Here is a 54142-nt window from a genome sequence, read left to right as displayed (position 1 = left end):
CGACGGCCTCGTCACCGACCAGGCGGCCTACGACCCCCGCCCCCGCCTGCCCCGCATCCGCGTGCCGGTCCACTTCCTCCACGGCGAACTCGACACCGAAGTCCCCCTGTCGGTCCCGCGGGAGTGCGCGTCACTGATCCCGGGAGCCCGGCTCACCGTGATCGAGGGCGCGGGCCACATGTCCCAGCAGGACCACCCCGAACGCTTCAACGCGGCCCTGCGCGCCGCCCTGCACGACCGGACCGGGGCGCGGTAGACGGCGCCCACCCGGGCGGCCACGTCGAGCTCACCCGGCTGAGCGCCGTGCGGGCCCGCCGACCGCACCTGGACCGCCTGCCCGACGGCGGGTTCGTCGTCGCCTGCTCACGGAAACGTCCGTCGAGCCGACGGACGCCGGCCTGCTCACCCTGCCCGGTGGCGGCCTTGCCCCGGGCCGCCGGCGGGCCGTCGGCCGCGGTAGCCGGATCTACGTCCAGGCCGAGCCGTTCACCGAGTGGGGCGCATTCGACCTCGGTGGCTGATACCCGGCACGGGACCGGAGCCGGGGTGGTGCAGCCCACCGGGAAACCGATTCGCTGCCGTTCGGGTGCATGGACCACACTCGTCCGGTGGATACGCGTCGCCCCTGCCCCTGCTGTGGTCATCTCGTCTTCGATGCCGAAGACGGGTGGCCCGGTTCCTATGCCACCTGTCCGGTCTGCTGCTGGGAAGACGACCCGGACCAGTTCCGCTGGCCGTTCAGGCCGGCCGGCTCCAATCGATGGTCGCTCGCCGAGTCCCAGCAGAACGTCCGGGCCTACGGCGCCTGCGACCAGCGCGGCCGGCGGTTCGCCCGGCCCCCGGCGGAGGACGAACCCCTCGACCCGAGGTGGCGCCCGATCGACCCGGCCACCGACTTCTTCGAGGACTCCACGGACGGGGCTCCCCGCCCCTGGCCTGACGACGGCTCAGTCCTGTGCTGGTGGCTCCCGTCGTTCTGGGGAATTCCCGAAGAGCCCCCGCACGATCCGACCCTGGAGGTGGTGATCGACGTCGGCTCGGTGCGCAGCGAGCGTGACCTCCACGAGGTCCTCAAGCGGGAGCTCGGTTTCCCGTCGTTCTACGGCATGAACTGGGACGCGTTCCGGGATGCGGTCACCGGTCTCGTGAAGCTGCCCGCACGACTGCGCTTCGTCCACTGGGCCGAGTTGGAACTCCGAGTACCACTGGCTGCGACCACGCTGAGGGAGCAGCTGGACGGCTACGACGAGACGGTCCGCCGCCTCGCCGTCGCCTACGAGCGGTAGGGGCGGCCAAGGTTACCCACCCTCCGCGAGCTCACTCGCGAGCACGCCGACGCAATGCGCCGAGCACTCACCCGAGCCGAGGCCACCGACGAGCAAGCACACGAGCGTCCACCGTCCAGTCGGTGAGAACAGGGGTCAGATTCCCTCGTGGTCTGCTGCTGAGGCCCAGCGGCGGATGTGCGGGTCGGGATGGGACCGGGCGGATGCGAGCGTGGTGTCGAACAGTTCGCGCATGGACGGCGGGTATGCCGCCCGGGAGGCGGGCAGGTCCAGCAGGACGCGGTGACGCATCCGCAGATCGGTGGCCTCGGCGAACACCCGCATGCACGCCTCCAGCCACGCGGCCCTGACGTCCCGCGACGCGTCCAGAGCGGGATCACGCACGCCACCTGGGCCGTACGCGGGGGACCGGTCCGCGCGCAGGGGCACATGGGCGCAGTACCAGGCCCGTACGGCACCCGCTCGCTCGGCATCCGTGCCGGTCTCCAGGTACCCGACCAACGCCGCCATCACGCGGCGGCGCCCGAAGGCGTAGACCGCCGGCTCGACGAACCAGCGGCAGAAGCTGGGATCCGGGTCGTACACGGCCGCGGCCATCAGCGGGGCGAACAACTCGTCGGGCAGACTCGCGCGTTCGAGCAGGGGCTTGCGTACCGCATGGGACAGATGGCGGGCACGGGCATCGGCATGGTCGTCCGGCTTCACAGGTGCGTCCTCGACGCCCATCAGGCGGGCCACCTCCGTCGCACAGGTCAGGAATGAACGCGGTTCGATGCCGCTCTGCTCGTCTTCGGCCACGGAAGCATTCTGGACGGCCCAGCCCGCCCTGACGCGAGCCTCCCGGCGGTGCGGTGCTCAACGCGGCACACGAGGCAGCGCGCCGGCGCACACGGGGCGGGTGCGGGCGGCGTAGGAGCGGGCGGCCACGACGAGGCCGGTGCCCAGACCGGCGAAGGCCAGGCCGCCGAACTCGGCCATCCAGGTGATCCCCGAGCCGGTGGTGAACGGCGGGGAGGGCGGGATCTGGGGCAGCACGCCGACGGCGGTGAGCGGGGCCATGACGACGAGGACGGCCCCGTACAGCGTCAGGGGAACGCCGGTCAGCCAGGCCGGGATCAACGGCAGCAGGCGCGGGACCCGCCGCCCGGCCAGGACCACCGTCCAGCGCGGGAACACCTGCCCCCACGTGCACAGCAGCGCCAGCAGCAGGAAGAGCCCGGCCATCGCGGCCAGCACGGTCACGTCGACCCCCACCGACGCCGTGGCCTTCGCCGGCCCGGAAGCGCCGGCGCCCGTGATCCTCCGCCAGTCCTCGCCCGCCACACCGAGCGCGTCTCCGCCCAGCGTCCAGACGGTCTTGACCCCCGCCCACGGCGCGAGCCCGCCCACCAGCACGCACACCGCGACGCGGGTCCGCCCCGATGCCCGGGAGGCGGCCGGGTGGGCGAGCGGGCCGTCGGCCGGGCCGTCGTGCGGCCGCCCGCATCGCGGGCAGTCTCCGCGCAGCCGCCGGTGACAGGACAACCCGACGAGGAGCAGCAGGGCGGCGCCGGCCGTGTTCAACAGCACCTGGGCCAGCCCGGTGGCGCTCTCGACCCCCGAGAGCGTCGCAAGGGTCACGAAGTGGACCGGCAGCCCGACCGTCCCCACGGCGAACACCGGGAGCGCCACGCCGAGCACCGTCGCCACCCCGGCACGGCCGGGCCGGGCGAGGCTCCGCGTGCTCGCCAGGCAGGCGGCGCCGGCCAGGAGGGCGAGGGCCGCCAGGAAGAGCTGGACCTCCTGCGCGTACGCGGAGTGCTCCTTCCACGGCACGCTGGTGCCCGTCAGCGCCCAGGTGACCTCGACGGCGGCGTACGCCACGCCCCAGGACGCGGCCGCCACGGGCGCCCACACCGGCCACCGCCGCCACCACGGCACCGACCCCGACCCCGGGCCTGCGGTCCTTCCGGCCGGCGGCCGAGGTACGCCGCCCGTCTCCGAGTTCGCAAGAACGACCACCGTGACCCCCGTCCATCCGGATTGCAGACGCTCCAAGACTCCGCGTCACCGGCGCCGGGCACATCCCTCCCACGGATCACGCGGCTTCCCCCGCGCGGGGGAGCCGGAGGCGGACCACCTTTTTTCCTTCTGGGAAAGAAGGTGGTACTTTCCTCATGAGAAAGTACTCGGAAGACCGAGGACCGAAGACCGAAGACCAGGGACGCCACCCATGACTGCTTACGACGCCCAGACCGCCCTCGACGCCATACGCCACCGTCAGGAGCAGACGTTCAACGAGTACATGCGCCACGCCTACTCGCGTCCCTATCTGCTCGTCTCGGCCCTGGGCCTGTTCGCCGTCTTCTCGTCCTTCGACCTGCCGAACCCCTGGAACATCGCCGCGGTCGTGGCGGGGAACGGCCTGGCCGTGGCCGGGCAGTTCGTCCATCAGCGCCGGGCCCCGGTCCGCCGGAAGCCCGTCGGCTCGGAGGTGCTGTTCTACGGGGTCCTGGTGGTCCTGATCCTCGTGGTCTTCTGGGCGGTCGCGATCGCCGCCTACTTCCTCGGCCTGCCGGCCCGGCACACGATCGCCGCGGCCGTCACCGCCCTGGCGGTCGTCGTCAGCTCGTACGCGCTGCGCCCGTTCGTCGAGAACCTCGTCCGCAGGAACGGCCACCGCTGATGGACCCCGACTTCGACGAGTTCCTGCACGTTCCGGCGCGGCTCTCGGTCGTCGCGCTCCTCGCTCCGGCCGACTGGGTGGAGTTCGGCTTCGTCCGGGACACGGTGGACACCAGCGACTCGGCCCTGTCCAAGCAGGTCTCCGCGCTGGCGGACGCCGGGTACGTCGAGGTCCGCAAGACAAGGAACCGCACGGGACGCCACACCCACCTCCGCCTCACCCCGCACGGGCGCCAGGCATTCCAGCGGCACGCATCGGCGCTGGAGAGGATCGTGTCGGCGGCACGGATTCCCCTGGAACCTCTGGAACCTCTCGACCCTCCGCAATAGACGGAAGAACGGGGGCGGAGTGGGACGCCGCCTGAGCACGAGCACGAGCGCGAGCACGCGCCCCCCCCCGCAGAGCCCCTACGGCACCTCCGGAGCCACCCCGGGGCGTTCGCGCCAGAAGGCTCCGGAGCCGGCGCGGCGCAGCAGCATCAGGACCACTCCGGCGCCCGCCAGGAACAGCGCGATGACCAGCGGGGCGCCCAGCCCGAACCAGGCGGTCGAACTGGAGGCGTTGGCCGGATCGGCCATGTCGGCGACGGACTCGGCCAGCAGCCAGATCAGCATGGCCGAGCCGAGCAGCGGGCCCGCGCCGAGCAGCAGGAAGGGGCCCGGCCCCCGCAGCAGCCGGCGCCGGTACCAGACGGCGCAGGCGATGCCGGTGAGGGCGTAGTAGAAGGCGATGAGCAACGACAGGGCCGTCAGGGAGTCGGCCAGGGCGTTCTCGCTGATCCGGTGGATGACGACGTACCAGACGACCGCCGTGCCGGTGACCCACCAGGTGCTGGTGGCCGGCGTGCCGCGGCGGGCGTCTATGTGGGCGAAGGCGGCGGGCAGGGCCTTGCGGCGGGCCATGGACAGGGCGGTGCGGGAGGCCGGGATGATGGTCGTCTGGGTCGAGGCGAGGGCGGAGGTGGCGACGGCGAGGAGCAGGATCCAGTCCCAGCCGCCGAGCACCTCGTGTGCGAGCGCGGCGAAGACGTCCTCCTCGGCGTCGGCCTGTCCGGCGAGGTACGCGGTGCCCGCGTAGGCGACGACCGCGAAGGCCACGGCCACGTAGGTCGCCAGCAGGACCACCGTCGACCAGATGCCCGCCCGGCCGGGGGCGTCGGCGGGGTCCTTGGTCTCCTCGGTCAGGTTGACTGCGGATTCCCAGCCCCAGTACGCGAAGACGCCGAGCAGCAGGCCGCCGGTGAGCGCGGAGCCGCCGGCCCCGAAGGGGTCGAGCCAGCCGACGGCCGGGCGGACGGCGTCCAGGGATCCCGTGCCGGCGTACACGCGCCAGACGGCCACGGCCGCGAACACGACGAGGCAGAGGACCTGGACCAGTACGAGCGCGTTCTGGAAGCGGGCCGACACCTCGGTGCCGCGTACGCAGAGCCAGGACATGAGGAGGATCAGCACGACGGTGAGGGCCTCGCGGACCAGGGTGTTGCCGGCCAGGCCGTCGGCCCCGACGGCGAGCAGGCCGAAGCCGACGGCGACGTCGGCGAGCGAGCCGACGACGAGCACCCCGGTCATCGCGATGGCCCAGCCGCCCAGCCACCCGGTGGTGGGGCCGAGGGCGCGGGTGACCCAGGAGAAGGTCGTGCCGCAGTCGGGGTCGGCCCGGTTGAGGAAGTGGAAGGCGGAGGCGATCAGCAGCATGGGGACGAAGGACGCGAGCATCACCCCGGGGGCGTGTACGCCGACCAGGGCGACGAGGGGGCCGATGACGGCGGCCAGCGAGTACGCGGGGGAGGTGGCGTTGAGGCCGATGGCGAGGGAGTCGAGGAAGCCGATCGCGTCGGGCTTGAGGGCGCCGGCCGGGGCCTGTGCCGTCGCAGTGCCGTTCCCGCCCGGTATCGGGGGCGCGACGGTGGCCGTGGAGGCCCGGGGGGTGGTTTCCGGCGGGGTGTCTGCGGCCATCGTCCCTCGCTGTACTGGTGCGTGTGCGGGCCGCGCCGTGACGTGACGGGCGCGGTGTGAACGGGGGGTGAACTGCGAAGAGGAAACCCGCCCGGCGGAAAGGGGTCAATGGTGTTGGCGTAAGGGACCGCGCGAGCCCCGGCGGGCGGCCGGGGTCAGCCCAGCCGGGCCGGCCGGGTCAGCCGGTCCGCAGGGCCTGGAGCCGTGACTCCGCGCTCGCGAGCAGCATGTCCAGGGCGACCGGGTAGGCGCTGTGGTTCATCCGGGCCGCGAGCAGTCGCCTCGTGGCGCTGATGTGCGGGTACTCCTCGGCCGGCAATCGGGCGTAGGTGGACTCCCACTGCCCCTCGTCGGAGGTCCGCGAGGGCTCGGACAGGGCGAGGGCACCGGCGTCCAGGGCCGCGAAGGCCAGGCTCTGGTCGATGAAGGCGTGGTAGATCCGGACCGCCTCCGGGTCGGGGAAGCCCGCGGTGCGCAGGATGCCGAGGACGGCCTCGTCGGCGTCGATCTCACGGGGGCGGCCGGTCACGCGGACGGCGGTCAGTACGGCCGCCTGCGGGTGCGCGAGGTAGGCGCCGTGGATGCGCAGCCCGAGTTCGCGCAGGTCGTGACGCCACCGGCCGGTGGCGGCCCAGCCGTCGAGGGCCCGGCCGATGAGCTCCTCGCCGATGGCGAGGGTGAGGGCGTCCATGCCGTTGAAGTACCGGTAGAGGGTGCTGGGATCCGCTCCGAGGGCCGCGCCGAGCCGGCGCGCGGAGAGGCCGGCGCTGCCGTGTTCGCGCAGCATGCGCAGGGCGGTCTCGACGATCAGCCGCTCGGACAGGACCACGCCCTGCCGGGTGGGGCGCCGCCGCCGGCGGGCTTCCTCGGGGACCACGGGCTTCGCCATCGGACGGACACCTTCCGTTCTTATGCCAACACCATTGACCTTATCTTGCGGCCCCGGCTTTCATCCCTCCCACGAGGTGCGGATCTCCGCGGACCTCACCGAGAGAGGGTTTCGTCATGCGTGTTCTGCTTGTGGGCGCCGGTGGCGTCGGTACCGCGATCACCCGGATCGCGGCCCGCCGGGACTTCTTCGACGGCTTCGTCGTCGCCGACTACGACCTGACCCGCGCCGAGGCGGCCGTGGCCGTGCTCGGCGAAGCCGGCGGCCGGTTCCGCGCGCGCCGCGTCGACGCCTCGGACCGGGCGGCGGTGGCCGCGCTCCTCACCGAGGAACGGTGCGACGTACTCCTGAACGCCACGGACCCGCGGTTCGTGATGCCGCTGTTCGAGGCGGCCCTCGCGGCGGACTGCCACTACGTGGACATGGCCATGTCCCTGTCCCGGCCGCACCCCGCGAGCCCCTACGAGGAGTGCGGGGTCAAGCTCGGCGACGAGCAGTTCGAGCGGGCCGCGGCCTGGGAGAAGTCGGGCCGGCTGGCCCTGGTCGGGATGGGTGTGGAGCCCGGCCTGTCGGACGTCTTCGCCCGGTACGCCGCCGACGAACTCTTCGACGAGATCGAGGAGATCGGCATCCGCGACGGGGCGAACCTGACGGTCGAGGGCCACGACTTCGCCCCGTCCTTCAACATCTGGACGACGATCGAGGAGTGCCTGAACCCGCCGGTGGTCTACGAGCGGGACCGCGGATGGTTCACCACCGAGCCGTTCAGCGAGCCGGAGGTCTTCGACTTCCCGGAGGGCATCGGCCCGGTCGAGTGCGTCAACGTCGAGCACGAGGAGGTGCTGCTGGTCCCGCGCTGGGTGGACGCCCGGCGGGTCACCTTCAAGTACGGCCTGGGCGAGGACTTCATCGGCAAGCTGAAGACCCTGCACGCGCTGGGCCTCGACTCGACCGGACCGGTCACGGTGCGCGGCGCGGACGGCACCCCGGTACGGGTCTCGCCGCGCGACGTGGTGGCGGCGTGCCTGCCGGACCCGGCCACGCTGGGCGAGCGGATGTCGGGCAAGACCTGCGCGGGGACCTGGGTGAAGGGGACCAAGGACGGCCGGCCGCGCGAGGTGTACCTCTACCACGTGGTGGACAACCAGTGGTCGATGCGCGAGTACGGTTCCCAGGCCGTGGTGTGGCAGACCGCGGTCAACCCGGTCGTGGCGCTCGAACTCGTCGCCGGCGGGGTATGGGCGGCGTCGGGCGTACTCGGCCCGGAGGCCCTCCCGCCGCGCCCGTTCCTGGACCTGCTGACCGCGTACGGCTCCCCGTGGGGCATCCGCGACCAGGCCTGACCGGACCAGGCCTGACCGGACCAGGCCTGACCCGGCCTGACCGGACCCGCCGCCGCGGCCGGCGTCGACGGCTCCCGCGGGATCAGGACCGCGTCAGCCGGGCGGTCAGGCCGTCGAAGTAGCTGCGGTGGAGGGCGACCAGGTCGATCCGCTCGGGGTCGAGCAGCCAGAGCAGGTGGGCTCCTTCCAGGAAGGCCGCGACCTCGGCGGCCAGGGTCTGCGCGTCGAGGCCGGGGCGGGCGGTGCCGTCCGCCTCGGCGCGGGTGAACAGCGAGACGAGGTGGGCCCGCAGCGCCCGTCCGCGGTCGAGGAACCAGACGTGCAGGGTGGAGCCGGGGTCGAGGTTCTCCGCGGTCAGGGCCGTGTGGAGGGCGGCCAGTTCCCGTTCCGTGGCGGCGGTGTGCTCGGCGTCCCGTACGAACCAGTCGATCGCCTGACGCAGTGTGGGCTCGGCGTCCGCGGTGATGGACAGGCGTTCGAGGGCCCGCCGGTCGGCCTCCTGGAGCACGGCCCGGACCAGGGCGTCCTTGCTGCCGAAGTGGTGGATCAGGGCCGAGGGGGTGACGCCGGCCCGCGCGGCGACCGCGGCCACCCCGGTGCCGCGCACGCCCTGCCGGGCGAAGAGCTCGATCGCGGCGTCGACCATCGCGCGGCGGCGTTCGACGCCCCGCTTCTGCACCTGTCCCCTGACTCCTGCCATGGGGTTCAGGGTGCCCGCTGACGTGCGGGGACGTCCAGCCGCGCCCTCGGTGCCGCAAACCGCTGGTGGCGGGCGGCCCCGAGCCATTAACCTGCACGACCATGCAGGAAAATCAGGAGAACAACGAGAAGATGATCGATGCCGGTGGCGGTCTCACGCTCTGGGCGCAGGACTTCGGGGCGCCGGAGGACCCGGCGGTGCTGCTGGTGATGGGCGCGCAGGCCCAGGGAGTCCAGTGGAACGACGGGCTCGTGCGGCGCCTGGTCGAGGCCGGCCGGCACGTCATCCGGTACGACCACCGCGACACCGGCCGCTCCTCCAGGGTGGACTTCGCCGCCCACCCGTACACCGTCGCCGACCTGGCCTCCGACGCCCTCGCCGTCCTCGACGCCTTCGCCGTGGACCGCGCCCACCTGGTCGGGGCCTCCCTCGGCGGGATCATCGCCCAGCGGCTCGCCCTCACCGATCCGCACCGGGTACGGACCCTGACCAGCCTCTCCTCCCAGCCGCTGGGAACGGACACCGCAGGCGCGGTCCAGCGGGCCATGGCCGGCCTCGCCCCCTCGCCCGGTCAGCTCCCGCCCCCGGCCGCCGAGTTGCTGGCCGTCCTCATGACGTCCTTCCCCGAGCCGGGCACGGGCCTGGAGGGGTACCTCGCCGCGCGGCTGCCGATGTGGCGCGTGCTGCACGGCCCGGACCTCCCGTTCGACGAGGAGGAGTACCGCGCCATGGAGGAACGGGTCCACCGGCGGGCCGCGGACATCGGGGCCGCGCTGAACCACACGCTGGCCGGAGCCGCGGGGGACTCCTTCACCACGGCCGACCTGGCCTCGATCACTGCCCCCACGCTCGTGCTGCACGGCACCTGCGACCCGATGTTCCCGCCGCCGCACGCCGAGGCCACGGCCGCCGCCGTCCCCGGCGCGCGCCTGGTCATGCTCGACGGGATGGGCCACACCCTGCCCCTGGCCGTGGAGGAGCGCCTGGCCGCGGAGATCCTCGCCCACACCGGGGGGTGAGGACCTCCGCCGCCACGCCGAGCATCAGGAATCAGGAAGCGTCGCGGGCGGTGTCCAGGACCGCGCGGGCCTGGCGCAGGGCCGCGGCGTCGACGAGGCCGCCGTTCTCGTCGAGCCACGCGCCCGACCCGTCCGCCCCGGCCCGCTCCACGCTCTCCACCAGGCGGCGCGCCGCGTCGACCTCCCCGGCCGCAGGCGTGAACGCGGCGTTGGCCACGGCCACTTGGGCGGGATGGACCACCGAGCGGCCGAAGAAGCCGCGCTCCCGTCCGCGTACGCAGTCCACCGCCAGCCCGTCCAGGTCCCGCACGGCGGGGAAGACGCTCAGCGGCGGCCGGGGCAGACGGGCCGCGGCGGCGGCGAGCAGGACGCGGTGGGCGGCCGAGTCCAGCACGTCGCGGTGGCCGGTGCCCAGTTCGGCCGCGAGGTCGGCCTCCCCGAAGGCGAGGCCGGACACCATGGCGTCGCCGGTGGCGATGGCGTGGGCGTGCTCGATGCCCAGCGCCGTCTCCAGGAGCGGAACGAGCGGCACGCCCGGCAGGAGCCGGGCGGCCCCGGCGACCTGCGCGGGCCGCTCGCACTTGGGCAGGCGCACGCCCGAGACCCGGGTGCCGCGCAGGGCGGTCAGGTCCTCCTCGCCGCCGCTGCCCAGCGGGTTGACGCGCACGTACACCGGGCGCTGGTGGCCGCGCTCCAGGAGGGCGACGACGGCATCGCGCGCGACCGCCTTCCGGACGGGAGCCACCGCGTCCTCCAGGTCGACGACCACCGCGTCGGCCCCGCAGGCGAGGGCCTTGCCGAAGCGCTCGGGGCGGTCTCCGGGCACGTAGAGCCAGGTACGGACCGCCGGGCCAGGGCGGCGGCGGGCACGGCCCGGGGCCGTGAGGCTTCGGGCAGCGCCCGGGGCCGTGAGGCTTCGGGCAGCGCCCGCAGCGCCCGCAGCGCCCGCAGCGCCCGCAGCGCCCGCAGCGCCCGCAGCGCCCGCAGCGCCCGCAGCGCCCGCGCCGCCCGCGCCGCGCGGGGTGGAGGCCCCCATCAGATGACCCCTGCCCCGCGCAGTTCCGCGCGGCGCCGTGCACCGATGCCCAGCCCCTCGAAGAACTCGGCGTTGTCCGCGCCCAGCGCCCGGCCCGCCCAGCGGACCCGCCCCGGGGTGTCGGACAGGCGGGCCGGGACGCCCTGCATGGCCAGGGAGCCGAGTTCGGGGTCGTCGACGTGCACGACCGTGCCGAGGGCGGCGAACTGCGGGTCGGCGACGATGTCGGCGGCGCTGTACACCGGCGCGACCGCCGCGTCGGCCCCGTCGAAGGCCGCGATGACCTCGTCCGCGCCGCGCGCCGCGATCCAGCCGCCGACGGCGGCGTCGAGCTCCTCGACGTGCTCGGCGCGCCCCGATCCGGTGGCGAACCACGGCTCCTCGATCAGGTGGGCACTGCCCACCAGCCGCATCACCCGCTCGGCGATGGACTGCGCGCTGGTGGAGACGGCGACCCAGCGTCCGTCGCGACAGCGGTAGGTGTTGCGGGGGGCGTTGTGCGGGGACCGGTTGCCCGAGCGCTCCTGGACGAGGCCGAGTTGCTGGTGGGCGGAGATCTGCGGGCCGAGCAGGTGCAGGATCGGTTCGATGAGGGCCGTGTCCACGACCTGGCCGCGGCCGGTCGTGGCCCGTGCGTGCAGGGCCACCATGGTCGCGTACGCCGCCATCACCGCCGCAACGCCGTCGGCGAGACCGAACGGGGGCAGGGTCGGGGGTCCGTCCGGTGTGCCCGTGCAGTGGGCGAAGCCGCTCATCGCCTCGGCGAGGGTGCCGAAGCCCGCGCGGTGCCGCATGGGGCCGACCCGGCCGAAGCCGCTCACGCGGAGCATGACCAGTCCGGGATTGAGCTCGCGGAGCTGCTCGTAGCCGAGGCCCCACCGTTCGAAGGTGCCCGGCCGGAAGTTCTCCACCAGCACGTCCGCGTCGCGCACCAGCGCCCTGCAGATCTCCTGGCCCTCGGTGCGGCTCAGATCGAGCGTGACCGTGCGCTTGTTCCGGGCGACCAGCTTCCACCACAGGCTCTGGCCGCGGACCTGCGCGCCGTGGCGCCGGGCCGGATCGCCCGTCGGATGTTCGATCTTGATGACGTCCGCCCCGAAGTCACCCAGGAGCGTCGCCGCGCCGGGCCCCGCGAACAGGGTGGCGGCGTCCAGCACCCTCGTGCCGGCTAAAGGGAGGTCTGTCGTCGCGTCCACAGCACATCACCCGCTTTCCCCGGACGTCGGCGAGGACGCCCGGACCATTACCGTAAGCCTTACGGTAATGGTCACCGTAAAATGGTCCGCGTTGGCCCGCAAGAGCGGCCTCCGGTCACGTCCGGCCGGACGCGGGCCGGTGAGGGGAGAACGATGGCGAAGGATCCGCAGGACACGGCGCCCGCAGCGGCTCGCAGACGGCGCCGCGGCTCCCTGTCCCGGCCGATGGTCGTGGCGGCGGCCCTGGAGCTGGCGCGCGAGGAGGGCCTGGCGGCGGTCAGCATGCCGCGGCTCGCACAGGAGTTGCAGTGCGGGGTGATGTCGCTCTACGGCCATGTGGAGAGCAAGGAGCACCTGCTCGAACTGCTGGCCGCGGCCGTGCTGGAGGACTTCCCACTGGAGCGTGCGGACGGCACCCCGTGGCAGCCGGCCCTGGCGCGGTTCTCCGCGTCCTTGCGGCGGAGGATGCTGGAGAACGGCGCCCTCGCCGAACTCCTGATCACCCGTCGCATGTGGAGCGCGGGCCTGGCGGAGGTGTTCGAGTGGCTGCTGGGCAGGATGACGGAAGGCGGCTGGCCCCTGCGTGAGGCGGTCCGGGCGTACCACTCCGTGCAGACCTACACGCTCGGCTTCGTCCTGTACGAGATCGGCCGGACCACGCCCCGGCACGAGGAGGAACACCGCGCGTGGTGGCGCCACACCCTCGCCGACCTGCCGCCGGCGTCGTTCCCCTTGCTGCACGCAGCGTCCGGGTTCGTGCCGGAGGGGGCGGGGGAGGAACAGTTCGCCTGGGGCCTGGAGCGGCTGCTGGACGGCCTGGCGGCAGAGCTGGCCGCCGGCACCGAGCCGTCCGGCTGACGCGGGCGACGGCGCGGGGCGCAACGGCGCCGGGCGCAACGGCGAGGCGCGCAACGGCGAGGCGCGCAACGGCGACGCGCGCAACGGCGAGGCGGCGGACCGGGACTGAGCCCCGGCCCGCCGCTGTGCCGCGCCCGCCGCGGTGACCCGGACCCGCCGCGGTGACCCCGCGCGGCCCGGCCCGGCGTCAGCTCCGGAACAGGCGGAACCGCTCCTCGCCCACGCGGGCGCGTGCCTGCGGGTCGGTCACGCCGAGCCCGGCCCGGGGCGCGAGGCCGAGCACGCCGACCTTGCCGAGGTGCTCGTTCACCTGCACGCTGCGCGCCGCCTCACCGGCGTCGTCCAGGGCGTAGGTGGCGGACAGGGCCGGAAGGACCTTGCCCATCTCGATGAGCCGGTTGGTCTCCCACTGCTCGTTGAGGTTGGCGCCGTGGCTGCCGATGATGTTCTTCAGCTTCATCCACAGGTAGCGGTTGTCGTACTGGTGGTCGTAGCCGGTGCTGGACCCGCAGGTCACGACGGTGCCGCCGCGGCGGGCCAGGAAGACCGAGGCGCCGAAGGTCGCCTTGCCGACGTGCTCGAAGACGATGTGCGGGTCCTCGCCGACCGCGTCGCGGATCGCCTTGCCCAGCTTCTTCCACCCTTCGGGCCGCTGGAGCACGGTGCGGTCGCCCTGTTCGATCGCCGAGCGGTCGATGACCGCCTCGCAGCCGAGCTTGCGCAGGACCTCCGCCTTCTCCGCGGAACTGACGACGCCCACGGGGATGCCGCCGCCGTTGCGCACCAGCTGGACGGCGTACGCGCCCAGTCCGCCGGTCGCGCCCCAGATCAGGACCACGTCCCCCTGCTTCATGCGGGCGCCGCGGTCGCTGACGAGCATCCGGTACGCGGTGCCCGCGCACAGCGGGTTGGAGGCGGCCTCCTCCCAGGTGAGCAGCGCGGGCTTGGGGAGGAGCTGGCTGGCGCGCACGACCGTGTACTGCGCCAGGCCCCCGAAGTTGGTCTCGAACCCCCAGGCGCGCTGGTCCTCGCCGAGCATGCCGTCGCTGTGGGTGGCGGGGTCCTGCTCGTCGACGTAGGCCGTGCCGATGACGACGTGGTCGCCCGCGTTCCAGCGGCGCACGGCCGAGCCGGTCCGCACCACCACGCCCGAGGCGTCGGAGCCGAGGATGTGGTACGGCAGGTCGTGGCGCGCGTCCCAGCCGCCGCGCCGGCCCATCTGCTCCAGGAAGCGGAAGGTGGGTACCGGCTCGAAGGTGGCGGACCACACGGTGTTGAAGTTGATGGCGCCCGCCATCACCGCGACCAGCACCTCGTCGGGCGCGAGTTCGGGCACGGGGACGTCTTCGACGTGCATCGACTTGCGGACGTCCTTGTCCGCGACGCCGTCGAACATGCCCGTCTGGTCCTTGTGGACCGTCACGGCCTTCATGTGGGTGGGCAGGGGCAGGCTCAGCAGCTCTTCACCGCTGCGGCCTTCGATCACGGCGTCTGCGAGGGGAGTACTCATGGGATCTCCATAGGTGTCGTACGGTTCGGGACGGCCGGAGGTGTACGCCGGGGCGGGCGGGCCCGCGGGGCTGTGCGGGACCGCCTCAGGGCCGCAGGGCCTTCAGGGCCGCGAGGACGGCGTCGGTGGTGTCGACGCGGGCGATCAGCGGCAGGATCCTCTTGGCCGCGAACTCCTGGTGCTCGGAGGAGAAGGTGCTCGTCGCGTCCTCCGCGACGACCACGTGGTAGCCGTGCTCGTAGGCGGAGCGGGCGGTCGACTCCACGGCGAGGTTGGTGGCGACGCCGGTGAGGACGAGCTCCTCGATGCCGCGGCGGCGCATCTGGATGTCCAGTTCGGTGCCGGTGAAGGCACCCCACTGGCGCTTGGTGATGAGCAGGTCGTCGGGGTGCGCCGCGAGCTCGGGGGAGAGCCGGGAGTACTCGGGCTGCAGGGACGGGGGGTTGTGCGGCACGTCGGAGCGGGGCCGGAGCGCGGCGCCGCCGTCGGGGCCGTGGGCCACGTTGACGAGGACGACGGGCAGGCCGGCCGCGCGGAAGGCGTGGGCCAGGCGGGCGCTGTTGCCGGCGACCTGGGCGGCCGGGTGGGGCTGCAGGGGCAGTCCGAGGATGCCCTCCTGGACGTCGAGTACGACGAGGGCGGCCTTGGGGCTGAGTTCCACGACGGGCATGGGTGGTTCCTTTCGGACGGGTGCGGAGTGCGGAGTGCGCCACGCGGAGTACGGAGTGCGCCACGCGGGCGATCGGCACGGAGTGCGTGCGCGTGGGGAGGGCGGGGCGGCTCAGCCGTGGTCGGCGGTACCGCGCAGGTGCCGGGTGAAGGCGGCGTTGAGGAGGAGTAGGAGGCTGATCCCGGTGATCACGGCGGCCAGCAGGTGCAGCCCGGAGTCCCCGGCCTGCCGGCCGACCGCGATGCCGACCAGGGCCGAGGCGAGGTTGGCGCCGATGTACTGGGAGGTGCGCAGCAGCCCGGAGGCGGTGCCGATCTGTTCGGCGGGCGCGGTGCGGTACATCAGCGTCTGGTTGCCCAGGCTGTTGAACCCGTTGGGCAGGCCCAGCACCGCGGCGATGACGAGGATCTGCCAGAGCGGCACGCTCGACCCGAACAGGGCCAGCGCGGCGCTGCCCAGGCAGAGCGCGGCGGAGCCGGTGACCAGGACGGCGCGCAGCCCGCGGCCGACGAGCCGGGTGGCCCACATGGTGGTGACGACGCCGAGAGCGGCCATGGGCAGCATGACCAGGCCCGACTGGGCCTCGGAGAGGCCGCGTCCCTGCTGGAGCCACTGGGGGAGGGCGTAGGTGATGGAGTAGAAGACGACGTACGTCGCCATGCAGCGTACGTAGGTCGCGGCGAGCGGACGGTTGCGGGCGATCATGCGGAGGTCCACGAAGGGCCGGTGCGCGCGCAGTTCGCGCCGGACCAGCGCGGCGGTCAGGACCACGAAGGCGGCGAGCGCCCACCACCGCGGGTGGTCGGGCAGCGAGAGCAGGAACAGCATCAGCCCGCACAGCTCGCCGGTGAACAGCGCCATCCCCGGCAGGTCCAGTTCGCGCAGGGTGACCCGGGCGCGGCGCGCCGCGTCGTCGGCGGGCAGCCGGAGCAGGGCCATGACCAGGGCGGTGAGGGCGAGGGGGACGTTGACCCAGAAGATGGCCCGCCAGTCGACGAGCTGGACGAGCAGGCCGCCGAGCGGCGGGCCGAAGGCCACGGCGGCCTGGGAGGCGGCGGAGATCGCTCCGAGCCCGCCGGCGGGCGCGGCGCCCCCGGCCGGGAGGGCGCCGGCCCGGAGCCGGATCATCGACATGCCGGCCGGGTACGCGGCCGAGGTGCCGATGCCCAGGACCACGCGGGCGGCGATCAGCCAGCCGAGGGTGGGGGCGAAGGGCGCCGCGGCGGCCGAGCCCAGGACCAGGAGGAGCCCGATGCAGAAGATCCGGCGGGCGCCGAACGCGTCGGCCAGGCGGCCCATCGTGGGCTGGGCGACCGCGGTCGCCAGGTAGAGGCCGGAGACCAGCCAGACGACCGCGGCTCCGGCGTCGAACGCCGCCTGTATGGAGAGCAGGGCCACCGCCAGCATCGACGAGTTGAGGGCGTTGAGCATGGTGCCCAGGACGATCGGGGTGAGGAAGCCGAGCGGCAGACGGGCGGGGGCGGGGGGAACCGGTTCTTTCGCGGTCCGTGCGGTGCGTAATGCCACGGTTCCCCCTTGGGGACTGTCTAGGTTTCGGACAAGAGGTCGAGGAGCTTGTTCGCGGCGCCGAGGACTTCCCGCTCGACCGGCGTCAGACGGGTGGCGATGGCCCGTGCGAGCCAGGCGTCGCGCGACTGCCGGTCGGCCGCCACCAGTCGGCTGCCCGCTTCGGTGATCTCCATCAGGACCTGGCGGCCGTCGCGGTCGTGCGGCCGACGGGTGATCAGACCGCGCTCCTCCAGGGCGGAGAGCTGGCGGGTGAGCGACTGGGGCTGGACGCCCTCGTGGGCCGCGAGTTCCTTGGGGCTGAGGGCCCCGACGCGGTCCAGCCGGCTCAGGACCGAGGCGCTGGTCAGTCCGAGACCGTGCGCCGGGCGTTCCTGGCGCATGCGCCGGCTGAGCGCGGACACGCTGTCGCGGGTCTGTCTGGCCAGGTCGATGGTGTCTTGATTGTCTTCCACGAACGAAGCCTAGCTTATAAGCATGGCTTGGTATTTCGTCAACCTGGCCCATCACCTCGCCTGGCTTCGACACTCTCCACGGAGGGGCTCGGTACGGACAACTCCCGGGCAACTCCCATGAAATCTGCAAGAAAAGGCAAAGCGTGGCCGGAAAGCGGGGCTCGGGTCAGGGTGTGACGCTGCTCGCATTTACTTCGCTGTACTGAGCATGTTGTCTAGGGGTCATGATCAATCGCTCCGGCCCCGATCCCCAGGAACACCCAGGGCCCTCCGGCTCCCCACTCCCTCTCGCCGGCCTGAAGGTCATCGACACCGCCACCCTCTTCGCAGGCCCCTTCGCCGCCACCCTGCTCGGCGACTACGGCGCCGAGGTCGTGAAGATCGAACACCCGGACGGCGACCCCGCCCGCCGCTACGGAGCCCAGGCCCACGGCGTCCCCGTCTGGTGGAAGGTCGTCGCCCGCAACAAGCGCTCCGCCACCCTGGACCTGCACACGGACGAGGGCCGGCTGCTCTTCCGCCGCCTCGCCGCCGACGCCGACCTCGTCGTGGAGAACTTCCGCCCCGGCACACTGGAACGCTGGGGCCTGGACTACGCCACCCTCAGCGCGCACAACCCCCGCCTGGTGCTCCTGCGCATGACCGGGTTCGGCCAGACCGGCCCCTACGCCCACCGCCCCGGCTTCGGCACCGTCGGAGAGGCCATGAGCGGCCTCGCCCACCTCACCGGCACCCCCGACGGGCCGCCCACCCTCCCCTCCTTCCCCCTCGCCGACGCGATCGCCGGACTCACCGCGGCCTTCGCCGCGCTCACGGCGCTGCGCGCCCGCGAGCTCACCGGCCGCGGACAGGTCGTCGACCTCTCCATCGTCGAGTCGATGCTCGGCGTACTCGCCGGCCCCCTCACCACCTACGACCTGACCGGCGTCATGCCCACCCGACAGGGCAACCGCTCGCCCAACAACGCACCGCGCAACGTCTACCGCACCAAGGACGGCCACTGGGTGGCCGTCGCCGCCACCACCGTCTCCGTCGCCGAACGCGTCGTACGCCTGGTCGGCCGCCCCGAACTGGCCGAAGAGCCCTGGTTCACCACCGGATCCGGCCGCGCCGCGCACGCCGGCGAACTCGACGCGGCCGTCGGCGGCTGGATCGCCGAACGCACCCGCGACGAGGTCGTGGACCGCTTCGACCAGGCCCAGGCGGCGATCGGCGCCGTCTACGACTTCGCCGACGTCCTCCAGGACCCGCACATCGCCGCCCGCCGCTCCATCGTCTCCGTACCCGACCCGGAACTGGACGCGATCCGCATGCCGGACGTCACCTTCAGGCTCTCCGACACCCCCGGATCCGTGCGCTGGGCTGGCCCCCGCCTGGGCGAGCACACCGCCGAGATCCTCGGTGAACTCGGCGTCGGCCGCGAGGAGTTAGCCGCACTCGCAGAAAGGGGAGTCATTTGAACACCGCACTGCACCGCAGCTACCTGTACGTTCCCGCGCACAAGGCCCGCCTGGTGGAGAAGGCGTACGCGAGCGAAGCGGACGCCGTCGTCCTCGACCTGGAGGACGCCGTACCGCAGGCCGGCAAGGAGGACGCCCGCCGGGCCGCCGCCGAGATCCTGTCCACCACCCCGCCCAAGCCGACCTACGTACGGGTCAACTCCCCCACCAGCGGCCTCGCCCGCGACGACGTACGGGCCGTCGCACGGCCCGGCCTCGCGGCCGTCCGGCTGCCCAAGGTCGAGCACCCGCAGCAGGTCCGCGAGGCGGCCCGGTGGCTGGAGGAGGCCCACAGCGACGCGGGCCTGCACATCCTCGTCGAATCCGCGCTCGGCGTCGAAGCCCTGAGCGAGCTCGCCCGCTCCACGCCCCGCCTGGAACGCATCGGCCTCGGCGAGAACGACCTGCGGGCCGACCTGCGCACCGATTTCGACGGGCCCACCATGGACGCCGCCCGGGTCCGCTGCGTGTTCGTCTCCCGGGCAGCCGGGCTCGTCAGCCCGGCCATGAGCGTCTACCCGCGCCTGGACGACCCCGAGGGGCTGCGACGCTCCTGCCGGGACGGACTCGGCATGGGCTACCTCGGCCGCTTCGCCGTGCACCCCGCCCAGCTCCCCGTCATCAACGAGGTCTTCACGCCCTCCCCGGAGGAAGCCGAGGACGCCCGCGCCGTGCTGGCGGCCGCCGCCTCCCGGCCGGACGCCGGATCGTCCGTGTTCGTCACCGAGGACGGCCGGACCGTCGCCCCGCCCCTGCTCGCCCAGGCCCGCGCCGTGCTGGCCATGGCCGAAGCCCTGTCGGCCGGCACCCGCCCCTCGTGACCCGGGCCGCGTACCCGTCGGCCCCCCGCGCCGTGCCCAGCCCGCCCGTGAAAGGCAACCGATGACCGACGCCCCTCCCGTCCCCACGACCGCGATCGACCCCCTGCTGACGGCCATCGCCGCCGGGACCACCGTCCACGACCTCGCCCAGCCCCTGGAGAACGGCATGCCGTGCTCCCCGAACCACCCCGGCTTCCGCATGGCGCTCCTGCGCCGCCACGGCGACGGGACCCGGCCCGACGGAAGCTCGGCCGCCAACGAACTCATCGTCACCGGCGGCCACGTCGGCACGCACATCGACGCCCTGTCCCACGCCTCCCACCACGGACGCCTCTTCGGCGGCCACGACGCCGCCGCGGCCCAGCAGGGCGGACGCTTCGCCGTCCACGGCATCGACACCGTGCCGCCCATGGTCTGCCGCGGCGTCCTCCTCGACGTCGCCGCGGCCCACGGCACCGACGTCCTCGACGCCGGATACGGCATCACCGCCGACGACCTGGCCCACGCCGCCGCCCTCGCCGGCGTCCTCCCCGCCGAACAGGACGTGTGCCTCGTACGCACCGGCTGGGCCCGGCGGTGGCACGACGCGGAGGCCTACATCGGCCAGGAGACCGGCGTCCCCGGCCTCACCGAATCCGCCGCCGCCTGGCTCGCCGACCTCGGGGTGCGCGCCATCGGCGCCGACACCACCGCCGTCGAACGGATCCCGCCCGGCCAGGGCCACGCGGTACTGCCGGTCCACCGCACGCTCCTCGTGGACCGCGGCGTCCACCTCATCGAGCACATGAACCTGGAGACACTGGCCGCCGCCGGAGCCGCCGAGTTCCTGTTCGTCCTCAGCCCACTGAAGATCACCGGCGGCACCGGCTCCCCGGTCCGGCCCCTCGCCGTCCTCACCGCCGGAGCCGGAGCCGGCCGCGGCGCCGCTGCCCCGCAGGAGTCCCGATGACGACGACACCGCCCGGGCCCGCCGCCGAGCCCCTGGTCCGCCGCCTCGCCGCCTTCGCCGCCCGGGCCCGCGACCGGGGCCTGCCCGCCCGGCTGCGCGCCGAGGCGGCGGAACGCGTCCTCGACTGCCTGGGCAACAGCCTCCTCGCACGCGAAGAACCCGCCCCGCGGGCCGTCCTGGCCGTCGCCCGCGACTGGGGCGGCACCGGCCCCGCACACGTCATCGGATCGCACGAGAAGCTGTCCGTGCCGGCGGCCGCCCTGGTCAACGGAACCCTGGCACACGCCATGGACTTCGACGACTCCCACATGCTGTCCGTCCTGCACCCCAGCGCCGCCGTGATCCCCGCCGCGCTCGCCGTCGCCGAAGCCACCGGCGCCTCCGGGCCCCGGCTGCTCGACGCCGTCACCGTCGGCACCGAGGTGTGCATCCGGCTCGGCATCGCCGGCTACGACCCGGACCTCGGGAACTCGCTGTTCTTCGAGCGCGGCCAGCACGCGACCTCCATCTGCGGCACCCTCGGCGCCGCGGTCGCGGCCGCCATGCTCCTCGGCGCGGACGAGGACACCATCGCCGCCGCCCTGGGAATCGCCGCGAGCACCGGCGCCGGCCTGCTGGAAGCCAACCGCACCGGCGGCACCGTCAAACGCGTGCACTGCGGCTGGGCGGCCCACGCGGGCGTGGCCGCCGCCCAGTTGGCCCGGGCAGGCATCACCGGACCGCCGACGGTCCTGGAGGGCCGCTTCGGCTTCTTCCAGGCGTGGTGCGGCGACCGGGCCCGCCCGGAGGCGGTCCTCGACGGCCTGGGCGAACGCTGGGAGACCAGCGAGATCATCGTCAAGCCGTACCCGTGCAACCACTTCACGCACCCCGGCATCGACGCCGCACTGCGGCTGAGGGCGCGCGGCGTGAGGGGCGAGGACGTCGTCCACGGCGAGCTGCGCGTCCCCACGGCCATGCACCGTACGATCGGCGAACCCGGCCCCGCCAAGGCCACCCCCGCCACCGGCTACGCGGCGGCCTTCTCCGGCCCCTTCACCGTGGCCACCGCCCTCCTCGGCGGCGGAGGACTCGGCGTCTGGTTCGACGACTTCACCGACGCCGCCGCCCACGACCCCGCCCGCCGCACCCTCGCGGGCCTGATCCGCTGCGTGCCCGACCCCGCCCTCGACCCCCTGTTCCCCACCCGGCTGCCCGCCGTACTGCGGGTCGCCACCGGCGACGGACAGACACACGAGATCCAGGTCGAAACCAGCAAGGGCGGCCCGGACGCGCCCCTGACCGCCGCCGAGAAGGAACGCAAGTTCCGCCTGTCGGCCGGCACCGCGCTCCCCCCGCACCGCGCCGACGCGGTGCTGCGCGCCGTACGCGCCCTGCCCGAGGGCGGCAGCGCCACGGGCGTCCTCGCACTGTGCTCCCCGGAAGCCGCACCGGAACCGTCACGCCCGTCGGCGGCATGACGGCCCGTCACAGCCGGAGCACCCCCACCCCCACCCCCACCCCCACCCCCCACTCACCCGTGATCCGGGAAAGGACCCGACCCGCCATGTCACCCAGCACCTCGAAGCACCTCCGCACCCGGCTGAACCGCCTCGCCCTGGGCGGCGCTGCCGCCCTGTGCGCCACCGTCCTCGCCGCCGGCACCGCCCTCGCCGCGCCCACCGTGCGGACCGCCGCCGCACTGCCGGGCTTCGGCCTCTACCCGGAGAGCCTCACCCAGGACCCCACGACCGGCGACCTGTTCGTCTCCGCCTATGGCGACGGCTCCGTCCTGCGCGTGCCGGCCGGCGGCACGCAGGCCTCCGTCTTCCTCCCGGCCGGCACGGACGGCAGGACCCACGCGGCGGGGGTCAAGGCCGACCGCTCCGGCCGGCTGTGGGTCTCCGGCGGCACCGACCGCTCGGTCACCGTCTACGACGACACCACCGGCATACGCGTGGCCCGGTTCCACATCCCCTTCGCCTCCGGCGGCGTCAACGACCTCACCTTCGGCCCCGACGGCACCGCCTACCTCACGGACTCGTTCAACCCCGCCGTCTACAGGGTCACCCCCCAGCAGCTGACGGCGGCCCGGACGCAGGGCACCGACACCCCGCTCGACGCCTGGCGCGACCTCACCGGCACGCCCGCCGACTACACGCAGCACTCCGGCATCAACCTCAACGGCATCGCGTACGTCAACGGCGGAGCCCTGCTCACGGCGAACACCACCACCGGCGCCCTGTACCGGATCGCCACCGACACGGGCGAGGTCACCACCGTCCCCGGCATCTCCCTGCCCAGCGCAGACGGCCTCGCCTACCGGGACGGTAAGCTCTGGGCGGCCCTCAACCGCACGAACACCCTGGTACGCCTGACCGTGACGCCCGCCGCGCGGTCCGTCGTGCAGGACGCCGTCCTCAGCAGCACCGCGCTGCAGATCCCGACGTCCGTCCTCCGCTCGGGCGACCACCTGCTCGTCACCCGTTCCCAGTACGACAAGGGCGGCCCCTTCGGCGCGGGAACGCCCGTCCCCTTCACGCTCGCCGAGGTCGACGGCTTCTGACCGGCAGCCCCGGCCGGCGTCAGTCGACCGTCTCGATCCGCGCGCCGTTGAGCAGGTACGCCGGCAGGTACGGCAGTTCCGGCCCGACGACCGGGAAGCCGCGGTCGTGGGCGAGGCAGGCCATGGCGAGCGGACCGAGTGCCACTCGGGCCCGCGGCGCCGTGGAACCGCCCCAGTAGGCGCCGTGTTCGGTGAGGGCCTCGGCGAGGGTCTTGCCGAAGGCCTCGTGGTCCCGCGCGATCAGGCGGTGGAAGAGCGCGACGGGCTGGTAGTCGATCCGGTTCACGAACTCGTCCGGCGCGTGGGTCAGGGCGTCCGGCATGGACGACTCCATGGTCGCGAGCAGCTTCTCGGCGACCGCGTCCATGGAGCCGTCACCGAAGTAGGCCTGCAGGGTCTCGACCCAGTGCAGCACGTAGGCGTCGACGGACTCGTCCCGCCGCAGGGTCTCCAGGGGCACCCGGCACAGCCGGGCGATGCGGTCGCGGTCACGGCACACGATCGCGAGGTACACGGCGTCGAGCCAGGCGCGGGCGTCCGCGGGCGCGTCGGCGGGAGTGGCGGGAAGCTCCGCGACCTGCCCCTCGCCCAGCTGGCACTCCGTGGGCGGGGCCCCGGTGAACAGCGCGCAGCCGAGTTGCAGGGACGTGGCCCACGCGTCCCACGCGTCGAGCCCGTCCACATCGGGATCGGCGGCGCAGCGGGCGTGGGCGAGTGCCAGGGCGGAGGCGAAGGCGTCGCCGAGCGCCGACGGGTCCTGCGGGAGGCGGGCCACCGCACCGGCCGTCGCGCCGAGGAGCCCGGCGACGTCCAGGGCCCGCTCCGGGGCCCGGCCGGTGATCCGGCCGGCCCGGTCGAGCCGCACCAGGCCCTTCATCATGCCGAGCAGCCGCGGCGGCGGCTGCAGTGACAGCGTGCGCGTCCCCTCGTCGAAGACCGTGACCGAGGTCAGGCCGCCCCGGTGCCACCAGTACACCCGCGGGGACAGCGACCCCGGTCCGTCCTCGTACGCGCCGAGCGCGTAGGAGGCGAGGTCGTTGGCGGCATCGACCACCGAGCCGTCGGCGATCGGATGGAAGGCCAGCAGGTGCCGGGTGGGGACGACGACGAGGGCGCCGGCCCGGGGCAGCGACTTGCCGGTCACCCGCAGGGCCAGGTCCGACAGGTACAGCGCCTTGGTCGCGACGAAGTGGGAGTCGCCGTAGACGGAGTGCAGCGTGCCCCGCCCCTCCATGGGCACCTCGTCGTACGTGACGGGTACGTCCGTCAGGTTCGCGTGAGCCACTCGCCCCAGGTCCTCCAGCCCGGCGCGCGCCAGGTCGTGGTCGGTGAGGATCCGCACGCTGGTGGGCCCGTCGTAGGCATAGGCGAGGACGAGCCCCTCGGCCACGGCGCGCACGTACCGCAGGCCGTCGGCGATGTCGGGGGTGAGAGCCTCGGGCGGCAGCAGCCGGACACGGGTCCCCTGCAGCAGTTGCCCGGTGCTCTCGTTGCCGGCGTCGGGCCACATCAGACGCGGATCGGGCGTGGACTCGGGCATGTCGTCTCGCTTCACCCCCTCAACCCTACGAGGCCCCCGCCGGAGGCCCCACACCCGGGGCAGAGGTAGACCTTCTGGCGGCGACGGGGCGCCGACGGGGGTCCGCCTGCGCGGCGAACAGGAGGAGCAGCGCCGAGGGCCAGAACACGAGGCCTCCCGCCGGGAAGGCCGGCAACCCCAGTACCAGGAGCCCGAGTCCGGCCGGGAACAGGGGTGCCGCAGCCGTTCCGCATTTCATCCGCCGTACATGGAACCGGGGTTCCGCTGCGCCTACTCTCATCGCCATGGCAGCAGGAACCCTCACCTCGCGCCGCCACGTCGACCAGGGGCTCGTGGCCAGCGCCCTGTGTCCGGCCGCGCCGGCGCGCTGACCGCGCCCCTTCCCCTCACGGGATCCCCACCTGGCGCCCCCGCCCGACTCCCGTCCCTCCCCTCGCGCACCGCGGCCCCGCCGCCGTGCGCCCATGCGCCGAAGCACCCAGGAGGAACAGACAGCATGAGCGAGAACAGACGACACCCGGTGAGCCGCCGCGGCTTCCTCGGCGGCGCCGCCGCCGTGGCGGCCACCACCGCCCTGCCCACCGCCGCGCAGCTCGCCGCAGCCGGCCCGGCCGCCGCCGCGGGCCGCCCGAACATCCTGCTGATCGTCACCGACGACCAGCCCAAGCACACCGAGTGGGCCCTGCCCAAGACCGTGGCCTGGCTCGCCGACCAGGGCGTGAAGTTCACCAACGGGCACGTCACCACCCCGCTGTGCTCCCCCTCGCGCTCCAGCGTCTTCTCCGGCCGGCACGCCCACAACCACGGCGTGCGCAACAACAAGGCCTCGTACGCGCTCGACCAGAGCACGACCGTGCAGAAGTACCTCAAGCAGGCGGGCTACCGCACCGGCCTGTTCGGCAAGTACCTCAACTCCTGGACCCTGGCGGACAGTCCGCCGCACTTCGAGGAGTTCGCCCTCCTCCAGCCCGGGTACGTCGACGCGCAGTGGAACGTCGACGGCACCGTCCAGACGATCAACGGCTACACCACCACCGTCATCAAGAACCGCACCCTGAAGTTCCTCGACAAGGCCGCCACCGACACCAGGCCCTGGTTCGCCTACGTCACCCCGTACGCCTCCCACGGCCCCCGCACCCCCGAGGCGAAGTACGCCGGCACCGCCGTCCCCGCCTGGAACGGCCGCCCCTCGGTCCCCGAAGCGGACCGCAGCGACAAGCCGGCGTACATCAGGAACGCCACCGGCACCCTCGCCGACGGCCAGGCCATCCGCGCCGAGCAGCTGCGCACCCTGCTCTCCGTCGACGACGCGGTCCAGGCCTTCAAGGACAAGCTCCAGGCACTCGGCCAGCTCGACAACACCCTCGTCGTCTACATCGGCGACAACGGGTTCAGCTGGGGCGACCACGGCTGGACCGCCAAGTCCGTGCCCTACCGCCCGGCGCACGAGGTGCCCTTCTACCTCTCCTGGCCGGCCGGGGGCCTGGGGGCGGGCAGCCAGGACGACCGGATCGTCGCCAACATCGACATCGCCCCGACGATCCTGGACGCGGCGGGCATCACCCCGGCCGCACCCCAGGACGGCCGCTCCCTGCTCTCCTCCCACAGCCGTGACCACCTGCTGGTGGAGTGGTGGAAGCAGGGCACCGGCGCCGGAGGCGCCCCGACCTGGTCCTCGTACGTCGCCAAGGACAAGCAGTACACCGAGTACTACGACCTGACGACCGACGCGAACGGCACCGTCTCGGGCACCGGGCAGGTCACGTTCCGCGAGTACTACGACCTCGTCGACGACCCCTTCCAGCTCACCAACAAGCTGTACCAGGCCACCCCGGCCCAGGAGCAGGCCCTCGGCGTCCCCGCCCTGGCCGCACAGCTCCACGCCGACCGCACGGCCTGACCCGCACCGCCTGACCGCACGGCCTGACCCGTACCGCCCGCACCGCACCGCCGGCCGGGCACCCCGCCACCAGGGGTGCCCGGCCGCCCATCGTCCCCACGGAGCCGACATGCCCGCCTGCTGCACCCCCGGCCACGCCCACGCCCACGCCCCGGTGCTCACCCTCGCCCCGCCGCCCCCCGCGGCCCCGCCGTCCCGGGTGGCCCGGCAGCTGCTCGCCCTGCCCGGCGGGCGGTTCCTCATGGGCACCGACGACCCCGACGGCTTCCCCGCCGACGCCGAGGGACCGGTCCGGGAGGTGGCCGTGGAGCCCTTCCGGATCGCGGCCACGACCGTGACGAACGCCCAGTTCGCCACCTTCGTCAAGGCCACCGGGCACACCACCGAGGCCGAGCGCTTCGGATTCTCCTTCACCTTCGGCGCGTTCCTCGCCGACGAGGTCGCCGCCGTGTCCCGCCCCGTACCGGGCGTTCCGTGGTGGCGGGCGGTGGAAGGGGCGTCCTGGCGCAGCCCCGAAGGGCCCGGCTCCCACGTGACCGACCGGCAGAACCACCCCGTCGTCCACGTCTCCTGGAACGACGCGCAGGCCTACTGCGCCTGGTCCGGCACCCGCCTGCCCACCGAGGCCGAATGGGAGTACGCCGCACGCGGGGGACTGGAGCAGCGGCGCTACCCGTGGGGCGACGAACTGACGCCCGGCGGCCGGCACATGTGCAACATCTGGCAGGGCGAGTTCCCGGTGCTCAACACCGGCGCCGACGGCCACGTGTCCACCGCCCCCGTGAAGTCCTTCCGGCCCAACGGCTTCGGCCTCTACAACACGGTCGGCAACGTCTGGGAGTGGTGCGCCGACCGGTTCACCCCCGGCGAGGAGACCGCGCGGGCGATGCGCGGGGGCTCGTACCTCTGCCACGACTCCTACTGCAACCGCTACCGCGTCGCCGCCCGCAGCTCGAACACACCGGACAGCTCGACCGGGAACATCGGTTTCCGGGTGGCCGCCGGTCCGGGTTCAGGCTGAGGTTCAGGAGACGGTGACGCGGGCCGGCGCCCAGGAGGTGTGGTCGAAGGACGTCCGGGCGTTGGCGTCCTCGACCACCAGCCGCAGCACCCGTACGCCGCGCACGTCCAGGTCCACGGCAACGGGACCGCCCGCCGCCGTCAGGACCGGGGTGGTCAGCAGCAGGCGGCCGTCGCCGTAGACCTTGGCCCGGGTGGCGCCGGCGGTGCTCTGCTTCGCGGAGAAGTCGTCGATGCCGACGAGCGACGCGAACCGTACGGCGGCCCCGCCGAGGTGGTAGGCGATGTCACTGGGCGCGTGGACCCCTAGGCCCTTGGGGTACGTGGTGCCCCCGAAGGAGATCGGCGGCCCGTCCCCGGCACCGTTCCTGCCGTTCGAGGCGTCACGCTCCACCGGCCCCCAGCCGTTCGTGGCGCTGATCCAGGCGAGGTCGGAGAGGTACGAGTCGCGCGTCGGGGCCGGCGGCGGGGTCGGCACGGTCCCCGTCGCCGCGTACCGCACCGGACCTCCCGGGGCGGTGGCACTGCCCTCGGCGGTGAGTGCCCAGGCCGTCGCGGGGGCGGCGTCCGCGGACGGGGTCACCTGCCAGGACACGGTGAGCCTGCCGCCCGCGGCGAGCTGCGCCGCACCGGTGGGGGACGCGGGGGTCACCGTCCATCCGGCGGGGGCGCGCAGGGCGAGCGCGGCGGAGGTCCAGGGCCGCGAGGAGCCGTTGTCGAGGGTGGCGGTCACGGCGAACGCCTCGCCCGGAACGGCCAGCGCGGGCAGCGCCACGCGCGCACCGAAGGGGACGCGCGGATACGGGTCCTTCCAGGAGGACCGCATCAGCGCCACGAGTTCCGCGGCCCGGGCCGGGTACGTGCCGGCCAGGTCGCGGCTCTCGCCGGGATCTGCGGCCAGGTCGTACAGCTCGACCTGCCACTTCGCGTCGGGGAGGGCGTGGTCGCGTTCGGGTGCGAAGCGCACGGCCTTCCAGTTGTCCCGGCGGAGCGCCTCGGCGAGCCAGGTGCCGCGCTTGGCGTCCTGGGCGTTGGCCCGGCCGGTGACGCCCAGCTCGTCGCGGAACCAGTACAGGTGCCCGTGGCGGGCCGAGTCGGGGCTGCCGGCGAGCAGGGGCGCGGCGGACAGCCCGTCCACGTCGGTGGGGGCGGGGGCGCCGCCCAGCTCGGCGAGGGTGGGCAGGACGTCGGTCAGGGGGGTGGGACGGTCGCTGGTGCCCTGCCGGACCCGGCCGGGGCCCCAGGCGATGAGGGGGACCCGTACGCCGCCCTCGTAGAGGTTGCGCTTGTAGCCGCGCAGCGGCCCGTTGGCGTCGAACAGGTCGGGGTTGACCCCGCCCTCCTCGTGGGGGCCGTTGTCGCTGGTGACGAGGAGGACGGTGTCCTGCTCCAGGCCGAGGCCGCGGAGCCGGTCGACGACCTTGCCGACCAGGGCGTCGAAGTAGCTCACCTGCGCGGCGTGCCCCTTGTCGGCGACCGTCCAGGAACGGCCGGCGTACGCGCTGGTGTCGGGGACGTCGCTGGGGGCGTGCGGGACGTTCGGGGTGAGCAGCAGCAGGAACGGCTGCCCGGCGTTGTCCCCGATGAACTCCAGGGCGCGCCGCTCCAGCAGGTCCGGGGCGTACACGGCCTTCGCGCCGCCCGCGTTCGCCGGGATCGCCTCCTTGGCGCCGTTGCGCCAGAGGTACTCGGGGTAGTACTGGTGCGCGTGGCCGTGGTCGATGTACCCGTAGAACTCCTCGAAGCCGCGGGCGGCCGGATGGCTCTCCTGGCCGGCGGCCTCCGGGCCGAAGCCCCACTTGCCGATCACGGCGGTCCGGTAGCCGCGGGCCCTGAGCACCTGGGCGAACGTGGTGTCGGTGGCCGTCAGGGAACCCTGGCCGCCGGAGGAGGGATTGGCGCGGACGGTGGCGTGGCCGGTGTGCAGCCCGGTGAGCAGGGAACCGCGCGAGGGCGCGCAGACGGCGGCGGTGGAGTACGCGTCGGTGAACCGCAGCCCCTCGGCGGCGAGCCGGTCCAGGCGGGGCGTGGAGATCAGCTTCTGCCCGTACGCGCCGAGTTCCCCGTAGCCGAGGTCGTCGGCGAGGACCACGACGAGGTTCGGCGGCCGGCCGCCGGAGACGGCCGCCGCCGGCTGAGGGGCCGTCACCGAGGGCGCGGCGTGCGCCCCGCCGACGGCGAGGCCGAGCGCGGCGGTCGAACCGGCCAGGAACGTACGGCGGCTGGACATGGCGGAGTTCTCCTCGGGTGCACGGGACCGGTCGCTGTCCGCCGATCATGGGACGCCCGCCCCCGCCAGGACCATGCACAGCACATGAAGACCTTGTGACGCCCCCGCCCCGTGCATGCCTATGCTGCCGCCATGGGTCTGGATCTCATGCTGTTCATGGCGGACTGGAGGCATCTGAGCGCCATCCCCGCCGAGGAGCGCGTCGAGGCGCTGCACGATGCCGTCTGGCCGGCAGAGCCTGACGTCGAGCAATACGTCCGCCGCCCGCGCGGCGGCTGGACATGGCTCCCGGACCGGGAGTCCGCATGGTGCGCCGAGTACGACTTCCACACCACCAACGGCGCCTACCGCCACCACGCCCGCGCGGGGGACGCCTGGGCCGACATGCGGCCACTGCCCGATGCTTCGCTCCGCGAGGCGATGGACACCTTCCTCGACGGCCTGATCTGGGACGCGGACCCGGCCGACGACCCCGCGCAGACCGGCGGCGGAGGATTCTTCCCGCCGGCCACCGACCACCGGTACCCGTCGCTCCTCCTCGTCTGCCCTCCCGAGGCCCTGCCCGGCAAGGCCCGCGCCTGGACGCGGGCGGAACCCCGCCTCGACGAGCTGCGCGCACCGTTCGCCGCCGAGTGCGAGGGCTGGGCGGGCCGCCCCGACACCTTCGAGGACTTCACCGCGCTCCTGCGCGAATGGGGCACCGTGACCACGGAGGCCGCCCTCCGGGGCTGGGGGCTCGTGGGGTTGCCCTAGACACCGCTCCCGGAGCCCGGACTGTCAGTGCCCTTTGGCAGCATGGAGCCATGAGCAAGGTAGTGAACTACAGCATGGCGAACCCCGGTGAGATCGTGCGCTTCGTGCCCGCCCTGGACCTGAGCGCCGACGAATCGGAACGCCTGGACACCATGCGCGGCAGGGCGAAGGCCGCTCAGGACAGCCTGGAGCGCCAGGGCGTGGACTGGGGGCTGTCGGTCCCGGACGCCCTGGAGGAGCTGGTCTCCGGCCGTGCCGACTCCTCCGCCGACTACGCCGGTTGCGCCTACTACACGGCCCTCCAGATCATCATCGACCACAACGCCAGCGACAGCTCGACCCTGGCGAGCTACCGGAGCCCCATCACTTACTTCTCCGCCCTGGACGACGCCCTCGGCGCGGCGGGCGTCCCTGCCGACCTGCTGCCCTACCAGTACCTCTTCAGCGGCCCGCCCTCCGAGATCGGGTTCCGCATACCCCATCCCCCGGAGGGTTCACCGGAGATCGGCTGCTGGCCCCTCGCGAAGGCCGTTCCCGCCGTGGAGGCCTACCGAGCGGTGCTGGACCGGGTCGATGCCGATCTCCGGTACGACCTCGGCGAGCTCATCGAGGCCCTCGACGGCTGGGCCTCGGAGTGGAAGGAGGGCGAGGGCGCCTGGTGGTGGGCCGAGGACGGCTTGATCGTCTTCTCGATCACCGGCTGAGGCCGACCCGGTGGGTGACCGCCCTGTGCCCGCCGGCTGGTGACGCCTTCGCAGTCCGCAGTGCGGTGACCCTACGGGCCGAGGTACGAAACGAGCAGATCGGGACCGGCGGCGCGCAGCCGGGGGAAGACCAGTACGGCGGCGATGGCGGCGGGAATCAGCGACCACGGGGTGTCGACCCCGACCTTCCCGCCGTACCAGGTGCCGGCCCATCCGACGGTCCCGACCACGCAAAGGGCTGCCACGAGGTGCAGCGTCTCCCGCAGGGCCGTCCTGTCCCTGACCGGCGCCAGGTCTTTGAGCTCTTCCTCCGGGAGGAGGGCCCCCAGCCGTCCCGAGGCGAAGTTCTCGCCGATGGTGCGAAGGAGCCGGGCGATCGCCCGTGCCGCTTCGACGGGGTCGGTGTCGAGCCCTGATTCCGCGCGGCGCAGGGCGGCGACCACGACCCTGGCGTGGACCTTGGTGAGCCCTCTGCGGGGGGACGTCCAGGGCACCAGACCGGAGCTGTGCGGACCGCCCAGGATCGCGCGCTCGGCATCGCGCAGGCTGCGGGAGACGTCGCGGGCCGCAGCGAGCCGCCGGCCGGCGGGTGCGGTCACCAGCCTGGCGCAGCTCTTGATGCAGCGGTTGGCCGCCGCAACCGGCAGGAGCGCCCGGAAGCCGCGCAGGTGACCGACCGCGAAGTAGAGCATCCATACCTTGAACAGCAGGGCGAGGCTGAAAGCGGCCGCGAACAGACCCCAGGCCAAGAGGAACGCGGACCCTGGCGACGGTGGCGGGTGGGACCGTGCGTAGTCCGCCGATGCGAAGATGCCGGCAAGGAGACCGAAGAGGACCCAGAGGTACTGCGTCTGGGTCGCCTCCACCGCGATGAACGTCCGGCGGCTGATCGCCTTGCGTACCGCAGGGGCGACGCTGCCGTCCCCCGTGGTCACCCGCAAGGCCTCGCCCAGTGAGTCCGTCAGCCCGTTGATCTGCGCGTGGATCCCCGGCCAGTTGCTGCGGGCGGTGCCCTTCACCGACTGGAACTTGGCGGAATCCTGCCGTCCCATGCGCTCTCCCTCGCCACCGTCGTCGCTTCGACGGTCCCACCTCGGCGGGTCGCAGCCGGCCGGTATTGCGGAGCTGTGACGAACCCGCCGGACAACGCCTTCCGGACGCCGGGTAGGGTCACCGTGTGATCACGGCCCGCCCCGCTCCCGGCACGGCGCGGACCCGCCACCAGGCGGGCCCGCTGCGGCTGCTGTGGCTGGCCGCGCTGCTGTTCGCGTTCCTCTACACCCACGCCGCCGGAGCCGACAGCGCCTCCGCGCACGTCACCGGCGGCGCCGTCGCCGTGGCCCACCTGGCGCCCGCCGGCGATGACGACGCCTCTCACCACGACGGCCGGCGCCCCGACCGCCAGGACGACGACGCCGGCGGCGGTCACCCGCATCCCGCGGAGGCATGCGCCTCCGGGCACCCGCAGCAGGGCTGTGACCTGCCCGGACCGCACGAGACCGCCGTGGCCGTCGAGTCCGCCTCCTTCACCGCGATGACGCCGCAGCCATGGACGCAGACCCGTCCCTGCGGCCTTCCTCCGTCACGCAGTTCCCTCGGCTCCGTAGTGCAGCAGGTATAGATCCGGGCCCTTTGCCCCGATCTGTCCTGATTCTCATCACCCATCCCGGACCGCCGCCACCGCGGCCGACCGGGCGATGAGCCGCGCACGCACCCAAGGAACCCGCACATGACCTCCGTCCAGCTCTCCGACGCCCGCACGCCGCGGACCACACCGGACACTCCCGCGGCGGGACGGGCCGCCCGCCGCAGGGCCCAGCCCCGCCAGCGGCCGCTGGCCGCCCGCTACCTCGGCTACGTCGGCTACTTCGTCGGCGCCGGCCTCATCAGCGGCGCCGTCGTCCACCACCCCCTCGACCCCGACCGCTACACCCGCATCGCCGCCTACGGCGCGCTCGTCTTCCTCGGCGCAACCGTCCTCAACGAGTTCCTCCTCACCCGCGAGCGGCCCGGCCTGCCGCGCCTGCTGGTCGTGATCGGCTCCTCGCTGCTCCTTTCCTTCGGCATCGGCATGCTCAGCGGCGGCCTCCAGCACTTCGACGACTTCCCCGCCCGCGGCACCGTCCTCGTCCCCGCCGGCATCGTCGTCTCGTTCGTCGCCTACGTCGTCAAGGACGCCGACACCCCCACCCGCCGCATCTTCAGCCTCCTGGGCCTGACCGTCCTCGCGGTCGCGGCCCTCGCCTTCTTCGGCCTGCGTGAAGTCGCGGCGTCCATGGAGGCCACACCCGGCGGCGGCCACAGCCACGGCACCGCCGAAGAACCCGCCGCGGACGACCACCACCCGGCCACCACCCCCTCTCCGGCCACCACTCCCGCACCGCACACCTCCAGCCGGCCCGGCCCCACCGCCGAGCCCCCGGCTCACAGTGACGGACACGCAGGCCACTGACCGGCCGGAGTCCCGCGGCCATGGCGAGCCGAAATTCCGTGGAGCTCACCTTTGCGGCGTGGAATGATCTTCAGCGACCGTTGACAAAGGGGAAGGCCGGAAACGTGTACGTACCGTCATCTGCAAGGGCTCTCGATGACGACGAGCGTGAGCTCGTGGAGCTGGCACGCCGCACCATAGACGCGCACACCGACGCCGGGCCCGACGGAGACGGGATCCACACGATGGGCGCCGCGGTCATGGCCGCCGACTACCGGATGTTCGCCGGTGTGAACCTCTACCACTTCACCGGCGGCCCCTGCGCCGAACTCGTGGCTCTGGGAGCCGCACGGGCCCAGGGCGCCCGCCAGATGCGCTGCATCGTCGCCGTGGGGAACCACGGGCGCGGGATCGTCGGCCCGTGCGGGCGAGACCGGCAGGTCTTCGCGGACTACTACCCGACCATGCGCGTCATCGTGCCCACGCCCGAGGGGCCCAGGTCCGTTCTCGCCGCCGACCTGATGCCGCTGACGCAGCGATGGACCCCGGAGGGCATGAGCGGTCTCGACCCGTCGCTCTACCAGGACCCCGAGACGGCCGGTCCCCCGATCATCCGGTTCAACCCCCGCTACCTGGAAGACGTCCGTTCCGGCGCCAAGACCAAGACCACCCGCTTCCGGGACCCGGCCCGGCTCGGGCCGGCACGGCTGGTGTTCGAGAGCGACCCCGAGGTCGTCCTGCCGGCAGAGGTGACCGAGATCAGGCACTGCCTGGTCAGCGAGCTCACCGACCAGGACGCCCGGGCCGAGGGGCTGACGACCGCAGCCGAACTCCGGGCAGGCCTCAAGGGCCACTACCCGGATCTGGCGGCAACCGACGAGGTCGACGTCGTCACCTTCCGGATCAACGGCGAGACGGTGTCCGAAGACTGAGGAGGTCCCCGTCCGCACCCGCGCCGCCCGCCGCCCGCCGCGCGGGGCGCGGCGGGCCGACCGGGGCCGCACGTACGGGCTACTCCTTCAGCCAGCCGCGCTGCACGCACCGTACGCCGGCCTCGAACCGGCTGCGCGCGCCGAGGCGTTCCATCAGGTCGGCCGCGATGCGGCGCGCGGTGCGCTGGGACACGCCGAGGCGCTTGGCGATGGACTCGTCGGTGTGGCCCTGGGCCAGCAGGGCGATGATGGCCGATTCCTGCGGGTTCAGCCCCCCGCTGCCCGCCGGTGCGGCCGTGCCGAGCGGCTGGGCGCCGGCCCACACGCTGTCGAAGAGTGCGCACAGTGCGGTCAGGGTCCCCTGGCCGGTCAGCAGGACCGCTCCGGCGGCGGTGTCGTCGCTGCTGACCGGGATGACCGCGGTGGCGCGGTCGGTGATGATCATCCGGGTGGGCAGGACGGGCACGGTACGGATCTGGCCGCCCTTCCCGGCCAGCCAGTTCGCGTACTCCACGGTGGGCTGGTCGTTGCGGACGCTGTTCAGGTAGACGGTCCGCATCCGCACCCCCCGGTCCAGCAACTGCTCGTCCAGCGGCCGAGAGGCGTCCATCTGCGCCGCGGGCTGCGCGCCGCCCGGTGCGAACGACATGACCTCGGTGGTGACGTCCCGGGTCAGGCGGGTGAGGCAGTCGCGGATCTGGTCGATGCCGATGAGCTGTTCGACCCCGGGGCTGGAGGTGGCCGGCCGCAGGTCGGCGTATTCGGCGATGAGCTGCGCGGCGACGGCGCGCGAGGCCTCCAGGCGCTGCTGCTGCGCCATGAGTTCCTGCTGCTGGCGGGCCATCAGGATCTCCATGCCGATGTCGGGCGAGACCGCCCGCATCCGGCCCTCGTGCTCGCCCGAGGGGCGGACCAGGGCCAGCTCGCTGAGCAGGTCGAGGGCGTCGAGTACGTCCTGCCGGGGCGCACCCACCCTCGCGACGATCTCGGCCACGCCGCCCCGCGGATCGGTGAGCATGGCGCGGTACACGGATTCCGCGACGGAATCGAGTCCTAGTGCGGTCAGCACGTTGAATCCCCCCTTGAAACATGCACCCCATCCCCCTGGGGTGAATGTGATCATGCCACGGCTCCCGGCAGGCGTGCAGGGCGATATCGCCGCCGCCCGAGTTGTGGACGGTTGTGTCCCAGGCCTCAAATGTCCAGCTCTGGACGGTGGACCGGGGGCTCGCCCCTTGGAATCGTCGTGCTCATGTATCTCGTGCATGCCCGCTTGCAAGGGCCTCCCGGTGTCGCTCTTCCCCCGCAGGTGAAGTCCCTCGTGCACGTGCTCGCCCGTGAGGGCGACGGTGTCGAGCACGTGACCGCACATCCGCGGGCGCTGCCGTTCCCGGTCGTCGGCCTCTACCTCCGGGCCGAGAGCCTCGTGGAGGCCGAGTCGACCGGGGCCGCACTTTGCCGCCGGGTCCTGGAGCGCGCGGAGTTCACGGGATGGTCGCTGGTGCTCGCGCAAGCCCCCATGGTCACGCCGTTCTACGAGTCACTGCTGGCCGGTTCCGGCCCGCAGCCGGGGGGCCTGGACGGAACGGGCCAAGGCCTTTTGCGTCCAGGCGGATCCCCTTCCACCGTGTCTGACCAGCGGCGAGAGTAGTTCTCGTCAGCAGGGAACACCGCCCGGCGGACGAGGAACCGGACAGCGTCACCGCGGGACGCAGGCCGGTTCGGGACACCCGACCACACGTCAGAAAAGGACCAGGACCATGCTTCGCACCCGTCTCGCCCAGGCCGCCGCGGTCACCGCCCTCGCCTCCTCCTTCCTCCTGGCCGGCGCCGCGCTCGCCTCGGCCGAGCCGGCACCGCAGACCTCCGTGTCCGCCACCCAGGCGGCCCCGGTGGAGAACGCCCCCGCCGCCGGCAAGGACACCATGGGCTGGTCCTGACCCACGGGCCCCCACCGACCCGCCCGCAGACCGCTGGTCCCGGCCGGAACCGGCCTGGCCGTGGATGACCGGCCATGGGCCGGACGCCGATTCAGCGATGCGCCATCGACTTGGTCCGACGCTGGTAGGACAAGGCGCATACGCCGAGGGACAGTCCCATGGAGAAGAAGTTCGCGAAGCCGATGACGAAGACCCACGGCGACATGCCGGCCAAGTCGGCCGTGGAGGGTCCGCCGGTCGCGATCACCACCAGGCCGAGCCCTCCGTAGGGAGTGAGGGCCACCGTCGAGGCCCATCCGGGTGCGAGGAGAAGCCACCGCGGGACCCGCCGTCCGCGCAGCCCGGGTACCCAGCGCGGGAAGACCTGGCCCCATGGCCGGGTGAGGGCTCCGAGGAGCGTGATGCCCAGGAGGACGCCCACGGCGGTGAAGTCGATCCCGTGTTCCTCCAGCCATACGAGAACCCGGGGAGCCCCGTGCCTGCTGAACTCCTCGGCGATGTTCATCCCCGCCGGTTTGCCCGCCGTTCCGCCCCATGACCAGTAGAGCTTCATCGCCACATAGGGAAGGCAGCCGATGGCGCCCGCAACCGCTGCCCGCCTGACGGCCGGCGGGGGGACGACGTACGCAATGCTGGATCCAGTACCCCAATGCATGTCAATACCCTGTCGAGGGACGAGTGCTCCGCGAATCCACCTGGGGCACCAGGTGTTCCTCCCTCCGGCGGGGGAGACGCACAGCCACGGGCTCGGTCATGCCACCGCCCTGCGCGCTGCCTTAGAGCGGCGGTTCCAGGGCGTAGCCGTTCTCGTCCACCGGAACAGGGACGGGCTTCGGCCGGGCGGCGCGCTGTTCGGCTGCCGTGGGGTGGACGGCGATCGCCTCCGCCGGCCGGCCCTGTCGGATCAGGACCTCGCACAGTTCCTCCCGCGCCCGGACCGTCCCGAGGGCCCGCAGTTCGGCGGCGGCGTCGTCCAGGAGGCCGGCGGTGTCCAGGAGTCCGGTCTTGACGATGCGGGGGTCGGTCCACGGGTCCGGGTGGGCTTCGGCCTGCACGAGCGGACCGTCGCCGACCCGGCCGACCTGCCCTCCGACCTCGCCGCCCGAGCCGCCACCCGCCTCCTGCACACCGCCCGCCTCACACCGGCCGACATCGACCTGCTGCTCTTCGCCGCCGTCAGCGCCGACGTCCGCGAACCGGCCAACGCCCACATCGTCGCGGCCAAGACCGGCCTGGCATGCCCGGCGTTCGACATCGGCAACGCCTGCAACGGTGTCATCAACGCCCTCCAGGTCGCCGACGCCCTCATCCGCACCGGCCAGCACCGCCGCGTCCTGATCACCTGCGGCGAGACACTCACCCGCCTCTCCCGCTGGCACCTCACCCGCGACCAGCTGCGCACCGGACTCACCTCCCTGACCGGAGCCGACCTGGGCGCCGCCCTCCTCCTCGAAGCCTCCCCGCGTCCCGGCATCACCGGCTCGGTGTTCCTGGCCAACTCCGCGGGCTGGCCGGCCGCCACCCTCTACGACCCCCACCACGCTCCCGGCCACCCCCAGGGCCTGCACGTCGACTCCGACGCCCTGCTGGGCTCGTTCGCCGACCTCGACGCCCAGGGTGCCCAGTGGCTCAAGGAACAGCACGTCGACGTCCGCGACCTCGGCCTGGTCTGCGTCCACCAGCCGTCCGTGCCCTTCGTGGACACCTTCCGCTCCCGCATGGACATCGACCCGGCGCAGATCATCCCCACCTTCCCCCACACCGGCAACGCGGCCGCCGCGACCCTGCCCCTCCAACTCGCCACCGCGGCACGCCGCGGACGCCTGGCCGAGGGCGACACGGTCGCCCTCTTCGGCCTGGCCAGCGGAGCCAGCGGCGCCGTGATGCTCCTGCGCTGGTGAAAACCCCCGGCCGGATCCCGGACCCCAGCCCCCGACCGGTGCGCAGATGACGGAGGCTCCGGGGGCCGCTCACCGGGGAGCGGGCGGGGCGGGATCCGCTGCCGCGGCCGGCTCCCGGTCGCCTTCACCCCGTGCGGTGAGCACCCGTCCCAGGAGTCGGGTGCCCGGCCCGACCCGTCCGCCCGGACCGGGCAGTTGCGTCGTGCCGGCCACCGTGAGCGGCTCCCGGCAGGAGTCGCAGGCCACGACCGGCGTGGCCAGATGCCCGCAGGCGTGGTGGCGTATCAGGGCGGGCGGTCCCGCGGGCTCGCCGTACCACTTGTCGCCCCAGGCCATCAGCGCCAGCAGGACGGGGTAGAGCTCGCGGCCCTTCTCCGTGGCCACGTACTCCTCGCGGGGCGGGGACGCCTGGTAGCGCTCCCGCGCCAGAACTCCCTCTTCGACCAGCCGGGCCAGTCGCGCGGCGAGGGTCTTGCGGGACAGGCCGAGGTCCTCCGCCAGGTCGTCGAAGCGGCGGATCCCGACGAGGACGTCGCGCATGATCAGGGCCGTCCAGGCGTCGCCGAACAGATCGGTCGCGCGGGCGATCGAGCAGGCGACGCCGGAGAGGGGAGTGCGGGCCACGCGGCCACCCTATCGCCGCCGGGTTCCCTGAGGAAACTCCCCAATGCTAGGTTTACTCAGGGAACTTGACCCGACGAGTCGAGGGAGCCTGCCATGGTGACCACCCCGCACATCGCACTCGACACGGCCGGACCCGCGGCCGTCGACGGCCGCCACATCCGGGCCCTGACCTTCCAGTCCGTACGGCTCGAATACCTGCGGCACGTCCTTTCGGCGACGGGCCTCGTGGCGGCCGGCAGCCGGGCGCTCGTCGTCGGCAGCGGTCGCGGTCTTCTGGCGCGCGGTCTCGCCCGGCTCGGTTTCGAGGTCGTCGCCACCGACGCGTCCCCCGCCGCGACGGCCCTCGCCCTGGCGGCCGACGAGGGGCAGGGCGTCACCTACCTGACGACACCCGCGGAGGAACTGGACCTGCCGGACGGCTTCTTCGACCTCCTGTACTGCGCCGACACCCTTGAGATCACCGAACGGCCGGACGCGGTCCTCGCGGAGGCGGCGCGGGTGCTGCGTCCCCGCGGGGCCTTCGTCTACGACACGGTCAACCGCACCCCGGTGTCCCGCCTGATCTACCTCGGCGCCTTCCAGGCCTTCCCGGGCACACGGATCATGCCCCACGGCCGCTACGCCGCACACCGGCTGCGCCGCCCGGCGGAGATCGCCGAGGCCCTGGACCGGGTGGGGCTGTCCGCGCAGGACGTATCGGCGTTCAAGCCGCGCGACGTCCGCAGCCTGGTGCGGGCGACCCGCGGGCGCAGGCGCGGAACGCTGACCGATGAGCAGCTGCCGGAGCTGGTCGACATGGTGCTCGAACCGGCGGGCAGCCCCGTGGTGACGTACCTGGGGCACGCCCTCCGCCGGGACTGAGCGCGAGCCGGTCAGCCCGCGGTGGGCCGCCGGGTCCGCGGTGGGCCGCCGGGTCCGAGGTGGGCCGGTCAGTCCGAGGTGATGCCGGCGAGGACGGCGAGGACGGCGAGACGGATCCGGTTGTCCCGGCCCGTCTTCGCCATCAGGCTGGCCACGTGCGTCTTCACCGTGGTGACCCCCAGGTGCAGCCGGTCGGCGATCTCCTTGTTGGACAGCCCCACGCCCAGCAGTCCGAGGACCTCCCGCTCGCGCGGGGTGATGCCCGCCACCGGAGCGTCCCGGGACCCCCCGGGGACCTCCGGGGCCGAGCGGGAGTGCACCGCCTGGGCGACGAGGCGGTCGAGGACGTCCCGGCTGAAGGGGGTCCCTCCGCCGGCGGCCCGGCGCACGGCCTCCAGGAGTTCGGCGGGAGGGGTGTCCTTCACCAGGAACCCGCAGGCCCCGGCAGCCAGCGCCGGGTACAGGTGGTCGTCGTCGTCGAAAGTGGTGAGGGCGACGACCCGGGTGGCGGGGCGCGCGGCCAGGATGCGGCGGGTGGCCGTGATGCCGTCCGTGCCGGGCATCCGCAGGTCCATCAGGACGACGTCGGGCGCGAGGCGTTCGGCCAGTCGTACGGCCTCCGCGCCGTTGTCCGCCTCGCCCTGGACCTCGATGTCCGGAGTCTGCTCGAAGAGCATGCGCAGTCCCATGCGGACGAGGTGCTGGTCGTCGACGACGAGGACGCGGATCACAGGCGGGGCTCCATATCGGTTGCGGACAAGGGCAGCTCGGCCGCGAGCCGCCAGCCCTCGGCCGCGGGGCCCGCGTCCAGCCGGCCGCCGAGCAGGTCCACCCGCTCGCGCATGCCGATCAAGCCGTGTCCCGAAGGGTACGTCTGCGTGCGGGCCCTGCCGGCCCCGTCGTCCCGGATCGTCACGTGCACGGCCTCCTCGGCCACCCGCACGGTCAGCTCGGCGTGCGCTCCGGGCCCACCGTGCCTGGCCGCGTTGGCCAGGCCCTCCTGGGCCAGGCGGAGGATGGCGAGTCCGCGTACCGCGTCGAGCTCCGCGACACGGGGGTCCACGGAGGGCGTCACGGTCAGGCCGGTCTGGCGTACGTGTTCCACCACCGACTCCAGTGCCGCGGGCAGCGCCCCGGGCGTGACCAGGGAGCCGGTCTCCGGACCGGTCCGGCCGGGGGCCCGCAGCACGGCCACCAGGCGCCGCAGATCGGCCAGTGCCGCGCCGGCACTGGCGTGCAGGTCGTCGAGGACATCGGTGATCCGCGGGTCGGTGGTGCCGGTCCCGGCGGTGACGTGCCGGGCGACACCGACACGCAGCACCATGGAGGAGACGTGATGGGCGACCAGGTCGTGCAGCTCCCGCGCGATGGCGGTGCGCTCCGCCGTACGGGCGGCCAGGAGCTGTTGCTCCGCACGGAGCTCCTGCTGCCGCGCGTACTCCTGCGCGTGCAGGGCGGCTTCGCGGGTCACGCGTACGTAGGAGCCCAGGAGCAGCGGCACGCCGGCGACCATCGCCATCTTGTAGAGCACCGGCAGGGAACCGCCGGGCAGCTCGTCGAAGCGGTGCACGGCGACGGTGAGCGCCAGTGCCGCCGCCCCGGCGGCGAGGAGGCGTCCGGAGCGCTGGACCGCCAGCTCGAAGAGGGTGACGGCGGCCAGCACCTTCAACGACGAGGCCGTGCTCGCGCCCAGCGCGTGCGCGGCCATGAGCAGGACCGACTGCGCCAGCAGCGCGCCGAACACCCATTTCCCGGCGACGAGGCACAGCACGAACCCGGCCGCGGCGAAACCCCAGTCCCGTGTCCCGGACGGCTGCCGCAGCAGCAGGAAGTACCCGACGAGTACCCCGGCGAGCGCCAGGATCCGTATGCCGGCGAATCTCCGGTCGAACGCGAGCTCGATCCAAGATCGGTTCATGGCGCCACGATAGGCGGGCGCCCGTGCCCGGGGGGTCCTCCCGTGGGAGGAGGCGCCTCCTCCCACCGGCCGCGATGTCCGGCCGGTGGACGGAACCGGCCGTCCGGGACGGGCGGCGAGGATGATCGTCATGGACACCAAGCCGAACACGGACATGGACACGGACGCAGAAACGAATCCGGACACGAATCCGGAAACGAACGCCGGCGCGGACGCGGGATCCGCTGCCGTGGGGCGGCGTTCCCTCCTCGGCGGAGCGGCCGCTCTGGGACTGGGGAGCGTGGCCTTCGGCGCCACCGCGCAGGCTGCCGGTGCCCCGTCGAGGGCCCGCCCCGAGGGCGGCCGCTTCCAGGGGAAGTCGGTACTCGTCACCGGCGGCACGTCCGGCATCGGCAGGGCGGCCGCGAAGGCGTTCGCCCGCGAGGGGGCACACGTCGGATTCTGCGGCAGGCGGGCCGAGCTGGGGCGCCAGGTGGAACGCGAGATCCGGGACGCGGGCGGCGAAGCCACCTACCTCCAGGCCGACGTACGCGTGGACGCGCAGGTACGCGCCTTCGTGGACCGGGTCGCGAGCCGTTACGGCGGCATCGACGTGGCCTTCAACAACGCCGGCATAGGCGGCGGCAAACTGCCCCACGAGATGAGCGTCGAGGAATGGGACGACATCCAGGCCACCAACGCCCGCGGAGTGTTCCTCTCGGTCAAGTACGAGATCCCGCACATGCTCAGGGCGCAGCGCGGCGTCATCATCTGCACCTCGTCGTCGGCAGCCGAACAGGCCCGGCCGAACGGGGCCGCGTACACCGCGAGCAAGCGTGCGGTCCAGGGCCTGGTGAAGTCCGCGGCGCTCGCCTACGGACCCAAGGGGATCCGGATCAACGCCCTGCTGCCCGGCACCACCGACACCCCCTTCGTCCGCCCGCCGGGAATCCCGGACGCGGACTGGGCGGGGTACAAGCAGGCGTGGGGGCCGCTCAACGTCGACGGCCTCGAACGCATGGCCGACCCCGAGGAGATCGCACGCGCCGTGCTCGGCCTCGCCTCCGACGACTTCCCGTACATGACCGGGGCGTCCATCACCGTGGACGGCGGGAGCACCGCCGGCCGGAAGATGGTCCAGCCGAACACCGCCTGAAGCCCGGCGCCTTCCATCCCCTCTCCCCCTCCCCGTCCCCGAGGTGCTCCACATGCGCATCCGACTCGTCCTGGGTCTCGCCCTGCTGTCCACCGGCGCCCTCGCGGGCGCGTTCGGCTACGGCGCGGCCAACCTCGTCCCCACGTTCGACGCGGTACCGCTCCAGATGAGGCTGTCCTTCCACGCCCGGCTGATGGAGATGAACGGGATCACCATGCAGGGCGCGATGGCGCTGTCCGCGCTCAGCTCCGCGACGCTGGCCGTCATGACCCGCGGCACCCCGCGGCGGCTGGCGGGCGGAGCCGGGCTGCTGACACTGGTGTCCTTCCTGATAACCCGGCTCGGCAACGTTCCCATCAACGGCCGGATCAAGGAGTGGGCCGTCACTTCGGCGCCCCTCGACCACGCCGAGGTCCTGGACCGCTGGGAGGCGTTCAACAACGCCCGCACGGGCACCGCGTTCGCCGCCTTCACGCTGCTGATCCTGCTGGCCCTGCGCCGCCGGGGCGCCGACCACGCGCCGGACGGAACCCGGCGCACAGGCCCTCCGTCCCGGACCGATTCGGCAGACCTACAGTGAGCTTCGCGAACGCCACGGGGGAGCAGAGGCATGGGAGTGCGTACGGGTAGGGGCACGAGCAATGCGGTGGACGGCGAGTCCGCATGCACGCCGGGCACATCGCCCAACTGCTGCTCCAGTACGGTGCGGATCCCGGCCGGTGCGGGCAGGAGGACCTCCTCCCCCTGAGCGAGGCGGTCGACTCGGGTTCGCCCGCTCTGTTCGAGGCGCTCCTGGACCACGAGACCCGGGGCCGGTATCCCGAGTCCGAACTCCTGGAGGCGCGGGACCTGGCGCGCCGCTGGCACGAGACGGGGGCCGAGGCCGAACTGCGACGCCGTACGGGTTCCAGAGACGCCGCCGTCCGTACGCCGGTTCAGGACGACGAGTACCACAGCGTCGACGAGGTCACCCTTGGCGGCACGACCGTGCGGGACGGCCACGGGGCGATCCTCACGTACGCCGAGGAACTGCTCGGGGTTCGGACCTCGTTCGAGGAGCTGACGGACCGCGCGCTGGCACACGCCGGCCAGGAGAACCACGCCACATGGGCCAGGGTCACCATCCTGCTGGCCGGCCGGCGCGGCCGGGCGACGTGGACGGCTGCCGCGGCGCTGCGCACGCACCCGGACCCGTCCCGCCGGTTGTTCAGCGCCGAGGTGCTCCGGCTGACCCTTCTGTTCGACGACAGCGACGAGGACGCGTTCGCCGGTCCCGCTCTGGACATGTTCACCGACTGGTCGGCCGAGGAGACGGACCTCGCCGTGCTCACCGAGGTGCTGGGCGCTCTCGGAGGTCTCAGCGGCCTCCGCGCGGAGGCGGCCCTCCTGCGGTACGCCGGCCATTCGGATGCCCGGGTACGGCGCGCGGTGGCGGATGGGCTCAGCGGCACGTCATCCTCGTCGCCGGCCTTCTCCGGCGACGCTCGCACGGCGTTGCTGCGGCTGATGGCCGACCCGGACGCGGTGGTGCGGAAGACCGCCTGCTGCACGGTTGCCGTGGGCCGGGACCACGATCCCATCTTCGCAGACGCCATGGCGGCCGCCGTGCTGGACGACCCGGACCGCCTGGTCCGGCTCGCGGCTGCCTACGGACTCGCCCTCCACCACGACGAACGGTGCGTGGAAGCGGCACGCTTCCTCGGCCCGCCCCGGCGCGGTTCCCTGGAAGAGGAGCACTACCTCGAAGCGGTGTGGCGCTACGAGTGGCGCCGCGACCGCCGCTGACGTCCCCCCCCGCTGGCCTCCTCACCCCCGGTCGGAACCGGTAGACCCCGCCGATGGTGCGCTTCCGGACTCGGCGCCCTCTCTCCGGCCCCGACGGAACGCGGCCCGGTAGGCGCTCGGGCGCCGGCCGGTGTGGCGGGCGAAGAGCGCGGCGAAGGTGCCGGGGTCCTGGTATCCGACGGCCGCCGCGACCGCGGAGACGGTGCGGTCGGTGGACTCCAGCAGATGGCGGGCCCGGCGGACCCGGGCGGCCTGGAGATGGACCAGCGGGCTGTGCCCGGTCTCCTCGGCGAAGCGGCGCAGCAGCGTACGGGTGCTGACCTGGAAGGCGTCCGCGAGGGCGGCGAGGTCGTACCGCTCGGCGAGGTTCTGGTCGAGACGCCGCATGACCCGCTGGGAGAACTCCCGGCCGGGCTGCGGCAGGAGCCGGGGATCGACGTACGGGGTCTGGGAGGCCCGCGCCTCGTCGAGCAGCGCGACACGGGCGGTGGTCCGGGCCACCCCGGCGCCGTGCTGCCGGCGGATCAGGTCCAGCGCGAAGTCGTACATCGCGCTGAAGGCGGCCGTGGTCGTCACGCCCCTGTCGGTGACGACCAGGTGCTGGGGCTGCACTTCCGTTTCGGGGCAGCGCCGGGCCAGTTCCCCGGCGTGCAGCCACGAGGTGGTGGCCCGGCGCCGGTCGAGGAGGCCCGCCTCGGCGAGCAGGAAGGCGCCGACGCAGAGGGAGACGACGGCGGTGCCGGCCGCGGCCTGCGCCCGGATGGCCGCGGTCTCCGGGGCGAGCCGGCCGAGCAGGGCGTCGAGATCCGTGCCCGTACGCAGCTCGAAGCCGGGGACCACGAGGACGTCGACCTCGCGCAGGGGCCGCACCTCCAGGCTCGCGCCGCCCGAAGCCGTGACCCGGCGGCGGGGTGAGACGACCGACACCCGGCAGCCGGGCGCGTCCGGCCCCGCGACGTGCCCGGCGATCGTCAACAGGTCCGGCACGCCGAACACTTCGGACGCGAAGCAGCCCGGGTACGCCAGGACCCCGACCCGCAGTTCCCCCGGCCCGCCGCCGCCCGCCGCGGGCTGCCCGTCCTCCGCCCCCACCCGTACCCCCTGCCACCCCCGAACCCCGTCCCGCCTCCGCCCAGGATATGGAGGGAGGGCGGGGTGGCGGGATGGCGGGATGGCGGGATCGCCTCAGGCTCAGGCGATCCCGCCCCTCACCCGGCAGCCGGTTCCGCGTCAGGCTGGCCCCATGAGCGAAGACGATCCCCTCACCGACTTCATCCGCCGGACCGTGGCCGTGGAGGGGGTGGAGAAGACCGTGTACGTGGCCGGGACCGGCCCGGCGGTCGTGGTGCTGCCCGAGATGCCGGGCATCAGCCCCGACGTCCTGCGGCTCGCGCGGTGGGTGCGGGACGCGGGCTTCACCGTCCACGTGCCCTCCCTCTTCGGGACGGACGGCGCCTTCCCCACGGTCGACGGCGGCCGGGAGGTCCTCCGCCGCGCATGCGTCAGCGCGGAGTTCCACGCCTTCGCCGGGGGCGGCACCAGCCCGGTGACGCTCTGGCTGCGCGGTCTGGCGCGCCAGGCCCACTCGGAGTGCGGCGGGCCGGGGGTGGGGGCGATCGGCCTGTGCTTCACGGGGAACTTCGCCCTCACCATGGCCCTGGAGCCCACCGTGATCGCCCCGGTGGTCAACCACCCCTCGCTGCCGCTCGACGACCCCGGCGGAATCGAACTCGACCCGGCGGACGCCCGCGCGGTGCGCGACCGCCTCGACCGCGACGGACTCACCGTCCTCGCCTACCGCTTCGAGGGCGACCGCTGGTGCACGGGGCAGCGCTTCGCCGCCTACCGGGCCCTGCTGGGCGACGCCTTCGACGGCCGGGTCCTCCCGGACACCGCCGCCAACCCGGCGCCGCCGCCCTTCTTCGCCGACCTGGTCGGCACGCCGCACAGCGTCGTCACCGCCCACCTCGTCGACGAGGCGGGCCACCCCACGCTCCGGGCACGCGACGCGATCCTCACCTTCCTCACCGACCGCCTGCACCCGCACACGGCCCGCCACACCACCTGACCGGCCCGGTACGGTGCCCGGTCACCGGCTCGGCCGGTCGCTGAGCGGGACGGAAATGGCGGTGCGTGCCCGCGGCATGCCGGTCAGACTCCTGGGCATGACCGCGAAAATCACTCGTATCAATCCCGAGCAGCTGCACGAGACGCCCGGCTATCACCACATCACCGTGGTGGAGACCGGCCGTACGGCCTACCTGGCGGGGCAGTGCCCGCTCGACCGGAGCGGTTCCCTCGTCGGTTCCGGGTCGCTGGAGCGGCAAGTCGACCAGGTCGTCGCGAACGCGCTCGCCGCCTTGGCCGCGGTGGATGCCGGGCCGCGGCACGTGGTGCGCTCGGTGATCTACGTGCGCAGCGACGACCGGGACGACCTCGGCGTCGCTTGGCGCCGGCTCACCGACTCGGCCCTGGGCCCGGCGTTCACCAGCGCCAGCACGCTGTTGGGCGTCGCGCAACTCGGCTTCACGGGGCAGCTCGTCGAGGTGGACCTCACCGTGGCGCTGCCCGACTGAACCTCTGCGGCTCCAGAAGTCGCACGGACCCGAATCCGAGGGATCGCAGACCGGAACGCGATGCATTGGCCTAGACCTATTGTGCGGCCTGGTCCGTGACGGTACGTTCGTGCCTGGCTGCGCAGCCTGCACGTACCGCACCACATCGCATCGTCAGGCACTCTGCCGGGCATCCCCGGCATTTTCAGGAGGACATGCCATGTACCGCCGCACAGCAGCCGCTCTCGCCACCGCCGTCACCGCCGGAACCCTCGCGCTCGGCGCCGCGGGCACGGCCGAGGCCGCCCCCGGCCCCGGCTTCTACGCCCGCAGCAACCACGCGTCGCAGACCGAGTGCGTGGCCGCCGGCCGGGCCGGCTACAACATCTGGGGCCCCGTCTTCTTCTGCGAGCCCTTCGGCCCCACCCACCCGGGCGTCATCACCCTCTGGGTCCGCTACTGACCGACCCGGCCGCCCCGGGCCGACACGGGGCCGGCCGTACGGCAGTTACGCAACACCACGCAACGCACCGCCAGCCGTCATCCACCGCCCGGTCCGAGTCCCGGGACGGTGGAGGGGGTATCGGCAGCTGATCGTGGGGCAGCGCCCCGCGGAGTTCGCAACGCACCGCATTACACCCCACCCCACCGCACCGCTTGAGTCTCCCCTCGGGGGAGACCCCAAGCTGGGGGCATGCACAGCGACACCCTCTACTCCATCGGCGAGCTGGCGCGCCGCACCGGCCTGACGGTGAAGGCGGTCCGGTTCTACTCCGACAAGGGCATCGTCCCGCCGACCGGCCGCAGCCCCGCCGGCTACCGGCTGTACGGCCCGGACGCGCTCGCCCGTCTCGCCCTGGTCCGGACGCTGCGCGAGCTCGGCCTCGGCCTGGCGACCGTACGCAGGGTGCTGGACCGGGAAGCGTCCCTCCCCGAGGTCGCGGGCGCGCACGCCGACGCCCTGGACGTACAGATCCGTTCCCTGCGCGTGCGCCAGGCGGTCCTGCGGGCCGTCGCGCAGCGCGGCACCGCCCCCATGGAGATGGACCTCATGCACCGACTCGCCACGCTTTCCCGGGCCGAACAGCACCACCTGGTGGCCGAATTCATCGAGGCCGTCTTCGCGGACGGCGAGCCCAACCCCGAGTTCGCGGGCCTGATGCGGTCCGTCATGCCGGAGCTCCCCGACGACCCTGGCCCGGAACAGGTCGCGGCCTGGGTGGAACTCGCGGAGCTCTGCCGGAGCGCGGAATTCCGCTCGGCGGTACGACGCGTCGCCGAGGACCAGGCCCGGGAGCCCTCCCCGGAAGCGGCCGCCGACCTGCACGACGGCCTCAACCGGACGATGCGCGCACGCATCGAGGAGGCCACGGCCACCGGCCTCCTTCCGGCCTCCGCCGCGGCCGTGCCGCCCGCCGACCTGCTGGGCGGCCTCTACGCCCACGCGTTCCAGGACGCGGGCGGCGGGGATCTGCGCCGTTGGCTCCTCGCCCGACTCCACCTGACCGCCGACCCGCACGTCGAGCGGTACTGGCGGCTCCTGGCGACGGTCAACGGCTGGCCCGCCTCGCCGACGCTGGCGCCCTTGCACACCTGGTTCACCACCGCCGTGCCGCGGCAGTGATCCACGGCTCGCCGATTCCCGAGGCGCGGTCACGCGCCCCCGGCGCCGGCGGTGGTCGAACGCCGCCGCCTTCCGACCAGTCGTGCGCCGAGGAACAGCGCGGCCAGCGCCGCCGCCCCGGCCGTTCCCGTGATGAGCAGACGCTCGGAGCGCTCCGCCGCCCGCAGGCGGCGGTCCTCGGGAGAACCGGGTGCCGGCCGGGACCAGGCCGGTGGGTCGTGTCTCGGCTTGGCCGCCACTCCCGTGACCTCCACCGTGAGCGGTCCCGTGCGGACCGAGCCGGGCAGTGGCTTCCCCGAGGTCCAGATCCTGCCCCGCGCGCCCTTCACCTCTCGGTCGATCCGTACGCGGAGGATGGTCCTGTCGCCACCACCGCACACCAGGACGCGCACGGTGCGGTCCCAGTCGCCGCAGTAGGTCTCCTCCGATGGGAAGTGCCCTACCGGGAGTGCGGCCGCCGATATGCCCTCGGGCAGCTCCACATGGACCCGGGCGGAGGCGTTGTTGATGTGGACGATCTCCATCGACACGTACTCGCCGACCTTCCCCCGGATCACCGGGGGCGGTTCCATGACGGCCGGACCCGGAGTGGGCCCGGTCGACAACAGCAGTCCCGCGACCGCCGCCCATCCGCTCGCATGCGCCGACATTCCGGATCAGACGCCTTCCCGGGCGTGCGGTTCGCCGGCGGAACGGGGAAGGGCGAAGCGGTGCTCGACCGCGTCGCAGAGCCCGTCCAGCGTCACGCCGTCGAAGCCGTGCGCGCCGAACGGTTCGAGCGCGGCGGGGGATTCGGAAGTCATCGGAACCCACTGTATGGGAGAAGTGAACGCCCCCTATGGGCTATCGAGGACCTCGGCGACATCGCCACAGCCCGTGCCACCGAGGCTGTGACCCTGTTCGTTCCCCACATCCTGCGTCGGCACGGCTTCGCGTCCTTCGCCGTCTCGCTCGCCCGCCGACCGGCACGCGTGCAACGGCGCCGGGCCGCTCCAGCTCCCTCACCCCGCTCACCCGCCCGAACCTCCACGAGCGCGGTCACGACGTTCTACGGTGGCAGTCAGCACCCGCCGTAGGAGGAGCCGTTGAGCGCCCAGCCCGACCAAACACCTGCCCCCGCCCCGGCCCTCGCCCCCGCCCCGTACGCGCCCGCACCAGGCGCCGCGGCCGAGCTCGTCGCCCGGCTCCGGGCCGACCGGCGTGCAGAGCAGTGGGTGCCGGCGTTCGAGCGGGACTGGGCGAAGGCGCTGGAGGACGCCCGCCACGCATTCAGCCTCACCCCGTTGCACGAGGTCGTGCGCACCTGGCAGCTGCGGGTCGCCGCGGCCCCGGACGTGGACGCCTTCATGGACTCCGGCCAGGACGACGCCGACTTCGTGGACTTGGACGACGTACTCGGCGGCCGCCCGTGAGCGGACAGCGGCCCTGGGCGGTACGGCTGTCCCCGCAGGCCGCGAAGGCCTTGGCCGAGCTTCCCGAGCCGGCCCGGGAAATGGTCCGCGACGTCCTGGACATCGCGGTGCGCTCCCCGTGGGCCTGGCCCCAGTGGAACGCAGGCGACCCGGAAGCCGAAGACATCCGCGCGGCGTCCGTCGGGCAGCTGTCCGTCGTCTACATGGCCAACCGGCTCACCCGGCGGTTGTCCGTCCTGGGCGTCGTCTGGCTCGGCTGAGGCCGCGAGGAACCCGGCCGGGCAGGGCGTCGAGGCCGTCCGCCCCATCCGCGACGGGATCAAGACCCTCGTCGAGGGCCTCATCGCCGAGATCGACGCGAAGCGGGAGGCGTAGGAGGAGCCGGTCCCGGGAAGCAGCGAACGGCAATTTCCCGACCATGATCAAAGCGCGGCATTCCGGCAGGTCAGGCCGCAAAACAGAGGTCGCACGCGCAAATTTTGGCCACACATTGTCGCGTAACAGCTGCACCGGTACGCGAAATTCTGGGCTACCTTGCCAAGCGACCCAGCCCACCCGGCACGTTCAGATACGGAAAAGGTGAAAGGGGACACCGTGCGATCCAAGTTCGTCACAGGCGCCGCTCTCGGTTTGGCCGTAGTTGGAATGACCCTGACCGCCCCCGCTGCTTCCGCCGCCTCCAGCTCGCTCAATCCGGCCACCTGTCAGAACATCTCCCGACAGACCACGGAAGGCCGACTCTCCGGAACGTTCTGCACCGACGGCGTGCTGTCCGGCGAGGTGGAGGACCTCAAGGCCGACGGACGTTGTCCGTACGCGCGATTCACCCTCAACAACGGCCTCCCCTGGGACACCCCGCGGGTCGGGCCGAAGGGGGCCAAGAAGCCTTTCTACTTCTCGGGGCTCTGGGGCAACCTGACGTACGAGGTGCGCTGGGCCTATTGCTGAACCGCCGGGCACATCCAGATGGCGTGTTGTTGCCGCCGAGAATGATCGCCTTCCATTGATCCGGCGCTTTAGTCGCGACGAGCGGCGATATCTCGCCGTTGTTCAACCCGGCCTTCGCCGGCAAATCCAGTCGACGTCTTTCCGGATTCTGCCGGATAGCGGCCACTTGCGAGGGCGAAATCCGGGGGCTGGACCAACCGCGGTCCAGCCCCCGATCCGTGTGCGATGCCGGCGTCGGCCGGTCCGCTCCCGGGCCGCTCCCGGGCCGCGACGAACCCGCCGGGCGGCGGTCAGCGCCCGCGTACGGCGGTGACCAGCCACGAGCTGCTGCGCAGCCACACCGCCCCGCCATCGCCCGTCTCGTAACGGCCGAGGGCGTCGGTCAGCATCCGGCGCGCCTGGTCCTGCCGTTGCGGGGTGACCTGGCTGAGCAGGTGGCGGCCGGGGCCGGAGTCCAGCAGGAACGCCGCGGCGTCCTGCGCGTCGGCGCCCCACTTGCCCGGCACCTCGACGCGCCGGACGTCGACGCCGGTGAACCCGCCGGCGCTGACCAGGGTGCGGATGCGGCCGGGGTCGGTGAGCGAGAACATGCCGGGGCCGCCGGCCTCGCCGAAGCCGCCGAGCGGCAGGACGGCCTCCAGGGAGGCCATCGCCTCCAGCCACTGGTTGGCCCCGGCTTCGGCCGCGCAGATGAAGGCCAGCCGCCCTCCGGGGCGCAGTGCGCGGTGGAGGTTGGCGAACGCGGCTGCGGGGTCGGCGAAGAAGGTCATGCCGTACCGGCTGATGACCGCGTCGAAACCCGCGGCGTCGAAGGCGTGGACCTGCGCGTCGCCCTGCACGAAGGAGACGTTCTCCACCCCCTCCCGCACGGCGCTCTCGCGGGCCTTCGCCAGCATCGGGCCGGACAGGTCCACCCCCAGTGCGCGGCCCCGGCCGGCGCGCCGGGCGGCGAGGCGGGTGGTGCGTCCGGCCCCGCAGCCCACGTCCAGCACGGAGTCGGTCTCCGCGACGGCCGCGGCGTCCAGGAGGGGCTGGTTGAAGCCGTCGTTGACGGCGTCCCAGCGGTCCTGGCTGCGGGCCCACTGCTCGCCCTCGTATCCGTTCCACGCCTCGGCCTGAGCGGTGTCGGCGACATGGGTCATGAGTGACTGCTCCCTTCCACCGGGGTGCGGCACGGCGCCCCGGCACCTAGTATGGGCAAGTGCCCAAACAGTATGGGCGGATGCCCATACTTGCAACGGTGTTGACGGAAGGGGCGGTTGTGTCACCTCGTGGAGTGGCGATCCCGGATCTGCGCGAGCGGTTGTTCGCGGCTGCGGAGCGGGTGGTGGCCCGTGACGGTGCGGCGGCCCTGACCAGCCGCGCGATCACCGCGGAGGCGGACTGCGGCAAGGGGGTCCTGCACACGCATTTCGCGGGCCTGGACGAGTTCGTCGCCGAGCTGGTCCTGGACCGGTTCGCGCGCAGCGCCCGCCAGGCCGAGGCGCTGGAGGCGAAGGTGGGCGAGGGCACGGTCGCCGGCAACCTCCAGGAGGTCGCCCTCGACCTGCTGGAGGCGCTGCCCGCCGCGGTGGTGGGGCTGGCGATGACCCGTCCGGCAGCCGCACGTCACACACGGGAGGGGTTCCAGTCCGGCGCGCCCGCCTTCGACGCGATCCAGCGCGCCTTCACCGCCTACCTGCGGGCCGAGCAGCGCGGCGGCCGGCTGGCCGCCGGCGCGGACACCGCCACCATCGCGCTCGCGCTGGTCGGCACGGTCCACCACCTGCTGATGACGCGCGTTCCCGGCCAGGGGCAGGACACGCAGACGACCGTGCGGCAGCTGCTGGCCGTCCTGCTCGGCGACGCCGGGCAACCGCGACCGCCGGCGTAGTCCTCGGGCCCCGCGTACGGCCGAAGGCGGCCGACCCAATGCCTCCCCGTCAGCCTGATGTTGACGGTGTGGCAGGGTGGAGGGTCGTGCGGGCCTTCGGGGCCCGTGAACGCGAGAGGGGTATGTCATGAACGAGGCCGAGCTCAGGGCGCTGTTCGCCGAGATCGACACGGACGGCGACGGGCGGATCAGCATCGTCGAACTGGCGGAGGGGTTCAAGGCCGAGGGCGCCCAGGGGCACCTCGCCGAAGAGGTCAAGAAGGCCATGGCGGCCGACGCGAACCACGACGGGGTCCTCGACTTCGAAGAGTTCCGCACCCTGCTGAAGTAGGGGAGTCCGGGCGGGCCGCCCGCACCTTCGTGACGGGGGCGGTGGACGTCAGGAGGTGCGTGGGGTCACGAGACCGGATTCGTAGGCGAGGACGACGAGCTGGCCGCGGTCGCGGGCGTGGAGCTTGGTCATGGCCCGGTTGACGTGGGTCTTCGCGGTCAGCGGGCTGATCACCATGCGGTGGGCGATCTCGTCGTTGGACAGGCCCCGTGCGACCAGCACGACGGCTTCACGCTCGCGGCCGGTCAGCCCTTCCAACGCAGGCCCCGTCGTGCCGGGTAGGGGCTGGCTGACGTACCGGTCGATGAGCTTGCGGGTGATCGAGGGCGCGAGGAGGGCCTCGCCGCGCGCGGCGACGCGTACGGCGTGCAGGAAGTCCTCCGGCACGATGTCCTTGACGAGGAATCCGGCGGCGCCGGCGCGCAGGGCGTCGAAGACGTACTCGTCCAGGCCGTAGTTGGTGAGGACGACGACGTGCACCCCGGCCAGGGCCGGGTCGGCGGCGATGCGCCGGGTCGTCTCGATGCCGTCCATGACCGGCATCTGGATGTCGACGAGGACGATGTCGGGCACGTGCGCCCTGGCGAGCTCCAGACCCTCGTTGCCGTTCGCGGCCTCGGCCACCACCTCGATGTCGTCCTCCAGGTCGAGGAGGGCGCGGAAGCCGCTCCGGATGAGCGGCTGGTCGTCGACGAGCAGGACCCGGATCACGAGGCACGCTCCACCGGGAGTTCGGCCTGGACGGTGAAGCCGCCCCCGCCGCGCGGTGCCGCCAGCAGGCGGCCTCCGAGTGCGGTGACGC

At 73.2% G+C, this 54142-nt stretch carries 61 protein-coding genes (2 of these 61 cut by a window edge); 35 read left to right on the top strand and 26 right to left on the bottom strand.

Features of this window, described 5'->3' with window-relative positions; all coding sequences use genetic code 11:
• Both AC07A6_RS14455 and AC07A6_RS14450 read left to right on the top strand, forming a co-directional pair.
• A protein-coding gene (locus tag AC07A6_RS14455; RefSeq protein WP_478777315.1) for an alpha/beta fold hydrolase crosses the window boundary here: on the top strand, positions 1 to 256 show its 3' end. The gene continues 548 nt to the left of window position 1, outside the view; only the last 256 of its 804 coding nucleotides appear in the window; the start codon falls outside the window, past its left edge; it ends in the stop codon at positions 254 to 256.
• A 352-nt stretch (positions 257 to 608) separates the two neighbouring features.
• Positions 609 to 1286: a CPCC family cysteine-rich protein gene (locus tag AC07A6_RS14450; protein WP_478777314.1), complete on the top strand. Its 678-nt coding sequence runs from the start codon at positions 609 to 611 to the stop codon at positions 1284 to 1286.
• Between the two features lie 135 nt (positions 1287 to 1421).
• Here the strand turns inward: AC07A6_RS14450 and AC07A6_RS14445 are convergent, their stop codons facing one another.
• Positions 1422 to 2084, bottom strand: coding sequence for a hypothetical protein (locus AC07A6_RS14445; RefSeq protein ID WP_478777313.1), 663 nt, complete (start codon positions 2082 to 2084; stop codon positions 1422 to 1424).
• Between the two features lie 57 nt (positions 2085 to 2141).
• Positions 2142 to 3170 carry a hypothetical protein gene (locus AC07A6_RS14440; RefSeq protein ID WP_478777312.1) on the bottom strand — a complete coding sequence of 343 codons (1029 nt, stop codon included), beginning with the start codon at positions 3168 to 3170 and terminating at the stop codon, positions 2142 to 2144.
• Between the two features lie 328 nt (positions 3171 to 3498).
• Between AC07A6_RS14440 and AC07A6_RS14435 the strand changes: the two genes are divergently transcribed.
• A complete protein-coding gene (locus AC07A6_RS14435) occupies positions 3499 to 3951 on the top strand; it encodes a hypothetical protein (RefSeq protein ID WP_478777311.1) in 453 nt (150 codons plus the stop codon).
• The gene (locus tag AC07A6_RS14430; protein WP_478777310.1) at positions 3951 to 4280 is read left to right on the top strand and encodes a winged helix-turn-helix domain-containing protein; all 330 of its coding nucleotides are present in this window, start codon (positions 3951 to 3953) and stop codon (positions 4278 to 4280) included. The genes AC07A6_RS14435 and AC07A6_RS14430 overlap by 1 nt, the downstream gene beginning before the upstream one ends.
• Positions 4281 to 4358: 78 nt before the next feature.
• Here the strand turns inward: AC07A6_RS14430 and AC07A6_RS14425 are convergent, their stop codons facing one another.
• Both AC07A6_RS14425 and AC07A6_RS14420 read right to left on the bottom strand, forming a co-directional pair.
• The gene (locus tag AC07A6_RS14425; protein ID WP_478777309.1) at positions 4359 to 5906 is read right to left on the bottom strand and encodes an APC family permease; all 1548 of its coding nucleotides are present in this window, start codon (positions 5904 to 5906) and stop codon (positions 4359 to 4361) included.
• Positions 5907 to 6084: 178 nt separating this feature from the next.
• Complete coding sequence (locus AC07A6_RS14420; RefSeq protein WP_362459932.1) at positions 6085 to 6795, bottom strand: TetR/AcrR family transcriptional regulator; 711 nt, start codon at positions 6793 to 6795, stop codon at positions 6085 to 6087.
• A gap of 116 nt (positions 6796 to 6911) precedes the next feature.
• On the opposite strand from AC07A6_RS14420, the gene AC07A6_RS14415 reads away from it, so the two are divergent.
• Entirely contained in the window at positions 6912 to 8138 is a 1227-nt protein-coding gene (locus tag AC07A6_RS14415) for a saccharopine dehydrogenase family protein (protein ID WP_478777308.1), read from the top strand.
• Between the two features lie 82 nt (positions 8139 to 8220).
• Here the strand turns inward: AC07A6_RS14415 and AC07A6_RS14410 are convergent, their stop codons facing one another.
• Positions 8221 to 8838, bottom strand: a complete 618-nt coding sequence (locus AC07A6_RS14410; protein WP_478777307.1) for a TetR/AcrR family transcriptional regulator — start codon at positions 8836 to 8838, stop codon at positions 8221 to 8223.
• Between the two features lie 101 nt (positions 8839 to 8939).
• On the opposite strand from AC07A6_RS14410, the gene AC07A6_RS14405 reads away from it, so the two are divergent.
• A complete protein-coding gene (locus tag AC07A6_RS14405) occupies positions 8940 to 9857 on the top strand; it encodes an alpha/beta fold hydrolase (RefSeq protein ID WP_478777306.1) in 918 nt (305 codons plus the stop codon).
• Between the two features lie 31 nt (positions 9858 to 9888).
• Here the strand turns inward: AC07A6_RS14405 and AC07A6_RS14400 are convergent, their stop codons facing one another.
• Both AC07A6_RS14400 and AC07A6_RS14395 read right to left on the bottom strand, forming a co-directional pair.
• Entirely contained in the window at positions 9889 to 10683 is a 795-nt protein-coding gene (locus AC07A6_RS14400) for an HpcH/HpaI aldolase/citrate lyase family protein (protein ID WP_478777305.1), read from the bottom strand.
• Positions 10684 to 10892: 209 nt separating this feature from the next.
• Positions 10893 to 12089, bottom strand: a complete 1197-nt coding sequence (locus tag AC07A6_RS14395) for a CaiB/BaiF CoA transferase family protein (protein WP_478777304.1) — start codon at positions 12087 to 12089, stop codon at positions 10893 to 10895.
• 153 nt (positions 12090 to 12242) lie between these two features.
• On the opposite strand from AC07A6_RS14395, the gene AC07A6_RS14390 reads away from it, so the two are divergent.
• Positions 12243 to 12947, top strand: a complete 705-nt coding sequence (locus AC07A6_RS14390) for a TetR/AcrR family transcriptional regulator (protein WP_478777303.1) — start codon at positions 12243 to 12245, stop codon at positions 12945 to 12947.
• 187 nt (positions 12948 to 13134) lie between these two features.
• On the opposite strand, the gene ccrA is transcribed toward AC07A6_RS14390, so the two are convergent.
• The 4 genes from ccrA to AC07A6_RS14370 all read right to left on the bottom strand — a co-directional run bounded on the left by ccrA (position 13135) and on the right by AC07A6_RS14370 (position 17109).
• The gene (gene ccrA / locus AC07A6_RS14385) at positions 13135 to 14457 is read right to left on the bottom strand and encodes a crotonyl-CoA carboxylase/reductase (RefSeq protein ID WP_478777302.1); all 1323 of its coding nucleotides are present in this window, start codon (positions 14455 to 14457) and stop codon (positions 13135 to 13137) included.
• Between the two features lie 85 nt (positions 14458 to 14542).
• Positions 14543 to 15127, bottom strand: coding sequence for an isochorismatase family protein (locus AC07A6_RS14380; RefSeq protein WP_478777301.1), 585 nt, complete (start codon positions 15125 to 15127; stop codon positions 14543 to 14545).
• Between the two features lie 111 nt (positions 15128 to 15238).
• On the bottom strand, positions 15239 to 16654 hold the full coding sequence (locus AC07A6_RS14375; protein WP_478777300.1) for an MFS transporter: 1416 nt from the start codon (positions 16652 to 16654) through the stop codon (positions 15239 to 15241).
• Positions 16655 to 16674: 20 nt separating this feature from the next.
• A complete protein-coding gene (locus AC07A6_RS14370; protein ID WP_478777299.1) occupies positions 16675 to 17109 on the bottom strand; it encodes a MarR family winged helix-turn-helix transcriptional regulator in 435 nt (144 codons plus the stop codon).
• Positions 17110 to 17333: 224 nt separating this feature from the next.
• Here AC07A6_RS14370 and AC07A6_RS14365 point away from each other — a divergent pair, with 224 nt between their 5' ends.
• The 5 genes from AC07A6_RS14365 (at position 17334) to AC07A6_RS14345 (ending at position 22923) form a co-directional block, all read left to right on the top strand.
• A complete protein-coding gene (locus tag AC07A6_RS14365) occupies positions 17334 to 18569 on the top strand; it encodes a CaiB/BaiF CoA transferase family protein (RefSeq protein WP_478777298.1) in 1236 nt (411 codons plus the stop codon).
• The gene (locus AC07A6_RS14360; RefSeq protein WP_478777297.1) at positions 18566 to 19429 is read left to right on the top strand and encodes an HpcH/HpaI aldolase/citrate lyase family protein; all 864 of its coding nucleotides are present in this window, start codon (positions 18566 to 18568) and stop codon (positions 19427 to 19429) included. Before AC07A6_RS14365 ends, AC07A6_RS14360 begins: the two co-directional genes overlap by 4 nt.
• Before the next feature lie 61 nt (positions 19430 to 19490).
• Positions 19491 to 20378: a cyclase family protein gene (locus AC07A6_RS14355; protein ID WP_478777296.1), complete on the top strand. Its 888-nt coding sequence runs from the start codon at positions 19491 to 19493 to the stop codon at positions 20376 to 20378.
• Positions 20375 to 21838: an MmgE/PrpD family protein gene (locus tag AC07A6_RS14350; protein WP_478777295.1), complete on the top strand. Its 1464-nt coding sequence runs from the start codon at positions 20375 to 20377 to the stop codon at positions 21836 to 21838. Before AC07A6_RS14355 ends, AC07A6_RS14350 begins: the two co-directional genes overlap by 4 nt.
• A gap of 86 nt (positions 21839 to 21924) precedes the next feature.
• Positions 21925 to 22923: an NHL repeat-containing protein gene (locus AC07A6_RS14345; RefSeq protein WP_478777294.1), complete on the top strand. Its 999-nt coding sequence runs from the start codon at positions 21925 to 21927 to the stop codon at positions 22921 to 22923.
• 19 nt (positions 22924 to 22942) lie between these two features.
• On the opposite strand, the gene AC07A6_RS14340 is transcribed toward AC07A6_RS14345, so the two are convergent.
• Complete coding sequence (locus AC07A6_RS14340; protein ID WP_478777293.1) at positions 22943 to 24478, bottom strand: immunity 49 family protein; 1536 nt, start codon at positions 24476 to 24478, stop codon at positions 22943 to 22945.
• Positions 24479 to 24959: 481 nt separating this feature from the next.
• Between AC07A6_RS14340 and AC07A6_RS14335 the strand changes: the two genes are divergently transcribed.
• On the top strand, positions 24960 to 26363 hold the full coding sequence (locus tag AC07A6_RS14335) for a sulfatase family protein (protein ID WP_478777292.1): 1404 nt from the start codon (positions 24960 to 24962) through the stop codon (positions 26361 to 26363).
• Between the two features lie 109 nt (positions 26364 to 26472).
• The gene (locus AC07A6_RS14330; protein WP_478777291.1) at positions 26473 to 27384 is read left to right on the top strand and encodes a formylglycine-generating enzyme family protein; all 912 of its coding nucleotides are present in this window, start codon (positions 26473 to 26475) and stop codon (positions 27382 to 27384) included.
• Positions 27385 to 27387: 3 nt separating this feature from the next.
• Here the strand turns inward: AC07A6_RS14330 and AC07A6_RS14325 are convergent, their stop codons facing one another.
• The gene (locus AC07A6_RS14325) at positions 27388 to 29613 is read right to left on the bottom strand and encodes a sulfatase family protein (RefSeq protein ID WP_478777290.1); all 2226 of its coding nucleotides are present in this window, start codon (positions 29611 to 29613) and stop codon (positions 27388 to 27390) included.
• A 132-nt stretch (positions 29614 to 29745) separates the two neighbouring features.
• Here AC07A6_RS14325 and AC07A6_RS14320 point away from each other — a divergent pair, with 132 nt between their 5' ends.
• Together AC07A6_RS14320 and AC07A6_RS14315 are read left to right on the top strand one after the other, a co-directional pair.
• Positions 29746 to 30366 carry a hypothetical protein gene (locus tag AC07A6_RS14320; protein WP_478777289.1) on the top strand — a complete coding sequence of 207 codons (621 nt, stop codon included), beginning with the start codon at positions 29746 to 29748 and terminating at the stop codon, positions 30364 to 30366.
• A 50-nt stretch (positions 30367 to 30416) separates the two neighbouring features.
• Positions 30417 to 31070 (top strand): DUF7691 family protein, encoded by a 654-nt coding sequence (locus AC07A6_RS14315; protein ID WP_478777288.1) that lies wholly within the window; start codon positions 30417 to 30419, stop codon positions 31068 to 31070.
• Between the two features lie 71 nt (positions 31071 to 31141).
• Here the strand turns inward: AC07A6_RS14315 and AC07A6_RS14310 are convergent, their stop codons facing one another.
• Positions 31142 to 32122, bottom strand: coding sequence for a hypothetical protein (locus AC07A6_RS14310; protein ID WP_478777287.1), 981 nt, complete (start codon positions 32120 to 32122; stop codon positions 31142 to 31144).
• A 125-nt stretch (positions 32123 to 32247) separates the two neighbouring features.
• Here AC07A6_RS14310 and AC07A6_RS14305 point away from each other — a divergent pair, with 125 nt between their 5' ends.
• From AC07A6_RS14305 to AC07A6_RS14295, 3 genes are all read left to right on the top strand, one after another.
• Positions 32248 to 32691: a hypothetical protein gene (locus tag AC07A6_RS14305; RefSeq protein WP_478777286.1), complete on the top strand. Its 444-nt coding sequence runs from the start codon at positions 32248 to 32250 to the stop codon at positions 32689 to 32691.
• Positions 32692 to 32799: 108 nt separating this feature from the next.
• The gene (locus tag AC07A6_RS14300; RefSeq protein ID WP_478777285.1) at positions 32800 to 33522 is read left to right on the top strand and encodes a hypothetical protein; all 723 of its coding nucleotides are present in this window, start codon (positions 32800 to 32802) and stop codon (positions 33520 to 33522) included.
• Between the two features lie 155 nt (positions 33523 to 33677).
• On the top strand, positions 33678 to 34433 hold the full coding sequence (locus tag AC07A6_RS14295) for an ASCH domain-containing protein (RefSeq protein ID WP_478777284.1): 756 nt from the start codon (positions 33678 to 33680) through the stop codon (positions 34431 to 34433).
• A 79-nt stretch (positions 34434 to 34512) separates the two neighbouring features.
• Here the strand turns inward: AC07A6_RS14295 and AC07A6_RS14290 are convergent, their stop codons facing one another.
• On the bottom strand, positions 34513 to 35502 hold the full coding sequence (locus AC07A6_RS14290; protein ID WP_362459864.1) for a LuxR C-terminal-related transcriptional regulator: 990 nt from the start codon (positions 35500 to 35502) through the stop codon (positions 34513 to 34515).
• Positions 35503 to 35685: 183 nt separating this feature from the next.
• Between AC07A6_RS14290 and AC07A6_RS14285 the strand changes: the two genes are divergently transcribed.
• Together AC07A6_RS14285 and AC07A6_RS14280 are read left to right on the top strand one after the other, a co-directional pair.
• Positions 35686 to 36084 carry a hypothetical protein gene (locus AC07A6_RS14285; RefSeq protein ID WP_362459862.1) on the top strand — a complete coding sequence of 133 codons (399 nt, stop codon included), beginning with the start codon at positions 35686 to 35688 and terminating at the stop codon, positions 36082 to 36084.
• A 109-nt stretch (positions 36085 to 36193) separates the two neighbouring features.
• The gene (locus tag AC07A6_RS14280) at positions 36194 to 36373 is read left to right on the top strand and encodes a hypothetical protein (protein ID WP_362459859.1); all 180 of its coding nucleotides are present in this window, start codon (positions 36194 to 36196) and stop codon (positions 36371 to 36373) included.
• 91 nt (positions 36374 to 36464) lie between these two features.
• Here AC07A6_RS14280 and AC07A6_RS14275 read toward each other — a convergent pair whose 3' ends face one another.
• Both AC07A6_RS14275 and AC07A6_RS14270 read right to left on the bottom strand, forming a co-directional pair.
• Positions 36465 to 36932 (bottom strand): hypothetical protein, encoded by a 468-nt coding sequence (locus AC07A6_RS14275; RefSeq protein WP_478777283.1) that lies wholly within the window; start codon positions 36930 to 36932, stop codon positions 36465 to 36467.
• 217 nt (positions 36933 to 37149) lie between these two features.
• Positions 37150 to 37428 carry a hypothetical protein gene (locus AC07A6_RS14270; RefSeq protein WP_478777282.1) on the bottom strand — a complete coding sequence of 93 codons (279 nt, stop codon included), beginning with the start codon at positions 37426 to 37428 and terminating at the stop codon, positions 37150 to 37152.
• On the opposite strand from AC07A6_RS14270, the gene AC07A6_RS14265 reads away from it, so the two are divergent.
• Positions 37411 to 38274, top strand: coding sequence for a 3-oxoacyl-ACP synthase III family protein (locus AC07A6_RS14265; protein WP_478777281.1), 864 nt, complete (start codon positions 37411 to 37413; stop codon positions 38272 to 38274). The genes AC07A6_RS14270 and AC07A6_RS14265 overlap by 18 nt on opposite strands.
• A 69-nt stretch (positions 38275 to 38343) precedes the next feature.
• On the opposite strand, the gene AC07A6_RS14260 is transcribed toward AC07A6_RS14265, so the two are convergent.
• Positions 38344 to 38898, bottom strand: a complete 555-nt coding sequence (locus AC07A6_RS14260; RefSeq protein WP_478777280.1) for a winged helix-turn-helix transcriptional regulator — start codon at positions 38896 to 38898, stop codon at positions 38344 to 38346.
• 93 nt (positions 38899 to 38991) lie between these two features.
• On the opposite strand from AC07A6_RS14260, the gene AC07A6_RS14255 reads away from it, so the two are divergent.
• On the top strand, positions 38992 to 39759 hold the full coding sequence (locus AC07A6_RS14255) for a class I SAM-dependent methyltransferase (protein WP_478777279.1): 768 nt from the start codon (positions 38992 to 38994) through the stop codon (positions 39757 to 39759).
• Positions 39760 to 39827: 68 nt separating this feature from the next.
• On the opposite strand, the gene AC07A6_RS14250 is transcribed toward AC07A6_RS14255, so the two are convergent.
• Positions 39828 to 40490 (bottom strand): response regulator transcription factor, encoded by a 663-nt coding sequence (locus tag AC07A6_RS14250; RefSeq protein ID WP_478777278.1) that lies wholly within the window; start codon positions 40488 to 40490, stop codon positions 39828 to 39830.
• Positions 40487 to 41677 (bottom strand): sensor histidine kinase, encoded by a 1191-nt coding sequence (locus AC07A6_RS14245; protein ID WP_478777277.1) that lies wholly within the window; start codon positions 41675 to 41677, stop codon positions 40487 to 40489. The genes AC07A6_RS14250 and AC07A6_RS14245 overlap by 4 nt, the downstream gene beginning before the upstream one ends.
• A 130-nt stretch (positions 41678 to 41807) precedes the next feature.
• Between AC07A6_RS14245 and AC07A6_RS14240 the strand changes: the two genes are divergently transcribed.
• The 3 genes from AC07A6_RS14240 to AC07A6_RS14230 all read left to right on the top strand — a co-directional run bounded on the left by AC07A6_RS14240 (position 41808) and on the right by AC07A6_RS14230 (position 44597).
• Positions 41808 to 42812 carry an SDR family NAD(P)-dependent oxidoreductase gene (locus AC07A6_RS14240; RefSeq protein WP_478777276.1) on the top strand — a complete coding sequence of 335 codons (1005 nt, stop codon included), beginning with the start codon at positions 41808 to 41810 and terminating at the stop codon, positions 42810 to 42812.
• A gap of 52 nt (positions 42813 to 42864) precedes the next feature.
• A complete protein-coding gene (locus tag AC07A6_RS14235; protein WP_386274532.1) occupies positions 42865 to 43392 on the top strand; it encodes an anthrone oxygenase family protein in 528 nt (175 codons plus the stop codon).
• An 83-nt stretch (positions 43393 to 43475) separates the two neighbouring features.
• Positions 43476 to 44597, top strand: a complete 1122-nt coding sequence (locus AC07A6_RS14230) for a HEAT repeat domain-containing protein (RefSeq protein WP_478777275.1) — start codon at positions 43476 to 43478, stop codon at positions 44595 to 44597.
• A gap of 21 nt (positions 44598 to 44618) precedes the next feature.
• Here the strand turns inward: AC07A6_RS14230 and AC07A6_RS14225 are convergent, their stop codons facing one another.
• A complete protein-coding gene (locus AC07A6_RS14225; RefSeq protein WP_478777274.1) occupies positions 44619 to 45689 on the bottom strand; it encodes a GlxA family transcriptional regulator in 1071 nt (356 codons plus the stop codon).
• Between the two features lie 151 nt (positions 45690 to 45840).
• Here AC07A6_RS14225 and AC07A6_RS14220 point away from each other — a divergent pair, with 151 nt between their 5' ends.
• From AC07A6_RS14220 to AC07A6_RS14205, 4 genes are all read left to right on the top strand, one after another.
• Positions 45841 to 46665 carry a dienelactone hydrolase family protein gene (locus AC07A6_RS14220; RefSeq protein ID WP_478777273.1) on the top strand — a complete coding sequence of 275 codons (825 nt, stop codon included), beginning with the start codon at positions 45841 to 45843 and terminating at the stop codon, positions 46663 to 46665.
• 97 nt (positions 46666 to 46762) lie between these two features.
• Positions 46763 to 47173, top strand: coding sequence for a RidA family protein (locus AC07A6_RS14215; RefSeq protein WP_478777272.1), 411 nt, complete (start codon positions 46763 to 46765; stop codon positions 47171 to 47173).
• A 199-nt stretch (positions 47174 to 47372) separates the two neighbouring features.
• A complete protein-coding gene (locus tag AC07A6_RS14210) occupies positions 47373 to 47615 on the top strand; it encodes a hypothetical protein (protein ID WP_362459821.1) in 243 nt (80 codons plus the stop codon).
• A 231-nt stretch (positions 47616 to 47846) separates the two neighbouring features.
• Positions 47847 to 48776, top strand: coding sequence for a MerR family transcriptional regulator (locus AC07A6_RS14205; RefSeq protein ID WP_478777271.1), 930 nt, complete (start codon positions 47847 to 47849; stop codon positions 48774 to 48776).
• A gap of 29 nt (positions 48777 to 48805) precedes the next feature.
• Here AC07A6_RS14205 and AC07A6_RS14200 read toward each other — a convergent pair whose 3' ends face one another.
• Complete coding sequence (locus AC07A6_RS14200; protein WP_478777270.1) at positions 48806 to 49426, bottom strand: hypothetical protein; 621 nt, start codon at positions 49424 to 49426, stop codon at positions 48806 to 48808.
• Between the two features lie 6 nt (positions 49427 to 49432).
• Positions 49433 to 49579: a hypothetical protein gene (locus AC07A6_RS14195; RefSeq protein ID WP_386271142.1), complete on the bottom strand. Its 147-nt coding sequence runs from the start codon at positions 49577 to 49579 to the stop codon at positions 49433 to 49435.
• A gap of 282 nt (positions 49580 to 49861) precedes the next feature.
• Here AC07A6_RS14195 and AC07A6_RS14190 point away from each other — a divergent pair, with 282 nt between their 5' ends.
• The 3 genes from AC07A6_RS14190 to AC07A6_RS14180 all read left to right on the top strand — a co-directional run bounded on the left by AC07A6_RS14190 (position 49862) and on the right by AC07A6_RS14180 (position 51136).
• On the top strand, positions 49862 to 50188 hold the full coding sequence (locus tag AC07A6_RS14190) for a DUF6247 family protein (protein ID WP_362459810.1): 327 nt from the start codon (positions 49862 to 49864) through the stop codon (positions 50186 to 50188).
• Positions 50185 to 50448: a hypothetical protein gene (locus tag AC07A6_RS14185; RefSeq protein ID WP_478777269.1), complete on the top strand. Its 264-nt coding sequence runs from the start codon at positions 50185 to 50187 to the stop codon at positions 50446 to 50448. Before AC07A6_RS14190 ends, AC07A6_RS14185 begins: the two co-directional genes overlap by 4 nt.
• Before the next feature lie 385 nt (positions 50449 to 50833).
• The gene (locus AC07A6_RS14180) at positions 50834 to 51136 is read left to right on the top strand and encodes a hypothetical protein (RefSeq protein ID WP_478777268.1); all 303 of its coding nucleotides are present in this window, start codon (positions 50834 to 50836) and stop codon (positions 51134 to 51136) included.
• A gap of 290 nt (positions 51137 to 51426) precedes the next feature.
• Here the strand turns inward: AC07A6_RS14180 and AC07A6_RS14175 are convergent, their stop codons facing one another.
• The gene (locus AC07A6_RS14175; RefSeq protein WP_478777267.1) at positions 51427 to 52278 is read right to left on the bottom strand and encodes a class I SAM-dependent methyltransferase; all 852 of its coding nucleotides are present in this window, start codon (positions 52276 to 52278) and stop codon (positions 51427 to 51429) included.
• Between the two features lie 119 nt (positions 52279 to 52397).
• Between AC07A6_RS14175 and AC07A6_RS14170 the strand changes: the two genes are divergently transcribed.
• Complete coding sequence (locus AC07A6_RS14170) at positions 52398 to 53009, top strand: TetR family transcriptional regulator (protein ID WP_478777266.1); 612 nt, start codon at positions 52398 to 52400, stop codon at positions 53007 to 53009.
• Between the two features lie 127 nt (positions 53010 to 53136).
• Entirely contained in the window at positions 53137 to 53340 is a 204-nt protein-coding gene (locus AC07A6_RS14165; protein ID WP_362459796.1) for an EF-hand domain-containing protein, read from the top strand.
• Between the two features lie 48 nt (positions 53341 to 53388).
• Here the strand turns inward: AC07A6_RS14165 and AC07A6_RS14160 are convergent, their stop codons facing one another.
• Both AC07A6_RS14160 and AC07A6_RS14155 read right to left on the bottom strand, forming a co-directional pair.
• Positions 53389 to 54051, bottom strand: coding sequence for a response regulator (locus AC07A6_RS14160; RefSeq protein ID WP_478777265.1), 663 nt, complete (start codon positions 54049 to 54051; stop codon positions 53389 to 53391).
• Positions 54048 to 54142: the 3' portion of a sensor histidine kinase gene (locus AC07A6_RS14155; protein ID WP_478777264.1), read on the bottom strand. The gene runs 1033 nt beyond the window's last position; the window shows 95 of its 1128 coding nt (coding positions 1034-1128); its start codon lies off the right edge, out of view — the gene reads right to left on this strand; its stop codon occupies positions 54048 to 54050. The genes AC07A6_RS14160 and AC07A6_RS14155 overlap by 4 nt, the downstream gene beginning before the upstream one ends.

Source organism: Streptomyces sp. NPDC044002 (assembly GCF_056434525.1).
The sequence above is the reverse complement of the archived record's forward strand: the minus strand, read 5'-3'. Positions and strand labels throughout refer to the sequence as shown.

What these genes read in the sequence shown, in the direction of transcription:
- AC07A6_RS14280 (WP_362459859.1), top strand. Translation starts at nt 36,194, where the DNA reads ATGCTTCGCACCCGTCTCGCCCAGGCCGCCGCGGTCACCGCCCTCGCC.
- AC07A6_RS14430 (WP_478777310.1), top strand. Translation starts at nt 3,951, where the DNA reads ATGGACCCCGACTTCGACGAGTTCCTGCACGTTCCGGCGCGGCTCTCG.
- AC07A6_RS14380 (WP_478777301.1), bottom strand. Translation starts at nt 15,127, where the DNA reads ATGCCCGTCGTGGAACTCAGCCCCAAGGCCGCCCTCGTCGTACTCGAC.
- AC07A6_RS14420 (WP_362459932.1), bottom strand. Translation starts at nt 6,795, where the DNA reads ATGGCGAAGCCCGTGGTCCCCGAGGAAGCCCGCCGGCGGCGGCGCCCC.
- AC07A6_RS14175 (WP_478777267.1), bottom strand. Translation starts at nt 52,278, where the DNA reads ATGACCCATGTCGCCGACACCGCTCAGGCCGAGGCGTGGAACGGATAC.
- AC07A6_RS14165 (WP_362459796.1), top strand. Translation starts at nt 53,137, where the DNA reads ATGAACGAGGCCGAGCTCAGGGCGCTGTTCGCCGAGATCGACACGGAC.
- AC07A6_RS14320 (WP_478777289.1), top strand. Translation starts at nt 29,746, where the DNA reads ATGGGTCTGGATCTCATGCTGTTCATGGCGGACTGGAGGCATCTGAGC.
- AC07A6_RS14310 (WP_478777287.1), bottom strand. Translation starts at nt 32,122, where the DNA reads ATGGGACGGCAGGATTCCGCCAAGTTCCAGTCGGTGAAGGGCACCGCC.
- AC07A6_RS14415 (WP_478777308.1), top strand. Translation starts at nt 6,912, where the DNA reads ATGCGTGTTCTGCTTGTGGGCGCCGGTGGCGTCGGTACCGCGATCACC.
- AC07A6_RS14220 (WP_478777273.1), top strand. Translation starts at nt 45,841, where the DNA reads ATGAGCGAAGACGATCCCCTCACCGACTTCATCCGCCGGACCGTGGCC.
- AC07A6_RS14345 (WP_478777294.1), top strand. Translation starts at nt 21,925, where the DNA reads ATGTCACCCAGCACCTCGAAGCACCTCCGCACCCGGCTGAACCGCCTC.
- AC07A6_RS14245 (WP_478777277.1), bottom strand. Translation starts at nt 41,677, where the DNA reads ATGAACCGATCTTGGATCGAGCTCGCGTTCGACCGGAGATTCGCCGGC.
- ccrA (WP_478777302.1), bottom strand. Translation starts at nt 14,457, where the DNA reads ATGAGTACTCCCCTCGCAGACGCCGTGATCGAAGGCCGCAGCGGTGAA.
- AC07A6_RS14355 (WP_478777296.1), top strand. Translation starts at nt 19,491, where the DNA reads ATGACCGACGCCCCTCCCGTCCCCACGACCGCGATCGACCCCCTGCTG.
- AC07A6_RS14300 (WP_478777285.1), top strand. Translation starts at nt 32,800, where the DNA reads ATGACCTCCGTCCAGCTCTCCGACGCCCGCACGCCGCGGACCACACCG.
- AC07A6_RS14390 (WP_478777303.1), top strand. Translation starts at nt 12,243, where the DNA reads ATGGCGAAGGATCCGCAGGACACGGCGCCCGCAGCGGCTCGCAGACGG.
- AC07A6_RS14330 (WP_478777291.1), top strand. Translation starts at nt 26,473, where the DNA reads ATGCCCGCCTGCTGCACCCCCGGCCACGCCCACGCCCACGCCCCGGTG.
- AC07A6_RS14200 (WP_478777270.1), bottom strand. Translation starts at nt 49,426, where the DNA reads ATGTCGGCGCATGCGAGCGGATGGGCGGCGGTCGCGGGACTGCTGTTG.
- AC07A6_RS14255 (WP_478777279.1), top strand. Translation starts at nt 38,992, where the DNA reads ATGGTGACCACCCCGCACATCGCACTCGACACGGCCGGACCCGCGGCC.
- AC07A6_RS14240 (WP_478777276.1), top strand. Translation starts at nt 41,808, where the DNA reads ATGGACACCAAGCCGAACACGGACATGGACACGGACGCAGAAACGAAT.
- AC07A6_RS14365 (WP_478777298.1), top strand. Translation starts at nt 17,334, where the DNA reads ATGATCAATCGCTCCGGCCCCGATCCCCAGGAACACCCAGGGCCCTCC.
- AC07A6_RS14205 (WP_478777271.1), top strand. Translation starts at nt 47,847, where the DNA reads ATGCACAGCGACACCCTCTACTCCATCGGCGAGCTGGCGCGCCGCACC.
- AC07A6_RS14215 (WP_478777272.1), top strand. Translation starts at nt 46,763, where the DNA reads ATGACCGCGAAAATCACTCGTATCAATCCCGAGCAGCTGCACGAGACG.
- AC07A6_RS14210 (WP_362459821.1), top strand. Translation starts at nt 47,373, where the DNA reads ATGTACCGCCGCACAGCAGCCGCTCTCGCCACCGCCGTCACCGCCGGA.
- AC07A6_RS14195 (WP_386271142.1), bottom strand. Translation starts at nt 49,579, where the DNA reads ATGACTTCCGAATCCCCCGCCGCGCTCGAACCGTTCGGCGCGCACGGC.
- AC07A6_RS14235 (WP_386274532.1), top strand. Translation starts at nt 42,865, where the DNA reads ATGCGCATCCGACTCGTCCTGGGTCTCGCCCTGCTGTCCACCGGCGCC.
- AC07A6_RS14335 (WP_478777292.1), top strand. Translation starts at nt 24,960, where the DNA reads ATGAGCGAGAACAGACGACACCCGGTGAGCCGCCGCGGCTTCCTCGGC.
- AC07A6_RS14425 (WP_478777309.1), bottom strand. Translation starts at nt 5,906, where the DNA reads ATGGCCGCAGACACCCCGCCGGAAACCACCCCCCGGGCCTCCACGGCC.
- AC07A6_RS14435 (WP_478777311.1), top strand. Translation starts at nt 3,499, where the DNA reads ATGACTGCTTACGACGCCCAGACCGCCCTCGACGCCATACGCCACCGT.
- AC07A6_RS14325 (WP_478777290.1), bottom strand. Translation starts at nt 29,613, where the DNA reads ATGTCCAGCCGCCGTACGTTCCTGGCCGGTTCGACCGCCGCGCTCGGC.
- AC07A6_RS14180 (WP_478777268.1), top strand. Translation starts at nt 50,834, where the DNA reads ATGACCCTGACCGCCCCCGCTGCTTCCGCCGCCTCCAGCTCGCTCAAT.
- AC07A6_RS14405 (WP_478777306.1), top strand. Translation starts at nt 8,940, where the DNA reads ATGCAGGAAAATCAGGAGAACAACGAGAAGATGATCGATGCCGGTGGC.
- AC07A6_RS14230 (WP_478777275.1), top strand. Translation starts at nt 43,476, where the DNA reads ATGCACGCCGGGCACATCGCCCAACTGCTGCTCCAGTACGGTGCGGAT.
- AC07A6_RS14350 (WP_478777295.1), top strand. Translation starts at nt 20,375, where the DNA reads ATGACGACGACACCGCCCGGGCCCGCCGCCGAGCCCCTGGTCCGCCGC.
- AC07A6_RS14410 (WP_478777307.1), bottom strand. Translation starts at nt 8,838, where the DNA reads ATGGCAGGAGTCAGGGGACAGGTGCAGAAGCGGGGCGTCGAACGCCGC.
- AC07A6_RS14315 (WP_478777288.1), top strand. Translation starts at nt 30,417, where the DNA reads ATGAGCAAGGTAGTGAACTACAGCATGGCGAACCCCGGTGAGATCGTG.
- AC07A6_RS14285 (WP_362459862.1), top strand. Translation starts at nt 35,686, where the DNA reads ATGTATCTCGTGCATGCCCGCTTGCAAGGGCCTCCCGGTGTCGCTCTT.